Consider the following 57,671-nt stretch of genomic DNA (forward strand, 5'->3'; position numbering starts at 1 on the left):
ATGGACAATTTCTGGCAGGCCTGTTCCGCGCAGTTGGAACTGGAGCTGACACCGCAACAATTCAGTGCGTGGATAAAACCGCTTATCCCTCTCGACTACGAAGAGGGCAAGCTGCGCATTGCTGCGCCCAATCGATTCAAGCTCGATTGGGTCAAGACCCAGTTCGCCAGCCGCATTACCGCTCTTGCAATTGACTACTTCGAAGCGCCGACCGAGGTGCAGTTCGTGCTCGACCCGCGCCTGGCCCTGCCGAAGAAGCCGGTTGCCGCCAGCACCCCGGCCAGCGATCCGAACGGTGGCGCGCCCAGCGCGCGCGCCGCGGAGCCGCAGCCGAGCGTGCCGGAACTGAGCATCGGCGCCGCGCCACGGCGCGAGCAGAGCCGCATCAACACCGACCTGACCTTCGACAGTTTTGTTACCGGCAAGGCCAACCAGCTGGCGCGCGCCGCCGCGATCCAGGTGGCGAACAACCCGGGCGTGTCGTACAACCCGCTGTTCTTCTACGGCGGCGTCGGCCTCGGTAAAACCCACTTGATCCACGCCATCGGCAATCAGGTGATGGCCGACAATCCGGGCGCGAAGATCCGCTACATCCACGCGGAACAGTATGTACGCGACGTAGTGACCGCTTACCAGCGCAAGGGTTTCGACGACTTCAAGCACTACTATCACTCGCTCGACATGCTGCTGATCGATGATATCCAGTTTTTTGGCGGCAAGAGCCGGACGCAGGAAGAATTCTTCTATGCCTTCGAAGCCCTGATCGCGGCCAAGAAACAGATCATCATCACCTCGGATACCTATCCGAAGGAAATCACCGGCATGGACGACCGCCTGATCTCGCGCTTCGATTCCGGCCTGACGGTGGCGATCGAGCCGCCGGAACTGGAAATGCGCGTGGCGATCCTGCTGAAAAAAGCCAAGCAGGAAGGCGTGACCTTCTCGGATGACGTGGCGTTCTTTGTGGCCAAGCACTTGCGCTCGAACGTGCGCGAACTGGAAGGCGCGCTGCGCAAGATCCTGGCGTACTCGCGTTTCCACGGCAAGGACATCACGATCGACATCGTCAAGGAAGCCCTGAAGGACTTGCTGTCGGTACAGAATCGCCAGATTTCCGTGGAAAACATCCAAAAAACCGTGGCCGACTTCTTCAATATCAAGGTCGCCGACATGTATTCGAAGCGCCGGCCCGCCAATATTGCGCGGCCGCGCCAGATCGCCATGTACCTGGCCAAGGAATTGACGCAGAAGAGCTTGCCGGAGATCGGCGAACTGTTCGGCGGCCGCGACCACACGACCGTGCTGCACGCCGTGCGCAAGATCGCCCTGGATCGCACCAAAAACCCGGAATGCAACCATGAGTTGCATGTGCTGGAGCAAACATTGAAGGGCTAAGCCCGGCATCTTGGCAAGGCTGGCTCAAAACGTGCTTTACCCTTATGATCTAGTAGGGCGCCCGCAGCAGCAAACAGCGAGCCTTGCCGGTGCTCCCTTGCAATGATTGTGAATTATTACCTTCTTCAACTACATACCCAACCTGAGGATAACTATGCAATTGGTCAAAACCACCCGAGATACCCTTCTCCGGCCACTGCAGATCGTGAGCGGTATTGTCGAGCGTCGGCACACTATGCCGATTCTGGCCAATATCCTCATCCGCAAAGACGGTGAAAATGTTTCTTTCCTGTCGACCGACACCGAAGTGCAGATCACCACGCACGCCCAGATCGGCTCCGGCGCCGATGTGACCGGCACCACCGTGGCCGCACGCAAGCTGCTGGATATTTTGCGCGCGCTGCCCGAGTCGGGCGACGTCACCATGACCCTGCTCAACAAGCGCCTGACCGTGCAAACCGGCAAGTCGCGCTTCGCCCTGCAGACCCTGGCGGCGGAAGAATTTCCAACCGTGCAACAGGCGGAAAGCTATAACGCGTCCGTCACCCTGCCCCAGAAAACCCTGAAGCACCTGTTCAACATGGTGCATTTCTCGATGGCGCAGCAAGACATCCGCTACTACCTGAACGGCCTGCTGCTGGTTCTGGATGGCAATAATGTCATCGCCGTGGCCACCGACGGCCACCGCCTGGCCTTCTGCCAGGTCGCCACCGAGCAGACCTTCGCGCGCCAGGAAGTGATTATTCCGCGCAAGACGATTATCGAACTGCAGCGCCTGCTGGAAGAAAACGACGAGCCGGTCCAGCTGGACATCGCCGCCAACCAGGTGAAACTGACCTTTGCCGACATCGAGCTGATCTCGAAACTGGTGGAAGGCAAGTTCCCCGACTACACGCGCGTGATTCCGAAGGGCTACAAAAACGACTTCACCATCGGCCGCGATGAACTGCTGCGCTCGCTGCAACGCGCCGCCATCATGACCAGCGACAAGTTCAAGGGCGTGCGCTGCATTATCACCCCGGGCAGCATGAAGATCAGCTCGACCAATGCCGACCAGGAAGAAGCGGTCGAGGAACTGGAAATCGACTACGGCGGCGACTCGGTCGACATCGGCTTCAACGTCACCTATCTGCTCGACGTGCTGAACAACCTGAAGTGCGAATACGTCAACATCGCGCTGGGCGATTCGAACTCGTCCGCGCTGATCTCCATCCCTGACAACGCCGACTTCAAGTACGTTGTCATGCCGATGCGGATATAGAAGGTAGGTCGGATTAGCGAAGCGTAATCCGACGCACCCGGCGGCCATGTCGGGTTACGCCGTTCCGGCTAACCCGACCTACGGTCATCCGCCAGCAGTCCCGAATCAATCAGTAATCGCTATTTGAGAAAGCAGTCCATGTCCGAGAATCCACAAGACACCCCGATCCAGGCCAAAACGGAAGAATACGGCGCCTCCTCCATCCAGATTCTGGAAGGCCTGGAAGCCGTACGCAAACGCCCGGGCATGTATATTGGCGACACCTCGGACGGCACCGGCTTGCACCACTTGGTGTTCGAAGTGCTGGACAACTCGATCGATGAATCGCTGGCCGGCCATTGCACCGAAATCCACGTCACCATCCACAGCGACAACTCGATCTCGATCACCGACAATGGCCGCGGCGTGCCGACCGGCCTGAAAATGGACGACAAGCACGACCCGAAACGCTCGGCCGCCGAAATCGTCATGACGGAACTGCATGCCGGCGGCAAGTTCGACCAGAACTCCTATAAAGTCTCGGGCGGCCTGCACGGCGTGGGCGTATCGTGCGTCAACGGCTTGTCGAAACTGCTGAAACTGACCATCCGCCGCAACGGCAAAGTCCATTACATGGAATTCGTGCGTGGCGTGCCGCAAAACCGCATCATCGAAATGGTCGATGGCGTGGCGACGTCCCCTATCCAGGTGATCGGCGACACCGACAAGCGCGGCACCGACGTGCATTTCTGGGCCGACGAAGAGATTTTCACGCACGTGGAATTCCACTACGAAATCCTGGCCAAGCGCATCCGCGAACTGTCGTTCCTGAACAATGGCGTCAACATCCGCCTGTCCGACCAGCGCACCGGCAAGGAAGAAATTTTCGCCTTCGAAGGCGGCACGCGCGGCTTCGTGGAATACATCAACAAGGCCAAATCGGTCTTGCACCCGACCATTTTCCAGGCCACCGGCGAGCGCATGTCGGACCAGAACACGAATATCTCGGTCGACGTGTCGATGCAGTGGAACGACGCCTACAACGAACAGGTGCTGTGCTTCACCAACAACATCCCGCAACGCGACGGCGGCACCCACCTGACGGGCCTGCGCGCGGCGATGACGCGCGTGATCAACAAATATATCGATGAACACGAGTTCGCCAAGAAGGCGAAAGTGGAAATCACCGGCGACGACATGCGCGAAGGCCTGACCTGCGTGCTGTCGGTGAAAGTGCCGGAACCGAAATTCTCGTCGCAGACGAAAGACAAGCTGGTGTCCTCCGAAGTGCGCGGCCCGGTCGAAGAGATCGTCGCCAAGACCCTGGCCGACTACCTGCAGGAAAAACCGAACGACGCCAAGATCATCTGCGGCAAGATCGTCGAAGCGGCGCGCGCGCGCGAAGCGGCCCGCAAGGCCCGCGACCTGACCCGCCGCAAGGGCATCATGGACGGCCTGGGCCTGTCGGCCAAGCTGGCCGACTGCCAGGAAAAAGACCCCGCCCTGTGCGAACTGTACATCGTCGAGGGTGACTCGGCAGGTGGCTCGGCCAAGCAAGGGCGCGACCGCAAGTTCCAGGCCATCCTGCCGCTGCGCGGCAAGGTCTTGAACGTCGAGAAAGCGCGTTTCGAAAAAATGCTGTCCTCGGAGCAGATCACCACGTTGATCGCGACGCTCGGCACCTCGATCGGTCCGGACGAATTCAACGCCGACAAGCTGCGCTACCACCGCATCATCATCATGACCGATGCGGACGTCGACGGCGCCCACATCCGCACCCTGCTGCTGACCCTGTTCTACCGCCAGATGCCGCAGCTGGTCGAACGCGGCCACATCTACATCGCGCAACCGCCGCTGTACAAGGTGAAAGCCGGCCGCGACGAGCGCTACCTGAAAGATGACGCCGAAGAAGCCACCTACATGATGACGGTGGCGCTGAACACCGCCGTGCTGGTGCCGCGCGAAGGCGCCGAAGGCATCTCGGGCGACACCCTGGCCGAACTGGTGCGCAAGTTCAACCTGTCGAACACCATCATGACCCGCCTGACCCGCGTGATCGACCGCGCCGCCCTGACCGCCATCATGACCGGCGTACAGCTGGACCTGTCGACCCTGGACCTGGCCGAAACCTCGGCGCAAGCCCTGCAGGCAGCCATCAACGACACGGCCGTCAAAGTTCTGGTGCGCTCGGACGACCTGTCCGAAAAACACATGCTGCGCATCGAGCGCATGCACCACGGCAACGTGAAAGTGAGCTCCATCGACGCCGACTTCGTCCAAGGCCCCGACTACGCAGTGCTGAGCACCGGCGCAGCCACTTTCGAAGGCCTGATGGGTGAAGGCGCATTCGTGCGCCGCGGCGAAGGCGAGCGCGTCAAGGAAATCGCCGTTACCGACTTCCACCAGGCCATGCAATGGCTACGCGACGAAGCCGAACGCACAGTCTCGAAACAGCGCTACAAAGGACTGGGCGAAATGAACCCGGACCAGCTGTGGGAAACCACCATGGACCCAACCGTACGCCGTTTGCTGAAGGTGCAGATCGAGGACGCGATTGCTGCGGACCAGATCTTTACCACCTTGATGGGCGATGATGTGGAGCCGCGTAGGGCGTTTATTGAGAACAATGCGTTACGGGCGGGGAATATTGACGTTTAAATTAAAAATTCATACCTTAAAAATGGCCTCTTGTGAGGCCATTTTTTATTTCAACAGTGCATTCCTAGAACCTACTGAAAAATATTTGACCTCTAATTAAGTAAAAAATATAGCTCACTATAGATCTAGATTATACATTCTTCTTTAGTAATTCCTTGACCTATATTACAATAGATAGCAGAAAATTCATACCAAAGTACATTATATAGTACAATTTGCGCGCAAAATAGTCACTAAGTGTTATTTTATAAGGTTAAAAATGAGCAGTATCGCAGCATTACCATTTTTGAAGTGGGCAGGGGGAAAACGATGGTTGGCTGCGTCTCTCATTGCTCATACAAAAAAAATATCCTATAAGAGATATGTAGAGCCTTTCTTAGGAAGTGGAGCAATTTATTTCTCTTTAAACCCTGAAAAAGCAATTTTATCTGATTTGAACTTAGACTTAATCAATGCCTATATAGCGATTCGTGATGATTGGCAACGAGTAAGCAACCTGCTTAAAATTCATCACAAAAATCATAGTTTCGATTATTACTATAAAATCCGCGGATTAGTTACTAGAAATAGCTTTACTTCTGCAGCAAGATTTATTTATTTAAATCGAACTTGCTGGAATGGACTTTATAGGGTAAATAAGAATGGGAAATTTAATGTTCCAATTGGAACAAAAAAAAATGTTATTTTAGAATCTGATCGGTTTGATGTCATATCAAACACTTTGCGAAATGCAGATATATTTTGTGGCGATTTTGAAGAATCTATAAAAAAATGTGGGGACGGAGACTTAATATTTGCAGACCCTCCTTACACTGTAAAACATAATTTCAATGGTTTTATTAAATATAACGAAAATATTTTTTCTTGGGAAGATCAAATTAGGTTGAGTAATGCAATTCATGCTGCTAGTAAACGCGGGGCGAAAATTATACTGACAAATGCAGCACATGATTCTGTTCGTGAACTTTATCCCAATATGAAACATGATACGCTTTCAAGAAATAGTGTTATAGCAGGTTCTAAAGAAAAAAGAGGGCTTTATGAAGAGCTTTTGGTTTTATCTTACTAACTTTATCTATAAAGTTCCAGGATTATCGGGTCTTAAACATGTCAAAAAAAACAATTACAAAAAAAGTTTTATAGAATTTTTTATATGCTTAGTGGCTTCATGGTCTCCAATTATTTTGCAAATTCTTATTCGGATGATAAATAGTGAAGACGTCTTTTTAGAAATCGTTAAGAAGTCGCTTGCAGGAGGAGAAATATATATTTATATTTGTAGCCTTTTGGGTGCACTCATTTATTTACTGATTGAATTTCATTATCGAGATTCAAAATTTCCAGATTTTGTTATTTTCTTAATTATCACGGTAGCTGCTGGAATACTAAGTCTTGTAATTCACACACTTAATTTAACAAAGCAAATACATAATCATAACTTAATAAATTCAATTTCCTTGCTCATTTATGGGATTACTTTATTTTTCTGGTTATTATCTATTTTATATAGAAACATAGAATTTAGCTACGCCGATACTGGAAAAGAACAATTGAAACAAAATGAAATACTAAAAGCACTGGAGGGATTTCATGAGTAAATTCACCGAAAAAAAAGAATGGTCCATTAGCATAGATGCATTGAAAGTATCTCAACCTATTGGTGATTTTTTTATAGCTGTAATTCCACATAACGAATTAACCGAGATTTGCTATACCGATGTGCGTGAGTTCGGTAAAGAAGGAAGTCTTGATGCATACATGGGAATTCAACGGGAAATTAAGCCAGATAGAATTGAGGAAATAAAATCATATGTTCGTTCCCCAGATGCTACTTTTCCTACTTCTGTAATTTTAGCAATTCCTAATGAATGCGCGGAGTGGGATCCAAATAATAAAAAATTAATTATAAAAGAATATATTGATGATCTTGATGAAGAAAATAATATTTATAGGCGTACGATTGCAAAAATATTAGATGGACAGCACAGAGTAACCGGACTTTCAGAGGGCGATAATTTTCAATTACCACTTGAAGATGATGGAGCTCCTCTAAAATTTGATATTAACGTTTCTATTTTTATAGGTGCGGACATTGCTGAGCAAGCAAATATTTTCGCTACGGTAAATCTTGCCCAAACTAAGGTAAATAGAAGTCTAGTGTATGATTTGGCTGAGCTTTCGAAATCGCGTAGCCCATTCAAAACTGCTCACAATGTAGCAGTTGTTTTGGACCAAGCAACTCGAAGCCCGTTTTTTCAAAATATAAAACGACTTGGAGTTGCAACACAAGGACGTATTGGAGAAACGTTAACTCAAGCGACAATAGTTGATTCAATAATACCTCTTTACTCAAAAAATCCTGCCCTTGATGTACACGTACTTAAAAAAGGGAAAAAACTTCGTCAGCCGACACTTCAAGAATTACAACAACAAATATTCAGAGGATTATTTGTAAATGAAGAAGATGAAATTATTACAAAAATTATATGGTCATACTTTGCATCAATAAAAGAACGATGGCCTATCGCTTGGGATAATAAAGAAAGAGGAAATATAATTAAACGCACCAATGGAATTAAAGCGTTTATGCGATTTTTACCTACGGCATATATTTTCTTGGCAAAGGAAAAAATTGGACGTCACGTAGAAAAAAATGAATTTTTAACTATTTTTAAAAATATTAATATATTAGACGATGATTTCAACATCAACAATTTCCCACCAGGATCTAGTGGAGAATCAAAACTTTACAAAAAATTAATTTTTGAATTTTCTTTAAATTCAAAATCCTGATAACTTATGCAGATTGAAAAATACTTTCGTTCTATTACTACCGAACTCGACTCTCTAAAGAATCGAGTTCGACACTTAATACGCGACCAACATTGGTAAACCGATGGAGAATGGAAAGAGTCCGTGCTCCGGACAATTATTCAGCGCTCTGCTCCCCTTAACATGTCAGTAGGTCGCGGGTTTATTGTAAATAAAAATCAATCGAGCACCCAAATTGACATTCTTATTTACGATAATTCATATCCTGTCTTGTACAAAGATGGAGACTTAGTTTTTATAAGTCCATCTGCGTGTCGCGCAATTATTGAGGTTAAGACATCGGTAACTCGAACAACGTTTCTGAAAGCAGTCAATAAACTCGGCGATATTGCTGAGATGACTAGAGATGCTACGATCAACAGTAGGAAGGTATTCACTGGTCTTTTCATATATGATGAAATATGCTGGGGAAATATACTTATGAAAGTATTTGAGGGTGCCGGTGGTAATCATCTAAGAATTATTGATCATATATCGGCTGGTCCTTCGCAGTTTGTAAAATTTTGGAGTTGTGATCCTAATACCGGGCTACGCACCTATCAACAATGGCATGAATACAACTTGCCTGAAATGGCACAAGGTTATTTTGTGCACAATCTTATAACTCATCTTGCACCAAATGACGAAGTGCGGCGCGAAAGTGTATGGTTTCCAGAAAATGGAAAAGAGGTACGGTTGATAGGTAGCATAGAATTTGACGGACACTGCCAATGATTTCACCATATTCTATGACGCGACGTGCGCGCTAGGTTTCAAGCTCATCTGATTTTACCATTTGAAATTTTTTTATTCGCCATTAAGTTTTTCCATAATAGTCTCCAAGTTGACGAAAATATTATATACGGCATGATTTAACTTTTATTTTTCTTGATACACATATACATCGCTTTTACCTCTGTTTAAAAAGCAAGATGACATCCACTCTTAACTACTATAACAAAAATGCGATTCACTTCTTTAGCCATACCGCCAATGTCGACATGTCAGCATTGTATGATCGATTCTTGTCTGCGGTAAGCGCTGGTGGCACGGTGTTAGATGCTGGTTGTGGCTCAGGACGAGATGCCAAAGCTTTTCTCGATAAAGGCTATCGTGTTACCGCCTTTGACGCTTCACACGAGCTGGTACAGTTAGCCAGAGAGCATACAGGCCTTGATGTTCAATTACGCACTTTTGCCGATGTCAAAGAACACGCTTGCTACGACGGTATTTGGGCCTGCGCTAGCTTGCTGCATGTTCCGCAAGCAGAGCTACCAGCAGCACTAGCTGGTCTATGGAATGCGCTGAAACCCGGTGGGGTGTTTTATCTCAGTTTTAAGCTGGGAACCAGCGAGCGCGTGCAAGATGGGCGTCATTTTACGGACGTTGAAGAGCCGCAGTTGCGCGAGTTGTTTGCTGGCCTGGCTGATGTTGACCGGGTCGAATGTTGGCAGTCCAGCGATCAGCGCCCAGGACGCACGGAGCAATGGCTCAACGCTCTAGTGCGCCGTGCAGTCGCGCCGCAAAATCATCTGATTACGGGCGGCAGCGATCCGTTTTTGCCGCACCTCAGCAGTTCTATCAACCAAGCTTCCGAGATTGATTTAGCGGTCGCCTTCGTTAAGACGACTGGGCTACGGCTGCTACTGCCAGACCTGCAAAGTGCGCTCAAAGGTGATAAGGAATTGAAACGCGACCCGGCGCGTGTACGTGTGCTGACGAGCGACTATTTAGACGTGACCGATACCGAGGCCTTGCGCTTGTTGATGCTACTGCAAGCGCAAGGCGCGCAGGTTAAAGTGTACGAGTCGGCTGGCAGTAGTTTTCACCTCAAAGCCTATCTGTTCGCGCAACTCAATGACCAGAGCGTACTAAGCGGCACAGCATTTATCGGCTCCAGCAATATCAGCAGGCAAGCGCTAACGAATGGCTTGGAATGGAACTACCGAATCGATTATCCGGGCGATAACGGCTATCTTGAAGCCCGCTCCAGATTCGAAGAATTGTTCGTCCATCCTCGCTGTATTCCCCTAACGGATGAGTGGATCGCCCAGTACGATGCACGCCGCGTTCCCTTGCCGATGGCGGTAGCGCCAGGTAGCCTGGAGCAAGATGCTCCACCGACGCCATCAACCGTGCAAATCGAGGCCTTGTTCGCTCTACGCGCGACACGCGATGAAGGGTTTAGACGCGGTTTAGTTGTGCTGGCAACCGGACTTGGAAAAACATGGCTGGCCGCATTCGATGCGAGGCAGTTGGGCGCGCGCCGCGTCTTATTTGTCGCTCATCGAGAAGAGATTTTGAACCAGGCGGCCGAGACGTTTCTTAGAATTCGTCCGAATGCGCGCGTGGGATTTTATGCCGGCCAAACCAAAGATATGGAAGCGGAAATACTCTGTGCTTCTATTCAGACGCTGGGGCAAGAAAAGCATTTGGAGCGCTACGCACCAGACCATTTTGACTATATCGTCGTCGACGAATTTCATCATGCTGCTGCGCCGACTTACCGCCGCCTACTGTCTTATTTTTCGCCGAATTTTTTGCTGGGTCTCACGGCAACGCCGGATCGCTCGGATCAATCCGATATTCTGTCTCTTTGCGATGACAATCTCGTCTTTACGCGTGGGCTATTCGACGGCATCAGGGCCAAGCTCCTGGTGCCGTTTCACTACTATGGCATCTTCGACAGCTCGGTGGATTATGCTGAGCTGCCATGGCGTAGCGGTCGATTCGATCTCGACCAGCTGAGTAATAAGCTGGCGACGCTGGCTCGCGCCAAGCATGCGCTGACAGAATGGCAGCGCTACAAACAGCAGCGCACACTGGCATTTTGTGTCTCGGTGGTCCATGCCGAATTTATGGCCGCACAGTTTGCCAAGGCGGGCATCGATTGCGCAGCGGTGTATGCCGGTTCGCCCATGAGCCGCGCCGATGCGCTGGAGCGCTTGCGCAACGGACGCCTTGCGGTGATTTTTTCTGTCGACCTGTTTAATGAAGGCGTCGACCTACCGGCTATCGATACCGTCATGATGCTGCGCCCTACCGAATCTAAAATTCTGTTTCTGCAGCAGCTGGGTCGAGGCTTGCGCAAAAGTGAAGGCAAAGAACGCTTGGTTATTTTGGACTTTATCGGTAATCACAAGAGCTTCCTTCACAAGCCGGAGGCCTTGTTTGAGATCGACGCCAGCTACAAAAAATTAGCGGATTTTGCGCGTAAGGCAGAGGCGAATCAGCTTGAACTGCCCGAGGGATGCTTCGTCAACTACGATTTGGAATTGATCGATTTTCTCAAGTCGCTGGACAGCGACGGAACAAAGAACGAATACGTCGCCTTGCGTGATAGCTTCGGTCGGCGCCCCGCCTTGGCCGAGTTTTACCGGGCTGGCGCGAGCATGCCAGCCATGCGCAAAGAGTATGGTGATTGGTACGCTCTCGTTCAGGCCATGGATGACCTTGACGCAGACGAGCAAGTCATCGCTACCAAGCATCGTAGCTTCTTGCGCGAATTGGAAATTACCAATATGAACAAGAGCTTCAAGATGGTATTGCTTGAAGCATTTCAGGAAATCGACGGTTGGGATACGCCACCAACAGTCGCCGCGCTCTCCGAGCGTTCTTGGCAAGTACTGCAACGGCGACGTGCACTTCTGGGAGATCTTCCGGAAGCACTTCGCTCAGGAAATGGTCATAGCGAGGCATGGCTACGCTACTGGTCCGGCAATCCGATCAACGCTTGGACTGAGGTGTACTGTCAATAGCGGACACTCTTGTTTCAAGCCACCCGCGGCTGTTTGCTGAATTTTTCAGCGAACAACGCGGGCGGAACATTGCCAAGGCGCGAATGGCGTCGCTGGCGGTTGTAAAAGCTTTCGATATATTCCTGTATTGCGGCTTTCGCGTCGGCCCGGGTCGCGTAACGTTGATGGTGCACCAGCTCGTTTTTCAGGCTGCCCCAGAAGCTTTCCATGGGCGCGTTGTCATAGCAGTTTCCTCGGCGCGACATGGACGGCTTCATGCCGAACTGCGTCACCAGTTTCTGATAGTCGTGGGCGCAATACTGACTGCCACGGTCGGAGTGGTGAATCAAGCCCGGCGCGGGGCGTTTGTTGCGCACGGCCTTCCACAGTGCTGTTGCCGTCAGCGTTTGCGTCATGCGCTCGTCCATCGCGTAGCCCACCAGCTCGCAGGTGAACACGTCCTTGATACCGGCCAGGTAAAGCCAGCCCTCGCCGGTCGCCACATAGGTGATGTCGGTCACCCAGGCTTCGTTCGGCCGGGTCGGCGCGAAAGTCTGATTGAGCAGGTTGTCGGCCACCGGCAGGTCATGATTCGAGTTCGTGGTGGCCTTGAACTTGCGCTTTTGCTTGCAGCGCAGGGCGAGCTCGCGACGCAGACGGACGATACGATCACGGCCGGCCGGAAAGCCTTGCGCCGTCAGTTCCGGCTGCATGCGCAACGGGCCATAAGTCTGCCGGCTCTGCGCGTGCACGGCCTCGATGGCGACCTTCAGGCGTGCGTCGTCCTGCGCCCGCTGCGACGGTTTGCCGTTCGACCAAGCGTAGAAACCGCTGCGCGAGACGCCAAAGACGCGGCACATGATGGTGACAGGAAATTCGAGTCGCAAGGTCTTCATGACCGCGTACTTGGCAGCGACTCCCGCGCAAAGTACGCTGCCGCTTTTTTTACGATATCGCGCTCCATGCGTGCCTCGGCAAGCTCTTTGCGCAGCTTGGTTACCTCAGCCTCAAGCTCCGGCACGGAGCGGCTACCAGGGGCTACTTTGGGCGACGTGCCGCGCCTTGCCGCACTGACCCAGTTCGCTAGCGTGCCCTTGGGAATGGTGAGACGCAACGCGGCGTCTTCCAGCGTCAGGCCTTGTGTCAGGACCAGTTTTACCGCTTCTTCCCGAAGCTCCGGTGTGTATGTTGTTGAGCGTGTCATAAGTTCTCCAGTTGGTGAAGTTTACCAAACTAGAGTGTCCGAAAAAGTCAGGGTACCTCAGACAGGCGGTAATAGCACAAGTAAAAATAGCGATTTCCGAATCAAAGATGGGCGATTTGAAGCTGTCTTTACACTCGCTGATGGCCACCGACAAAAATTCGAACTGATGGTGCAAGAGATCATCGATTACCGCTTGGCCGCCTATGAAATTCGTCGCATCCAAGCCGAGGTACCGAGTAATGTGATTCCGTTTGTTCGCAGCGACAAGGCAAACAATCTGACCTCGCTCCCCTATTTCCCAAATTTGAAGATCGCCTGCGGTCACTTTAAGACTGGCACTGTGGATGCTGAAGAGTACCGCAGCCTGCCGATCAGCTACGGACATGTCGATCCGCATCGGCACTTTATCGCTCGGGCATCGGGCAACTCCATGAACGGGGGTAAACATCCGATTCAGGATGGCGATTACCTGCTACTGGAACATATCACCTCCACCAATGCCGGCTCGATAACGGGATCGGTGATGGCGATCGAGCGTCAAGACGATGCCGGTGATGGCTTCCAGTATTTGCTGCGCCATATCGTCAAAACACCTGGCGGCAGCTATGTGCTGCATGCAACCAATCCAGACTATCAGGACATGGATGCCACCGAGGACATGCACACCTTGGCGCGCTTTAAAGCCGTTGTTAATCCGCTCGATCTGGCTGTAGGACAGTCGTTCAAGCGCGAGGATATTGCGCCGCTATTTGGCGAGACCTTTAACAGCGGCAGTTGGAATGCCGGCCATGTGACGCTGGCCAGCAAAAACGCTATCGTGTTGCTGGTAACGCTAAATAAGCAAGGCAAGGTTGCAGATCATCGCTATCTCGATCATTGGATCGATGACAGCACCTTTCATTGGCAAAGCCAAAACTCCACAACACCGATTAACAAAAGGGGACGAGACATTATCGAGCACGAGCAAAAAGGACTCGCGATCCACTTGTTTGTAAGAGAGTCTAGGCTACACAACGGCAAAGGTGCGCCCTTCGTTTATCACGGTCCGGTACGATACGAGAGTCACGAAGGCAGTAGTCCGATGAGCGTCGTATTTAGCTTGGCCACGCCATAGCACTTGCTTTATCGAAGCGTGAGCGCTACACAGGAAGGAGCAAATAATGACCACGACCAAAGGAGAGAGTGCCCTGCATGCCGCTCGTGCTTGTGAGTACGCCATCACGGCGCAGCAAAGCGACGCCGCCGCCTTCCAGCGCATGCGTGAGCAATATGCGGCCAGCATCCCGGCCTACGAGGAAGAACAAAAACAGAAGAAGCTGCAACGGGCAGGGATGAGCGCGGAACAGCGCAAACGGCATGAGGCCCTGGACTTTGCGCGAGCGAACGTTGAGCTGTCCGGCGGCAAGATCAGCGAAGAAGATGCACGGCACGCCCTGCGTTGGGCGAATGGCGACATCACCATGGACGAATACTTGGACGCAGTGCGGTCAAAAATTGCTCCGACGTAAATGAAAATAGCATTTTGCCATTCTGCGATATGATTTCCCACTGTGCCGCCACGCCCTGCCCCCGCCTTGCGCACCTCGTTGTATCCAGGCCCAGCAAAGCCTGGGTAGCTCTCTCTCCAAGGACCTTCTATGTTCGGTTTTAACTTACGCGTCGCCAAGATGGTGTGGACGGCGTTTATTGTCGCTTTCTTGCTGTTCATTATCTACAAGGTGTCGTCGACCTTGATCGTGGTGGTGTTTGCGGTGTTCTTCAGTTACCTGGTGTATCCGCTGATCGGGCTGCTGGAGAAGTATGGGCCGAAGCGCTTGCCGCGCACGGCCAATATCGGCATCGTGTTCCTGGTGGTGATCTTGCTGGTGGCGGTGCTGGGCTCGATTTTTGGCGCCCGCATCGAGGATGAGGCGATCAAGCTCAGCGATCAGTTGCCGACCCTGCTCAAGGGGAATAACTTTGCCGAGCGCATACCGCTGCCGGAATTCATGGAGCCGCTGCGCGCGCGGCTGCTGTCGTTCATGCAGACGCAGCTGAGCGGCGGGAATGGGCAGGCGATGCCGCTGGCCAAGGAACTGGGGCTGACGGTGATGCATGCGGCCAGCAACCTGATCTATCTGGTGCTGGTGCCGGTGCTGAGCTTTTTGCTGATCAAGGAAGGGCCGGACATGCGCGACGGCTTGCTGTCCTTGCTGAACCGTCCGAATAAAAAGCTGTGGGGCGCCATTATCGATGACCTCGACATCTTGCTGTCGCGCTATGTGCGCGCCTTGCTGCTGTTGTCGATCGCCACGTTTATCTCGTATAGCGTCGCGTTTTCGCTGATGGGCGTGCCGTATGGCTTGTTGCTGGCCGGTGCCGCCGCGCTGCTGGAATTTATTCCGTTTGCGGGGCCGTTGGCGGCGGCGATCATTGCCGTGGTGGTGGCCGGCTTCAGCGGCTTCGAACACGTGTTCTGGCTGATCGGTTTTATTGCCGCGTATCGCTTGTTCCAGGATTATGTGGTCAATCCTTACCTGATGAGCGAAGGCGTGGAAGTGTCGCCGCTGATGGTGATCGTCGGCTTGCTGGCCGGCGACCAGCTGGGTGGCGTGGTGGGGATCTTTTTGTCGGTGCCGGTGATGGCGGCGATCAAGATTGTGTTCGTGCGCGCCAGGGCGGCCTTGCAGGCGCGCCATGATGCACATGAGAAAGCGGAACTGGCGGCGGAAGCCGCGCGCGCCAGGGCGGCCGAGGAAGCTGCGCTGCTGCTGGAGCAGCGCAGCCATACCGCGCTCGACGTATAACGGTTTAGAACTCTTCCCACTCGCCGCTGCTGTCGGCCGCAGGTTTTGCCATGCGCGGCTTGGCGGCGGCGCTGGCCATGGCCGGCTTGGCCAGTTTCAAGGCCGGGCGCTTGGCGGCAGCCGGCCTGGCCGCGGCCACTGCCGGTTTGCGCAATGCAGGCGGTGCCACTGGCGCGCTGTGATTGGCGTCGAGCTTGAAGCGGCTGACCATTTCGGCCAGCGCCGCTGCCTGTTCCTGCATCGATTCCGAAGCGGCGGCCGCTTCTTCCACCAGCGCGGCGTTCTGCTGCGTGACGGTATCCATTTCGGCCACGGCCTGGTTGATCTGGTTGATGCCCAGTTCCTGCTCGCGACCGGCGGCGCTGATCTCGCCCATGATGTCGGTCACGCGGCGAATGCTCGATACGATCTCGTCCATCGTGGTGCCGGTCTGCGTCACCAGGTCGCTGCCGGTGCCCACGTTCTGCACCGACGCTTCGATCAATTGCTTGATGTCTTTCGCGGCACTGGCCGAGCGGTGCGCCAGGTTGCGCACTTCGGTGGCGACCACCGCAAAGCCACGGCCCTGCTCGCCCGCACGCGCCGCTTCCACCGCCGCGTTCAATGCCAAAATATTCGTCTGGAAGGCGATGCCGTCGATCACGCCGATAATGTCGGCGATCTGTTTCGACGAGTCGCTGATGGTGCCCATGGTGGCCACCACTTGCGCCACCAGCGCGCCGCCCTTGACGGCCACGTCCGAGGCCGACACGGCCAGCTGGTTGGCCTGGCGCGCATTGTCGGAATTCTGCTTCACGGTCGAGGTCAGCTCTTCCAGCGACGAGGCGGTCTCTTCCAGGCTCGACGCCTGCTGTTCGGTACGGCTCGACAGGTCCAGATTGCCCGAGGCAATTTCATTGCTGGCGGTGGCGATCGCGCCGCTGCCGTCGCGCACGCCGCGCACGGTGGTCGACAGGCGTTCCTGCATCTGTTTCAGGCCACCCAGCAAGGCGCCCATTTCATCCTGGCGCTCGATGACGATATCGTTGGCCAGGTTGCCCTCGGAAATCGCGTCGAAGTGGCGCAGCGCCTGGTCCAGCGGACGGAAGATGGCGCGCAGCAGCAGGATGCTGGACACGACGATCAGCAGCAGGCCGATCACCAGGCCGGCGATGGCCATCGCCACCTGGGTGTCGTACTTGGCCTGGCTGCCGGCATACATGCTGGCGGCCGTGGTGATCTGGAACTGGGTCAGCTTTTCAGCGGCCACGTCCATCGAACGGTAGAGCGGCGTCATGCCCTTCATCATCAGGCTGTCGGCCTGCTCCGCCTTGCCTTCGCGCAGGGCCTTGCCCAGGGCCAGCAGGCCGTTGTTGATGTAATCGCTGCGCTTCTTGTCCATGTCGTCGGACAACACCTTTTCTTCCGGGCTCTGCGGCAGCGCCAGGTAGACTTTCCAGGACTTGTTCGACGAGTCGATGAATTGCTCGCCGCGCGTGACGATATCCTTGGCATCGGCCGCTTCCGGGTGCACCACGGCGCGGTCGATCGTGAAGCGCGCGCGGCCCAGCAGGATCTGCGATTCGCCGATGGCTTGCGTGGACGCCAGCTGGTTGCTGTAGACCTCGTTCAAGGTATTGTTGGCCGATTTCAGGCCGACGATGCTCATGCCGCCCAGGATGGCGATCAGCACGCCGAGCACGGTCATGGTGGCGATCAAGCGCAGCTTGATGGTGAGTTTGGAGAACATAAATTTTCCTTGATAGATACGCGGCATGAGGGCGCTGATCCTGGCGGAACGGCCGGCTTCATGACGTAACGGTTGTATGAGTATGCAAGTGACGGAGTGTTGTGCGGCGGCAGGGGAAAGGCGGCCCACTCGTATCAGAAGAGAAGCGCGAAAAACAGAGGGGTTCTTCGCGCGTTTAATTTCTTGATTGCAAGACTACAGGGAAAATTTATGAGTAGCAATATATTGGGCAAAAAATCACGCTTTGTCACCAACACCTGATGTTTTTTTGTGCAGTTGCCGCACTTTTCATGCCTGTGATGCAATGGTATTGCGTGCAAACACCGGTCGCTGCACCGTCTGCGCCAGCAGCACGCCCAGCAGGGAAATACCGCCGCCGATCAGGTGAAATGCATGCAGGGTGTCGTGCAGCCAGACGATGGCCAGCAAGGCCGTCAGTATCGGCAGCAGGTTGACGAAAATGCTGCAGCGGTTCGGCCCCAGCCGCTTGACGCCTTCGATCCACAAATACGACAGCACGATGGACGAACCAATGCCGGCATAGGCGATCAGCGGCAGGGTGGCTTCGTTCAAGGGCGCGCTGCCGGCCGGCAGGCGCAGGAAGAACGGCAGCATGCACAGCAGCGCCGCCCAGGCCTGGCAGTAGATCGCTTGCCAGGCGGGCACGGCCAGGCGCCAGCGGCGCAGCAGCACGCCGTACAGGGCAAACACCAGGCAGGCGAGCAGCATCAGCGCGTCGCCCGCATGCACGCCTTCATGCAGCAGCACCAGCATGTCGCCGCGCCCCACCAGGTACAGCAGGCCGCCAAACGACAGCAGGCCCCCAAGCGCCATGCCCAGCGTCAATTGCTCGCCCAGCAGCAGCACGCTGAGGATCGCCGTCATCAAGGGCGCCAGCGCCGTGACGATGGCCATATTGGTGGCGGTGGTGCTCTCCGCCGCGCGATACGACAGGCTCTGGAACAGCGCCATCGCCATCACGCCGCACAACGCCAGCTGCCACCAGTGGCGGCGTATCGCCACGCGGTTGCGCCACAGCGGGCGCGCAACAAAGGGCGTCATGACCAGCAACACCAGCACCAGCCGGTAAAAGGTGATGGCGGTGGGGGCGATGCTGGCGGCGGCCAGCTTCGATACCACCACATTGCCGGCCCACAGCAGCATGGCGGCCAGGGGATAGAGATAATGGTGGGGGTGGATCTTGTCGTGGGCAAGCATGCATGGCTCCGGTGTCAATGGCGGGAAAACCATCATGCCGCAGGCGCGCCGCGCCTTCTCGCGCTAATATGCCGTAAGCTATCGCAAAACTGACTCATCATGACCACTGAAGCGCACTACCAGGAACTGCTGCCCGTCACCGCGCGCGCCATGGCGCTGGCGATCGACTATGCGCACGGTCACGTGATTTCCGTGCACCGGCATTCGCATGCCCAGCTGCTTTACGCCATCGACGGCGTGATGACGATCGAAACCGACAGCGGGCGCTGGGTGGTGCCGCCCACGCGCGGCGTATGGCTGCGGCCCGGCGTGGAACACCAGATCCGCATGAGCGGCGCCGTGAAAATGCGCACCGTGTTCATCAACTGTGCGAATTCACCGCTGCTGCCGCGCCACAGCTGTGTGCTCGAGATCAGCCCGCTGCTGCGCCAGCTGATCGTGGCGGCGGTCGATATCGCGCCCGATTTTGCCGATGGCGGACGCGACTGGCACTTGCTGCAACTGCTGCTGCACGAGCTCGACAGCCTGCCGGTGCTGCCCCTGTATTTGCCCTTGCCAGTCGATGCGCGCCTGCGCGGCATCTGCACGCGCCTGATGGCGGAGCCCGGCGAACAGCGGACGGTGGCGCATTGGGCCGCTCATTTGGACATCACCGAACGCAGCCTGCACCGGCTGTTCCAGAAACAGACCGGCATGCGCTTCGGCCAGTGGCGCCAGCAGGCGCGGCTGCTGCGCGCGCTGGAACAGCTGGCTCACGGGGCCAAGGTGATCGACGTCGCGATGGACAATGGCTATATCAGCCAGAGCGCGTTTGCGGCGATGTTCAAAAAACACTTCGGCACCACGCCGACCGACTTTTATCGCACGGCGCCAACAGTGGTCAAAAAAAATGCTGCTATGCATCAATAATCGTGGGCGATTGCGATCTGGCTTGCTATCATCGCAAGCCTTGAAGCCGTAGTTGTCTATACCGGCTGGCAACCCTACCAACACTGACATGACCCAGAATTTCTTCCAGACTTTTATCCTGCTGTTGCTGGTCACCGACCCGTTCGGCAACGTTTCCCTGTTCGTCAATGCCCTGAAAAGCGTGCCCGTCGAACGGCGCTGGAAGGTGGTGGTGCGCGAATGCGCGATCGCCTTCGGCATCTTGCTGCTGTTTATGTTTTTTGGGCGCCATTTCCTGAAAGCCATGCAGCTATCGGAAGTCGCGCTGCGCATCGGCGGCGGCGTGATCCTGTTTTTGATCGCCATGCGCATGGTGTTTCCGCAACCCAGCAATGGCAATAGCGATCACGATATCGCCGGCGAACCGTTTATCGTGCCGCTGGCGATTCCCGCGCTGGCCGGGCCGTCGGCGCTGGCCACCGTGCTGCTGTTTTCTTCGCACGAAGTCGATGAGGTGATCGCCCATGTGGCGGGCTTGAGCGCGGTAGCATTGGTGTGGCTGGTGGTGTTCCTGAGCGCAGAACGCCTGCAGCGCGCGCTGGGGCCGAGGGTCATGACCGCCTTCGAGCGCCTGATGGGCCTGATCCTGACGGCAATGGCGATCGAGATGCTGCTGGCCGGCATACGGGCCTTTTTGAAATCAGTGTAAACCGGAGAAAACACCATGAGCCGCTGCGCCCACATCTGCATGATGGCCGAATACAACCAGTGGATGAACGCCAAGCTGTATGCGGCGGCGGCCAGCTTGCCTGGCGAAGAACTGCGGCGCGAACGGGGCGCCTTCTTCGGCTCGCTGCTCGGCACCCTCAACCACATCATGGCGGGCGATACGCTGTGGCTGCAGCGCTTTGCGAAACACCCGGCAGGCTTTCCCTTGCTGGACCCGGTCCGCGCCATCACGCCGCCCACTTCGCTCACGCAATCGCTGTTCGACGATTTCACTGCCATGCAGGCGCACCGCCACCGGCTCGACCAGGTGATCATCGACTGGGCCGCCTCGATCACGGAAGCCGACCTCGATCACCTGCTCGACTACCGCAACAGCCGTGGCGAGAACCGGCGCCAGTTCTTTGCGCTGCTGATGCATTTCTTTAACCACCAGACGCATCACCGTGGCCAGGCGACGACCCTGCTGTCGCAGGCCGGCGTGAACATCGGCGACACCGATTTACTGGTGTGCATCCCTAGTCACCTGGAATGACGGCGCGCGGAACACCGATGCTTTGAACCACGATGACGGCCAGCGCACATGCGGCACCTTTCCCTACCTTATGGCCAGGTAGCCGGAATAGGTCGCCGAAATTGCGCGTTTTCATTGATTTTCTGGTAGCAAATATGTTTCCAAAAGGCTGAGTTCGCTTGCGGTGCTCCCCCACGTTGTTTCCACACGACAACTTGTTTCAGAAGCTGCCTTTTTTGTAACTTGATACAGTTATTTGTATTGCCGTGTGGAATTTTGAGGAACAATTACTGCCTCGCTGCGCTAAGTACTTACCCGTAGCGGCCTGAGCTGTAATTTTTCCGCATACACGAAAGCAATCAATGTCACTCACACAATTCAAAATCGGTACCCGCCTCGGCATCGGCTTTGCTGTCGTTCTCGGCTTGCTGGTGGCCGTGCTGCTGGTCGGCCTGTATTCCATGGGACAACTGAGCGCGCGCACCCACGATATCGTCGCCGACAAGAACGTCAAGATGGCGGCCGCCAACACCATGAGCGATAACGTGCGCAGCATTACGCTGGCGATCACCAGCGTGGTGGTGGCGCCAACGGATGCGCTGATGCAAGAGCAACTGAACAAGATCGGCGAAGCGCGCAAGAAATATGGCGCCGCCAAGGAAGTGCTGCAGAAGATGGTGTCGACCGACAAGGAAGCGGCGCTGATGGGGCAGCTGGACGCGGCCCTGAAAGCGGGAGCGCCGATGAACAACAAGGTGGTGGAACTGCGCAAGGCGGGCCAGACCGAGGAAGCCGTCACGTTTTTGACCCAGCAGGCGGCGCCCAGCCTGAACAATGTGCTGGTCGCGCTCGACAGCCTGGTGGCGTATGAGGCGCAACAGGCGACGCAGGCAGCCGATGACGCCGAAGCGCTGAGCGAAAAGGCGCAGGCCTCCATGCTGGGCATGGGCTGCGTGGCTCTGCTGCTGGGCGCCTTCGTGGCGTGGATCATCACGCACTCGATCACCAGGCCGATCAATGCGGCCGTCAGCGTGGCCGAAACCGTGGCCTCGGGCGATTTGTCGTCGCAGATCATCGTCAATTCCGGCGATGAAACGGGCCGCCTGCTGGGCGCGCTGAAAGCCATGAACGACGGCTTGCTGGACGTGGTGGGCCAGGTGCGCCACGGCACGGATGCGATCGCCACGGCGTCGAGCGAAATTGCCGCCGGCAACCTCGACCTGTCGTCGCGCACGGAAGAGCAGGCCAGTTCGCTGGAAGAAACCGCGTCGGCGATGGAAGAGCTGACCTCGACCGTGAAACAGAATGCCGACAATGCGCGCCAAGCCAACCAGCTGGCGAAAAGCGCGTCGGAAGTGGCTGTGCGCGGCGGCAATATCGTCTCGCAGGTGGTCGACACCATGGGCACCATCAACGAGTCGTCGAAGAAAATCGTCGACATCATCGCGGTGATCGACGGCATCGCCTTCCAGACCAATATCCTGGCCTTGAACGCGGCGGTCGAAGCGGCGCGCGCCGGCGAACAGGGCCGCGGCTTTGCCGTGGTGGCCAGCGAAGTACGCAACCTGGCCCAGCGCAGCGCCGGTGCGGCCAAGGAAATCAAGGAGCTGATCGCCGCCTCGGTGGCCAACGTCGACACCGGCTCGCGCCTCGTCAATGAAGCGGGCCAGACCATGGGCGACATCGTCGACAGCATCGTGCGCGTGACCGACATCATGGGCGAAATCACCTCCGCCACGCATGAGCAGACCCTGGGCATCGAGCAGATCAACATGGCGATCGCGCAGATGGATGAAGTGACGCAGCAAAATGCGGCGCTGGTCGAAGAAGCGGCGGCCGCCTCGCAAAGCATGCAGGAGCAGGCCGGCGAACTGGCCCATGTGGTGGGCTTCTTCAAGACCGGCCAGGCGGTGGCGGCAAGCAAGCCTGTCGCCAGGTCCGTCCCCAAGCTGGCGGCCGTACGCACCGGCAAGCCGGCCGCCACGGCGATCGCGCGCGAACCCTTGCGGCGCCCGGCCAGCAAGCAGGTGGCGAACGCGGCACCGCGTTCCAGCGACAGCGAGTGGGAAGAGTTTTAAGCGCGTTGACACCGCTGCACCAGTGAAAGCCAGGCAAGAAGTTTCCGCCTGGCTTTTTTTCGCGCAGAACAACGGTTTTTTTTATGACCGGACAAGGCAAATGCACGAAACCGTAAAACACGCGGCGCGCATACGCTTTACAATCGCCGCTCGCTTTACAAAATATTGGTCATCATGAATCAGGCAGAACAGCAGCGCCTCCTGGCTATCCTGGAGTATTGGCACAAGATCGAATTCTTTATACCGTTTGACCTGAATCAAATCACAGAAGTTGAAGACCAGTCCACCGTGCGTCTCCTTCATCGTGAACAGCTGGCGCAGTGGTCGCCGCAGTTCTTTACGCAATTGCCTGTCGGCGCGGACCGCGAGATCGACGGCTTTTCCCTGTTCCTGGGCGTGTTCGACAAGGCCGAGATCAACAAGCTGCTGCCCGCCACCGGCGCGGACACCATCGCCGAAGCGGAAAAGACGGAACTCGTTGGCCGCTCGTGTTTTGCGCGCCTGAGCCTGAATGCCTTGGGCGAGCCGCAGTTCGATCCGGTGTCGGTGTCCACCTTGCCGTGGGCGCTGGGCCGGCCGCGCACGGCCGACTGGTCGGGCTTGAGCCTGGATGCATACAGCGACAGCCAGCTGGCGCTGCAGGACAGCCTGCGCAACTTTGCCGCCGCGCGCACGCCCGGCACCGTGACAGACGAGGCCGGCAATGTATCGACGCCCTTGTCCGGCACCGAAATCGCCGCGCTGGCCCATCTGTTCATGGACTGGGCCCATTTTCACCCGTCGTCCGCGCAGCCGCTGGCGGTGCTGGAGATTCGCACGCGCAAGAAACGCCCGCCCAGGGAAGCGCTGTTGCCCGGCGTGGAGGCGGTGGAAAACCGCGTTCTCGATTTCGGCGATGCGGTCGAACCGTCCATCGATATCCTGAACAGTTTTTATCTCGATGACCTGGAGCAGATCATCCGCACCCTGCGCGGCGGCAAGATTTCTCCCACCCTGGCCGCCTACCTGACGCCGCTGGCCCAGGCCGAGCGCATCGACCTGTACAGCCCGGCCGGACGCCAGGCGCTGGCCGCAATGTTGAACCCTGCCAACATGAACCGTGGCCACTGGCTGGAAGACTCGAACTATGCGTTGAGTCTGATGCAGCAGTTCGCCATCCATGGCGCACGCACGGGGCTGGCGGAGCGCGGCATCTTTTCCGTCAACGGCCCGCCGGGCACCGGCAAGACCACCCTGCTGCGCGAGCTGTTCGCCGACAATATCGTGCGCCGCGCCAGCGTGCTGGCCTGCCTGGACCGCGCCGCCGACGCCTTTATCGGCAAGGTGGCGGTCGCCTTCGAAGGCGTGCGCGACCCGATCACGATCGCTCGCCTGCGGCCCGAACTGACGGGTTTTGAAATGGTGGTGGCCTCGTCGAACAATGCGGCGGTGGAAAATATTTCAGCCGATTTGCCGAAACCGAAACAGCTGGGCAAGGAATGGGCGCGCACCCGCTACCTGGACAGCGTGGCGCGCCGCGTGGCGGCCGACGGCAATGGCGCCAACCGCCTGCTGGCCGAGGAAGACATGCCGTGGGGCATGATCTCCTGCGCGCTGGGCAACAGCAGCAACCGTCGCCGCTTCATCAGCAATTTCTATGACGACGACTGGGACAAGACCACGCCGCGCAAGACGCCGAACGCCCAGAATATACGCCAGTGGCTGACCAGCTACCAGGGCGTGGGCTTTGCCCAGGCCGCGCGCGAGTTCCGCGAAACGCAGCACGTGGTGGAAAAGGCCCTGGCCGAGCAGGCGCAATACGCCGCCCTGTGGCAGGCGGTGGGCACCTGCAGCGAGCAGGAGTTTTTGCACGCCAGCGTGGAGACGCTGCGCGCGGCCGAAGTGGAGATGGAAGCGGCCAACGAAGCGCTGGCCACCGCCATGGCCCAGCAAGACACCTTGTTGACCAGCAAGAAGGAACTGCTGGAAGAAGAACGCCTGGTGGCCCTGACCCAGCCGGGCTTTTTTGCCCGCCTGTTCCGCACGGCGCCGGCGCGCGCGTTCAAGGACGCCGTGCTGGCCAATGCCGAGGCGCAGCGCCAGGCGGCGCGTGACGTGTCGGCCATCAAGCTGCTGCTGAAAGGCGAGCTGGAGCCACGCTGCGAGCGGGCCCGCAACAGCCTGCATGTGGCGCTGCGCACGCAGCAATCGCGCGAACGCGAATGGGACGACAGCACGGAAATGCTGCGCCGCGCGCGCCTGCGTTTCCCCACCATCGCTTCGCCGGCCACCTTGCAGGAACTCGATGGCGACACACTGCAAAAAGGCGGGCTGTGGCATGAACCGGCGCTGGCGCGCTTGCGCTCGCGCCTGTTTGCCAAGGCGCTGGCGCTGCACGAAGCGTGGCTGGCCGAAGTGGCCCGGAAAGGCGGCCCCGGCTTTGGCGGCAACTTGCTGGCCGTCTCCAAACTGCTGAAAAACAAACGCGCCTACGACCAGTCGCACATCGCCATGGTATGGCAGAGCCTGTTCATGGTGGTGCCGGTGGTGTCGACCACGTTTGCCTCGTTCGCGCGCCAGTTCCAGGGCATGGGCGCCGAATCGTTGGGCTGGCTGTTTATCGACGAAGCGGGCCAGGCCGTGCCGCAAGCGGCGGTCGGCAGCCTGTGGCGCGCAAAACGCGCCGTGGTGGTGGGCGATCCGCTGCAGATCGAACCCGTGTTCACGGTGCCGCCGCGCCTGGTGCACGGCTTGTCGGCCCTGTCCGAACACACGCAGGACGGCAGCTATGCGCCCAGCAATGTTTCCGTGCAGACCCTGGCCGACAAAGCCAACCGCTACGGCGCTTTGGTCGGCGCCAGCGGCCCGCAGCCGCTGTGGATAGGCAGCCCCTTGCGCGTGCACCGCCGCTGCGTGGAACCGATGTTCTCGCTGGCCAACGCCATCGCCTATGAAGACAAGATGGTGTATGGCCTCGGTGACACGACGCCGCCGGCCGGCAGCCGTGGCCTGACGCGCGGCCCCAGCCGCTGGATCGATGCCATCGGCCCCGTCAGCTACAAGCAGGTGGTGCCGCTGCAACTCGATTTCGTGCTGGAGGTCTTGCTCAAGCTCTACCGCCGCGACGGCAAGCTGCCCGGCATGTACTTGATTACCCCGTTCAAGGCCGTGCGCAACGAATTGCGCGCGCGCATCGTCGACCTGGACTGGGACCGCCGCCTCGGCTATGGCAAGGCGCCCACCCAACGTGAATTACGGCAATGGGTCAAAGAAATGGTCGGCACCGTGCACACCTTCCAGGGCAAGGAGCAAAGCGTGGTGATGCTGATCCTGGGCGCCGACGACAGCACGGCCGGCGCCGCGCAATGGGCGGCCGGCACGCCAAACCTGCTGAACGTGGCCCTGACCCGCGCCCAGCACTACGTGTATATCGTCGGCAACCCGCTGCTGTGGGGACAGCTGCCGCATTTCGCGCCGGCCTGCGCACAGCTGGCGCATACGGGGATGCAGGAGTTTTTGGTGGAGATGGGGTAATGAATCAGAGCGAAAGTAAAATAAGATTTTTCTTATTTTACTTTACGGCCCAAGTTAAATTAGCGAGGAAACCGCAAGCTGAACGTCGTGGCTGCCGCATCCGACGTCACGCCAGCGCTGCCCCCATGCAACTGCATGATGGCGGTGACGATCGCCAGCCCCAACCCCGTGGAGGCGGCCGAATCGCTGCGGGCCGGATCGGCTCGGTAGAAGCGCTCGAACAGGTGCGGCAGATGTTGGGCCGGAATCGCCGGACCCAGATTGCGCACGCTCAGTTCCATGCCCTGTGGCGTCGCCTGTGAACGCAGCGTAATCGTGCTGCCGGGCGCCGCGTGGCGTATCGCGTTCGACAGCAGATTGCCCAGCGCGCGGCGCAGCAGTTGCGGCTCGGCCAGTACTTCGCCGCTGCCGTGACAGTCGAGCAGCAGGTCGCGCTCTTCGGCCAGGCCTTCGAAAAAATCGGCCAGCCGCAAAAACTCGTCCTGCACCGGCAAGGCCTGCTTGACCAATACCATCTCTTCCTGCTGGGCCCGCGCCAGGAACAACATGCTGTCGATCATGCGCGACAGCCGTTCCAGCTCTTCCACGTTGGACGACACCAGTTGCTCATATTCCTCGCTGCTGCGCGGCCGGGCCAGCATCACCTGGCTTTGCCCCAGCAAGTTCGTCACGGGCGTGCGAAATTCGTGCGCCAGGTCGGCGGAAAACTGCGACAGGCGCGCGTAACCCTCCTGCAGCCGCGCCAGCATGGCGTTCAGGGCGTGGATCAGGGGCAGCAGTTCGGTCGGCGCGCCGCGCGCATCGAGCTGCTGCTCCAGCTTGCCCGGCCGCACCAGGGCCGCGTGCGCGGCGATCGCGCGCAAGGGACGCAGGCCGCGCAGCAGCATGGCGCTGGCCAGGATGGCTGCCACCAGCGCGCTGACGGCCACGGAAATCACGATCTGCCAGCGGTAGGCGGCGAACATGGCGCTGCGGTCGCCATACACGCGGGCCACGGTGATGTCGGCCATCTGCGCCGGCATGCCGATGCGGGCGCTGGCCGCCACCACGCGGGCCGGATAGCCGTCGCGGCTGGTCCAGCCGTGGATGGCGCTGGCGGTGACCAGTGCGTCGACCGCCACCGGCATAGGCAGCGGCAAGGTTTCAGTATGCGGATTGACATCGATCAATCGCGTGCCGTCGTCGCGCACGATGCGCACCAAGGAGTTTTCCTGGCCGCTCATGGTGTCGCGAAAATACTGCGGCCGCTCGCGGATAATGTCCAGCGTGCCGGCATTGCCCAGCAGCTGCTGGATCTGCCGCAGCTTGCCGAGTAGCAAGATATCGTCGCGCCGTTCGATTTCCGCCACAAATGAACGGTACAGATAGACGCCCAGCCCGGCGGAGACCAGCGCGACGATCAACACGAACACCAGCGTCACGCGCAAGGTCAGCGACGAGTGGGTGCGCGTCATGGCGCACGCAATTCGCAGACATACCCCATGCCGCGCAAGGTGTGGATCAGCTTGGGTTCGAACGGGTCGTCGAGCTTGCTGCGCAGGCGGCGGATGGCCGCGTCGATCACATTGGTGTCGCTCTCGAAATTGATGTCCCACACTTGCGAGGCGATAATGGAACGCGACAGCACTTCGCCCTGGCGCCGCGCCAGCAGGTGCAGCAAGCCGAACTCCTTGGCCGTCAGGGTGATGCGCTGGCCTTGCCGGCTGACCTTGCGTTTCATCACGTCGATTTCCATGTCGCCGATACGGATCACGTCGTCTTCACGCGGTGGGCCGCGCCGCAGCAGGGTGCGGATGCGCGCCACCAGTTCGGCAAACGCAAATGGTTTGACCAGGTAATCGTCGGCGCCCAGTTCCAGCCCCTTGACGCGGTCCTGCACCTCGTCGCGCGCGGTGAGAAAAATCACCGGCACATCCGCGCCGCCCTCCTGCAGGCGCAAGGCGCGCAGCACTTGCCAGCCGTCCATGATGGGCAGCATCACGTCGAGCACCACCAGGTCATAGCCGCCCTCGCCGGCCATCCGCAAGCCGTCGCGGCCATTGCGCGCCAGGCTGACCACAAAGCCCGCTTCGCCCAGGCCACGCAACAGGTAATCGCCGGTCTTCGGTTCGTCTTCTATCACCAGGATACGCATGGCTGGCTGCTTTCATGAGGAGGATGGAACATTTTACGCCCGGGGGCGGCCCGCGCGGATGATAAAAATGTCATGCGGCCATCATCTTCGCGTAGGGCGGTGATCGCCATACTGGCGCCATCTTTTGACACGGAGCACCATATGAAACACTTGATTGTTGCCGCCGGCCTGCTGGGCCTGCTGGCCGGCCCGGCGCAGGCGCAACTGCAAACCGTCAGCGACCTGACCCTGGCTGCGGCCCAAAAGCTGAGCGCCGCCGCCATGGCCGCCTGCCAACTAAAGAACAAGCAGATCGTGGTGACCGTGCTCGACCGTGGCGGCAATATCGTCAGCGTGCAGCGCGCCGATGGCGTGGGGCCGCACAACACGGAAGCGAGCCGGCTCAAGGCGTATACCGCCCTCTCCACCAGGACCGATACGCAGCTGCTGGCAAGCAATGCGCGCGGCAATCCGGACGCCGCCAACCTGACCACCTTGCCGGAACTGTTGCTGCTCGGCGGCGGCCTGCCCTTGACGGCCAAGGGGCACATCGTTGGCGCCATCGGCGTGGCCGGCGGTGGCGGCGCCCTGCAAGACCGCGCCTGCGCTCAGGCGGCGATTGGCGCCGTGCCCGAACTCGACCCTGCCATTTAATTTATAAAGGAAACACCATGAAACGCCTTATATCACTGACATTCGCACTGGCCTTCGCCGCGTTCTCCACCACTGTCCTGGCCGCCAATCCGCTCAGCGTGCATATTCTCGACCTGCAAAGCGGCACGCCGACCGCTGGCGTGACGGTCACGCTGGAACAAAAGACGGGCAATGACTGGCGCCAGCTGGCCAGCGGTGTGACCAATGCGCAGGGGCGCATCGCGGAAATGTATCCGGCGGACAAGGCGATGGTACAGGGCGACTACCGCATCGTGTTCAAGACGGGCGAGCACTATGCGCGCCTGAAACAGGAGACGTTTTTCCCGGAAATCCCGGTGCAGTTCCACGTCGAAAAGACCGACCAGCACTACCATATTCCGCTGCTGCTCAGCCCTTTCGGCTTTTCCACTTATCGCGGAAATTAAGGTCAGCCCAAAGACTTCGCGGTCTGGCCGAACAGCACGCTTTTAGCGTCGCCGCTGACGGTCGGCTGCACGTTGATTTCGGCCGCGCGGGCATAGGCGCGCACGGTCGCCGGGCGGGCGGCGATCTCATCAAACCAGCGCGCCAGATGCAGGAAGTCGGCCAGATCCTGGCGCTGGCGTTTGTGCGGCACGATCCATGGGTAGATCGCCATGTCGGCGATGGTGTACGTATCGCCGGCAACATAGGCGCGGTCGGCCAGGCGCTTGTTCAGCACGCCATATAAACGATTCGTTTCGTTCACATAGCGCGTGATCGCGTACTCGATAGGCTCGGGCGCGTATTGCACGAAATGGTGGTTCTGGCCGGCCATCGGCCCCAGGCCGCCCATCTGCCAGAACAGCCACTGCATCACTTCCGCGCGCTCACGCACGCCGGATGGCAGGAATTGACCGCTTTTCTCGGCCAGATACTGCAAAATCGCGCCCGATTCGAACAGGGACAACGGTGCGCCGCCATCTTCCGGCGCCTGGTCGACGATGGCGGGAATACGGTTGTTCGGCGCGATCGCCAGGAACTCGGGCGTGAATTGCTCGCCCTTGCCGATATGCACGGGAATAATATTGTAGGGAATGCCCGCTTCTTCCAGGAACATGGTTACCTTGTGCCCGTTGGGCGTGGTCCAATAGTACAGATCGATCATCGTGGTCTCTCAGAGTCATGGGGGAGTGGGCCAGCTGGCAGGGGGCGCCGTATATTGTCGCGCCGCAACTGGTATGCATGGATATAATGCCACGTAAGCGGAAAACAAGCCGGGGGCCGCAGCGTCCCGTCCAGCCCCGAGAACCCTCAACGAAAGCCGACCATGCGCAAACTCCTGATCGTCTCGCTATGCCTGCTGTTGTCGGGCTGCGTCAAAGATTTCGCCATCTTCATGATCGATGGCCAGGAGCATTCGCTGACCGTGCGCCGCCAGCAAAACTACTTCTGGCAGGACACGGTGGAAGTGCAACTGATGGCGACCAATTTGCCGCAATGCCAGCGTTTGCATACCTTGTCGCTCGACACGCTGGCCGACGAGGTCACGGTCGATGTGTTTTCGGCCGGCGATGGCGTGTGGAATATCCGCATGGGCGACCAGCTGTGGCAGGCGGAAACGACTACCTGCAACAGCCTGGTGGAAATGGAAAACGACCCGAAAGCCGACCTGGGCCAGCCGGTCGGCAAATTCGAGGTCGTCGATGACCAGCTGACGTTCGTGCCGGCGCCACAGGCTGCGGCGCCGGCGCAATAACTTACACGCGCGCCAGCTTGCGCTGCGGCGCCTTCGACAGTTTCGTCACCGGGCGGGACGCCGCCAGGCGCGGGCCGTTCGATTCGTGGGCCGTCAACTTGAAGCGCGACACCAGTTGCGCCAGCACGGCCGCCTGGTCCTGCATGCTGCCGGCCGCTGCCGCCGCCTGCTCGACCAGCGCCGCATTCTGTTGCGTCACCGAATCCATCTCCGAAATCGCCTGGTTCACATGGCCGATGCCCGTGCTTTGCTCGTGCGAGGCGGCCGTGATATCGGCCATGATGTCGGTCACGCGCGAGACGCTGGCCACCACCTGATCCATCGTCGTGCCCGCCTGCGCCACCAGGGTGCTGCCGGCGGCGATGCTGTCGACCGAGGCGCCGATCAGGGCCTTGATTTCCTTGGCGGCCGCCGCCGAGCGCTGCGCCAGGTTGCGCACTTCCGACGCCACCACCGCAAAGCCGCGGCCCTGCTCGCCGGCGCGCGCCGCTTCCACGGCGGCGTTCAGCGCCAGGATATTGGTCTGGAAGGCGATGCCGTCGATCACGCCGATAATGTCGACGATCTTGCGCGAAGACGCATTGATGGTGTCCATGGTGCCGATCACCTGTGCCACCACGGCGCCACCCTGACGCGCCACGGCCGAGGCCGATTGGGCCAGTTCATTGGCCTGCACGGCGTTGCCCGTGTTTTGCGTCACGGTCGAGGTCAGCTCTTCCATCGAGGCGGCTGTTTCTTCCAGCGAACTGGCCTGCATTTCGGTGCGCGCCGACAAGTCCATATTGCCGCTGGCGATCTCGCTCGACGCCGTGGCGATGGTCTCGGCGCTGTGGCGAATTTCGCTGATGGCGGTGGCCAGGTTGGCCTGCATGGTTTTCATCGCATACAACACGCTGTGGCGGTCCCTGGCATGGGTGTGCACGTCGACGCTCAGGTCGTTGTCGGCGATCTTGGCCGCCACGTCGGCCGCGTATTCCGGGTCGCCGCCCAGCGCATGGCGCAGGCTGCGGTTGATCATCACCACCACGCCACCGAGGACGAGGCAGACCAGTACCAGCAGGCCCAGCGACATCAGCAGGGTTTGCCGGAAGGCCGTGTCGATATCGTCCATATAGACGCCGACCACGATGTTCCAGCTCCACGGTTTGTAGGCGGCCACGCGGCTCAGCTTGGGTTCGGCGTTTTTCTGGCCGGGACGGGGGAAGTGATAGCGCACAAAACCCTTGCCCGTCTCGCTCTTGCCGACCGCCACGATGTCGCGGTACAGATAGGTGCCGTTGGCATCCTTGAAGTCGGACATGTTCTTGCCGTCCGTCTGCGGTGCGGCCGGGTTCATCACCACCACGGCGTCCAGGTTGATGACGGCCAGGTAACCGGTCTCGCCGAAGCGCATGCTCCTGATGACGGCCAGGGCCTGCTTTTGCGCTTCCTGCGTGGTCAGCGCGCCGCTGGCGGCCAGTTCGCCGAACATCTTGACGGCGCCCAGGCCCTGGTCGGCCGCGTTGGTGATGTCGGCGCTGCGCTCTTCGATGCGGATCTTGCGCACTTCGAAGGCGTTATAGACAAAGATAATCGAAATACACAGCAGGCTGCAAATCAGGGGTATCCATAATTTCTGCTTGAACGACAGTTTATTCATGCGTGTCTCCTACTTGTATTTTTGCAGCGGCATGGGCTTGCCCCGCTGCCATGGCGGGCATGGCAATGCGGCGGCGCCGGCACTCTGGCGGCGCCGATCAGACGGTTCCAGCATACGCTCGAACTGGCCTTATTTACAATGCTATCTGGCAATGTTTTTTTGCCGGTGTTGTTAATGCGTTGCTGGCAGGGCGGGCAGATAAGGGGAAGGAAAACTGTGGCAGAATGCGCGTCTGAAACGCTGCTTACGAAAGAAACGCATGACCAAGAACGACGCCATGAAACGCATCAACGACCGCCTGGGCAAACCCACCCTGACGGACAAGAACACGCATTTTTCCAGCGTGACCAACTATGGCACGGACGAAGGCTGGTGGCTGAAGATACCCTTCCTGACCTTCAAGCAAGAACTGCACTTCATCCTCAACAACGAGAAGACCAAGAGCTTCCAGCATTTGAAAGTTGGCGCGAACCAGATCCTCAGCCCCGGCATGAAGTTCCGCAGCACCGACGGCGCCGCCGACGCCTTCATGTCGGCCTCGACGCCGAAGCGCCTGATCGACCTGCTTGACGGCGGCAGCAAGTACAATTTCACGAAACACCTGGTCAGCGAATACCGCTACTGACCCGGCAGACGTAAAAAAGGCGGCATCGCGCCGCCTTCTGAGTGCATCGACAGCGAAAATCAGCTTTCGCGCGCCAGTGCCAGGAACTCCGTGCGCATGGCCAAATTCGGCTGCAGCTCGCCCAGCATGGCCGAGGTAATGGTTTCCTCGCCGGGCGTGCGGATGCCGCGGCTTTCCATGCACAGGTGGCGGCAGCGCACGACCACGCCGACCGCTTTCGGTTCCAGCACTTCCATCAGCGCATTGGCGATCTGCATCGTCATGCGTTCCTGCACCTGCAGGCGTTTCGAGAAGCAATCGACCAGGCGCGTCAGTTTCGACAGGCCGACGATTTTGCCGTTCGGCACGTAGCCGATGGTGGCCTTGCCGAAGAATGGCGCCAGGTGGTGTTCGCAATGGCTGTAGACGGGAATGCCGCGCACGACGATCAGTTCGTTGTACTGCTCCGCGCCATCTTCAAACGCCTTCAGCAATTCGACCGGGTCCTGGCCATAGCCCGAGGTCCAGTGTTTCCAGGCTTTCGTGACGCGCGCCGGGGTTTCCAGCAAGCCTGGACGTTGCGGGTCTTCGCCTATGCTGGTGATCAGGCGGCGCCAGTCGTCTTCGGTGAATTCTTCGTGTGCCATGCTAAAACTTCCTCAAATTTTCAATTGCCGCCAGTATATAGAAAACTGGACCGGCTGCCTTGACCGGCCGGCTTTTACAGCGCCGGCGGTGGCCGGTGCGCCCGCACCAGCAGGGCCGAGATCGACACGCTGGAGGTCGCCTCCGGCCATACATCGCCGGGGCCGAACCAGCGCGCTTCGGCGATCTCGTTCTCGTCCAGGCGGATCTCGCCATCGAGGTAGTCGGCCGTAAAGGCCAGCATCAGCGAATGGGGAAACGGCCACGACTGGCTCATGAAGTAGCGCAGGTTGTGCACCCGCAAGCCCACCTCTTCCATCACTTCGCGGTGCACGGCCTCTTCCACCGATTCGCCCGCTTCCAGGAAACCGGCCAGCGGACTGTAGCGCTGTGACGGCGAATGCTTGTGCATCGCCAGCAACACCTGCTCGCCCTTGCGGATCAGCACCATCATGGCCGGCGAAATGCGCGGATAGGCCATCATGCCGCAGCCCAGGCACTTGAAGCAGCGCTCGCCCGGCAGGCGCACCATGGGCGTGGCGCAGACGCCGCAATAGCGGTGCGTGCGCGCCCATTCGGCCAGCTGCACGGCGCGGCTGGCCAGGCCGACAAAACCATCGTCGAGCACGTTGAAGAGGCTGCGCAGGCCGCGCCATTCCAGGCTGGCGTCCAGCAAGGTTTCGTCATCGACCCAGACTGTCTGGCAATAGCGGCCCTGCCAGAGGCCGACCGGCTGGGCCCGCGCCAGGTCGACCCCGAGCGCGCCCACCTGGTCGGCGGACGGCAAGGCCAGGTCGGGGCTGCGCAGCAGCAGGCGGCCGCGATGGAAGACAAAGGTCAGGGTCTCGGCCGGCGACGGCGACGGCACGGGAACATCGATCAGGGGAACAAAGGCATTCGGCGTTTCCAGCATGCGGCACCAAGTAGGGAGGGAGGTTGAGCATCATACTCCGGCGCAAGTATCGCGTGCGCAGCGTGCGTGATAGCACCAGTCCATGCGGGTTTGCAAGACCCTGCGGAAAATCACAGTGTGTTTTTTTCGGCACATAAAAACGTTGCGTTAACGAGACTTAAACGAGACTGATAACGATTCTCATTTACGGAATGGCGGGCAATTATTACAATGTCATTCACCGTTTCCCAGCCAGTGCGCATGCGGCCGCAGCGCAGGGCAGAGACACCTACCCTGATCATAACGAGAGAGCAAGATGGCAATCAAGAGCCGCAAGCACGTCCAATCCCGCTTCAACCAACATGTCGGCGCCGCCCTGGCCGTCATGCTGCTGCCCGTCGCAGCACAGGCCGCAGACCCTGCCGGCCAGAGCGCACCGGCATCGCAACAAATGCTGAACGAAGTTACCATCGTTGGTGCCAAGGAAAACGACTTCAAGGCCGACAAGGCCTCGTCGCCGAAATACACGGAAGCATTGGTCAATACGCCGCAAACCATCGTCGTAATCAAGAAAGAACTGATCGAACAGCAGGGCGCACTGACCCTGACCGACGCGCTGCGCAACACGCCAGGCGTGGGCACCTTCTTCCTCGGCGAAAACGGCAACACGAATACGGGCGACGCGGTCTACATGCGCGGCTTTGACGCCTCGAGCAGCATCTACGTCGACGGCGTGCGCGACATCGGCTCGATCTCGCGCGACGTGTTCAACATCGAACAGATCGACGTGCTGAAAGGCCCGGCCGGCACCGACGGCGGCCGTGGTTCGCCGACCGGCTCGATCAACCTGGTCAGCAAGACGCCGAACCTGGAAAACAGCATCAATTCGCTGATCACGGTCGGCAGCGGCAAGCAGAAGCGCGCCACCGCCGACTGGAACCGCGTGATCGACACCGACTCGGGCACCGCCTTCCGCCTGAACCTGCTGAAACAGGACAGCGGCAATGCCGCCCGCGACGTCGTGAAAAACGAGCGCTGGGCGATCGCCCCGTCGGTCACCTTTGGCCTGGGCAAACCGACCCGCGTCACCGCCAGCTTCCTGCACGTCGACCAGGACAACGTGCCGGACGGCGGCGTGCCGACCATCGGCCTGCCAGGCTATGTCGGACCGGACAATCCGGCCAACGCGACGGGTGCCAATCCGGTTCCTGTGCGCACCTATATCAATGCCGCGCCAAAAGTCGATCCGAAGAATTTCTACGGCCTGTCGTCGGACTACGACAAGGTCAAGGCCGACATGTTCACGGTCAAGGTCGACCATGACTTCTCGCCGAACGTGAAGCTGCAGAACGTCACGCGCTGGGGCAAGACCAAGCAGGACTACCTGCTGTCGGCCTTCATGGGCTCAAGCGCCAACCTGGTGACCAACAATGCGGCGCTGGGTGCCGTACCGGGCAATCCGTCGACCTGGCTGCTGGCGCGCTCGAACCGCACCATCAAGGACCAGAAAAACACCATCCTGACCAACCAGTCGACGGTCACTGCCGCGTTCAACACGGGCGCGGTCAAGCATTCGCTGGTCGGTGGCTTCGAGTTCACCACCGAGAAACAGACCAACTACAGCTATGTCGCTTCCAGCCTGGGCGCCAGCGTTGCCGCGCCGACGGCCGCCAACCCGCGCACCATTCCGCTGGCCAATCTGTACAACCCGAATCCGAACGAAAGCACGACGGTATTCAGGCCGGTACGCAGCGGCGCCACCACCGACGGCCAGATCGACACGCAAAGCCTGTATCTGTTCGACACGCTGAAGTTCAACGACCAGTGGCAAGTGAGCGGCGGCGTACGGGCCGACCATTTCAACACCAAATACAATGCCATCACCTTGCAGGCGGCGGCCGCCACCGGCCAGCCACAGCTGATTCCGGTCGGCACGCCGATCGGCAGCAGCCTGTCGCTGAGCGACACCGTGTACAACGGCAAGATCTCTGCCATGTACAAGCCGACCCCGGACAGCAGCGTGTATGCCTTGTACTCGACCTCGAAAGCGCCGCCAGGCACCAACTTCACCCTGAGCACGGCTGCCAGCAGCGCCCAGAACCTGAGCTACGACCCGCAGGAAACCACCACCAAGGAAATCGGTACCAAGTGGGACTTGCTCAAGCAAAAACTGTCGCTGACGGCCGCGCTGTACCAGACCACGGTCACCAATGAAGTGGAGCAAGACCCGGTCATCTCCACCATCTACTACCAGACGGGCGAAAAGCGCGTGCAGGGCGTGGAACTGGGCGTGGTTGGCGAAGTCATGCGTGACTGGCTGGTCAGCGCCGGCTACACCCGCATGAACACCAGCGTCAAATCGGGCCGCGTGGTGACCGCCAGCGGCATCAACAACCTGAGCTACACGCCAAAACAGGCATTCACGGCCTGGACCTCGTACACCCTGCCATTCGGCCTGAAGATCGGCGGCGGCGGTCGTTATGTCGGTGAAATGCTGCGCGGCACCGACGGCGCCTACGGCACCCCGGCCCGCATCGATTCCTACTGGGTGTTCGACGCCATGGCAACCTACACGGTCAACAAGAACCTGGACCTGCAGCTGAATGCCTACAACCTGGCCGACAAGACCTATGTGGCGGCCATCAACAAGAGCGGCTACCGCTACACGCCAGGCCAGCCACGCTCGTTCAGCCTGACGGCCAACGTCAAGTTCTAGGACGCGTCTGACTCAGGCAGTACCGCAGTATCGAAAGGCCCCGCCGCGTGCGGGGCCTTTTTTATTGTCCTGATAATCTTGCTTTTCTGGCGGCGTGGCAGCTGTATGAAAACTCATACAGCCGAGCTTGGCCGCGTCCAATATTTCGCGCAATACCCGCCCCCGTGCTACATCCTGACAACAAAAAAGCGTATTGAAATCAAGACCTTAATAAGTTCTGTACCAAAAGTCGTTTTCAGGCATATCCTTTGCTATGTAGTGACTTTGCAGCAAATAAACGCTGGCACGCAAGAGCTTGTTTCTCGGCAATATTCCTTCCAAGCTTAAGTTGCTCGCTATCAATAATCCGCTCACAGCGGCGATTTACTGGAGGAGTCACCCATGAAAAAGAAACGGCCATTAACCCTTTACATCCTGATTGCCATGATTTTGGGCATTCTGGTGGGCTATGCCTGCAACACCACTTTCCCGGACGAGAAGGTCAGCGCGCAGATTGCGGGCAATATTTCCATCGTCACCGATATCTTCCTGCGCCTGATCAAGATGATCATTGCGCTGCTGGTGTTCTCCACCCTGACGGTCGGCATCGCCCACATGGGTGACGGCAAGACGGCGGGCCGCATCGGCCTGAAAGCCATGTGCTGGTTCCTGGTCGCCTCGCTGGTATCGCTGGCGCTGGGCATGGTGCTGTCGAATATCATGCAGCTCGGCACCAACCTGGGCTTGCCGCTGCCGGACGTGCACGCGTCGACCAATCTGAAGACCGCCGCTTTCACCATGAAAGACTTCTTCACGCACCTGGTGCCGAAGTCGCCGATCGAGGCGATGGCCAACAATGAAATCCTGCAAGTGCTGGTGTTTTCCATCTTCTTCGGCGGCGCACTGGCCGGCCTGGGCGAATCGGGCAAGGCGCTCACCAATGTGATCGACCAATTGGCGCAAGTCATGCTGCGCATCACCGGCACCATCATGAATCTGGCCCCGCTGGCCGTGTTTGCCGCAATGGCCTCGGTGGTTACCACCCACGGCCTGGGCGTGCTGGTCACGTTTGCCAAATTCATGGGTGGCTTCTATGTCGGCCTGATCTGCCTGTGGGCGCTGCTGGTCGGCGCCGGCTTTGTGGTCATCGGCCCGCGCATCTTCAAGCTGGTCGGCCTGATCCGCGAACCGTTCCTGCTGGCTTTTTCGACTGCCAGCTCGGAAGCGGCGTATCCGAAACTGCTGACGGCGCTCGACCAGTTCGGCGTGGACCGCAAGATCTCCAGCTTCGTCATGCCGCTGGGCTACTCGTTCAACCTGGATGGCTCGATGATGTACTGCACCTTTGCCGTGCTGTTCATTGCCCAGGCCTATGGCATCGACCTCTCGGTCGGCACCCAGATCACCATGCTGCTGCTGCTGATGCTGACCTCGAAGGGCATCGCCGGCGTGCCGCGCGCCTCGCTGGTGGTGATTGCCGCCACCTTGACGCAATTTAATATCCCTGAGGCAGGCCTGCTGCTGCTGATGGGCGTGGACCAGTTCCTCGACATGGGCCGTTCGGCCACCAACGCGGTCGGCAATGCCGTCGCCACGGCGGTCGTTGCCAAGTGGGAAGGTGGCCTGGCCACCGAAGAAGAAGCGGCGGCAGCCAATGCCGCCAACATGAATACCGAAAGCCATTGGGGCGAAGCAGATCACGCTAACAAGGCTTAAACCGAATGGCCCGCCACAAGCGGGCCATTGTTTTAATCTCAATGTTGAGTAACAAGCAGTCGGGCAGTGCGATCAGTAGTTAACCTTAATCAGAGAGATTTTCATGAAAAAAGTCCTGTTTACCTTAATGGCTTTGGGTGCTTCGTGCACCGCCCTGGCGCAATCGAGCGTCACCATCTACGGCGTGGCCGATGCCGGCCTGGTCGTCGACAAGGATGCCACCGGCAACCGCCTGACCCGCGTCGCGTCCGGCGTCGCTTCCGGCTCGCGTATCGGCTTCAAGGGCAAGGAAGACCTGGGCAACGGTTTGTCCGCCCTGTTCGTGCTGGAAAGCGGTTTCAATATCGACACCGGTACCTCGGGCCAGGGCGGCCTGCTGTTCGGCCGCCAGGCCTACGTGGGCTTGAGCGGCACGGGCGGCACCGTCACCCTGGGCCGCCAGTACTCGCCGTACTACCTGGCCCTGCGCGACGTGGCCGACCCGTTTGTCATCGGCCTGGCCGGCACGGCGTCGAACATCATGGCCACCGGCAATATCCGCGTCGACAATATGGCGCAGTACAGCACGCCGACCTGGAACAAGCTGTCGGCCGACGTGGCCTACGGTTTTGGTGAAGTGGCGGACGACAATGCGAAAAACCGCAGCCTGGGCGGCGCCGTGCATTACATCGACGGCCCGCTGAACCTGACCGTCACCCACCACCGCAAGGAAAACGTCGCCGGTACCGACCAGACCCGCAACAGCCTGCTGGCCATGCGCTATGACTTCGGCGTGGCGCAAGCCAACCTCGGCTACGCCGACAACCGCGCCCTGGCCAGTGTCAAAAGCAACGACGTGCTGCTGGGCGTGAGCGTGCCATTCGGCCCGACCAAGGTGGTCGCCTCGTATATCCGCCACAACGACAAGAGCAACCTGAACCGCGACGCCCAGCAATGGGCCATCGGCGCCTACTACGCCCTGTCCAAGCGCAGCGACCTGTACACCGGTTACGGCCATATCAGCAACAAGAACGGCGCCACGTTTGTCGTTGGCAACGCCACCGACAACGGTACCGGCAACAGTGGTTTCAACCTGGGCATGCGTCATCTGTTCTGATCACGCCTAGCTCCCGCCAGAGCCGCCGGAGTCCGTTCCGGCGGCTTTTTTCATTTATGCGCGCCGCTTGATGCGATACTGTGGCCTCTTGCAGTCTGACACCGAACCATGACCAACAGCAGCATCCCACTTCCTTCCTGGCGCCAGCGCCCGGCGCAACGTTCGGCCCGCAAGGCACTGGCCTGGGGCGTGGTGCTGGCCGCCTGCCTGGCCATCGTCTGGCTGGTGTATTTCTGGACCGAGCGCCTGGCGATCGGCAAGCTGCAGGCCAGTGGCGCGCAGCGCCTGGAGGTGTATGTCAGCAGCCTGGAAAATGCGCTGGAAAAATATGATTTTTTGCCCAGGACGCTGGAACTGAACCGCGACGTGATCCGCCTGCTGCAGCACCCGGACGACCCGGTGCTGGTCGACACCGTCAACAATTACCTGGAGCAGATGAATGCCCAGGCCAAGTCGTCCACCATCTTTATCAGCAACCTCGACGGCAACACGCGGGCGGCCAGCAACTGGCAGCGGCCGGACAGTTTTATCGGCGACAATATCGCCTTTCGCCCGTATGCCCAGGATGCGCTGCGCGGCACGCCGGGCCGCTTTTATGGGGTCGGCACCACGCGCCTGGAACCCGGTTATTTCTTTGCCCATGGCATCTATCAAAATGGCCGCATGCTGGGCCTGGCCACCGTCAAGCTGAACCTTGAAAACCTGGAAAAGCGCTGGGTGCAAGGCGCCGACAAGGTGATGCTGGCCGACGAGCACGGCGTGATTTTCCTCAGTTCCGTGGCGGACTGGAAATACAAGACCCTGGCGCCCTTGTCGCCGGCCGTGGTGGAGGAAATCAACCGCACGCGCCAGTATTATTCGAAGCAGCTGGAAACCATCCCCTTTGTGTCCGACCGCCAGCTGGGCAATGGCGCGCGCGTGATCAGCGTGCGCGAGCAGGAACGGGCCGATGCGCCACAGAAAACCACCTCGAGCGTGATGACGCAAATCAAGCTCAAGTCGCCCAACGGCTGGACCTTTATCTATCTGTCCGACCTGGCGCAAGCCAAGGCCAGCGCCCGTTCGGCGGCGGCCTTTTCCGGCGTGCTGCTGGGCTTTTTTATGCTGCTGTTCTTTTATGTGCGCCAGCGGCGCGCGGCGGTGGCGCAAAAACTGCGCGCGCGCGAAGACTTGCAGCACGCCTATGACAATCTGGAAACCATGGTCGAGGAACGCACCTCGGAACTGAACGCCATGACGCAAAGCCTGAGCCAGGAAATCGAGGTGCGCAGCAAGGCCGAACAGAAGCTGCATATCACGCAAAACGAACTGTTCCAGGCCGGCAAGATGGCGGTGCTGGGGCAGATGTCGGCCAGCATCACGCACGAGCTGAACCAGCCCCTGACCGCCCTGCGCACCATGTCCGACAACGCGGTGATTTTGCTGGAGCGGGGCCGGCTCGACGACGCGCGCCGCAACCTGGCGAAAATCTCGCAGATCGCCGCCCGCATGGGCGCGATCACGGGCCAGCTGAAAGTGTTTGCGCGCAAGTCGACCACCAGCCTCACCTCGGTATCGATTCCGACCGCGATCAGCAATGCGCTGTTCCTGGTCGAGCGGCGCCTGCAGGTGGAAAACGTGCGCTTTACCTTGCAGCTGCCGCCCGACGATATCTTCGCCATGTGCGAAAGCAACCGCCTGGAACAGGTGCTGGTCAACCTGTACGCCAACGCGCTCGACGCCATGAACGGCAGCGACGTGCGCAGCCTGCGCGTGACGGTCGAATGCAAGGCGCCGCTGGTATTGATCCATGTGGCCGATACGGGGCCGGGCCTGTCGACGGAAGTCTACGAACACCTGTTCGAACCCTTCTTTACCACCAAGCCGCAGGGCCTGGGACTGGGGCTGGGACTGGCCATTTCAGAACAGATCACGCGCCAGTTCGGCGGCGTGCTGCGCGCCGACAATGCACCGGGCGGCGGCGCCATATTCACCATCGAATTACAGATGGCAACGCAGGAGGAAAAGCATGTTTGATGGTTTGAAAGTGTTGCTGGTCGAGGACGACCCGACCGTGCGCGAAGGCAGCGAGCAGGCGCTGCAGCTGGCCGGCCTGGACGTGCTGGCGTTTCACTCGGCCGAGCTGGCCTACAAACTGCTGACGCCCGACTTTCCCGGCATCGTGGTGAGCGACGTGCGCCTGCCCGGCATGAGCGGCCTGGAGCTATTACAGGCGATCAAGCAGCTCGACGCCAACCTGCCCGTGATCCTGGTCACCGGCCACGGCGACATCACGATGGCGGTGCACGCCATGCGCACCGGCGCCTACGATTTTATTGAAAAACCGTATTCGTCGGAGCAGCTGGTCGACGTGATCCTGCGCGCGCTGGAAACCCGGAGATTGATGCTGGAAGTGCACAGCCTGCGCCGCCAGCTGGAGGACGGCGGCGGCATCGAATCGCGCCTGCTGGGCAATTCGCAAGCGATGCGCGATATCCGCCGCCTGATCCTCGACGTGGCCGACGAGCCAGCCGACGTGCTGATCTATGGCGACACGGGCACCGGCAAGGAAATGGTGGCGCGCTGCCTGCATGACTTCAGCCACCGCCGCAAGCACAATTTTGTCGCCGTCAATTGCGGCGCGATTCCCGAAAGCATATTTGAAAGCGAAGTCTTCGGCCATGAAACGGGCTCGTTTACGGGCGCGGCCAAGCGGCAGGTAGGCAAGATCGAGCATGCCGACCACGGCACGTTTTTCCTCGACGAAATCGAAAGCCTGCCGCTGTCCTTGCAGGTGAAACTGCTGCGCGTGCTGCAGGAACGCTATATCGAACGGCTGGGCTCGAACATTCCCACGCCGGTCGACGTGCGCGTGGTGGCGGCCGCCAAGCTGGACCTGGAAGACCTGTCGCGCCAGCAGAAGTTTCGCAGCGACCTGTATTACCGCCTGAACCTGATCGTGCTGCACCTGCCGCCGCTACGCGAGCGGCGCGAAGACATTCCGATGCTGTTCGAACATTTTGTACTGGCCGCCGCCGCCCGCTACAACCGCGCCGCGCCGATGGTGTCGAGCGCGCAGATGCGCAACCTGATGGCGCATGGCTGGCCCGGCAATGTGCGCGAGCTGCGCAATATCGCCGACCGCTTCGTGCTGGGCATCGCCGGCGGCGCCTCGAATTTGCTGGCCACCGGCGCGCAAGCGGGTGCACTGTCCCTGGCCGAACAGGTCAACGGCTTCGAGCGCGCGCTGATCGAGCAGGAACTGCGCGCCTATGCCGGCAATGTCAGCGAAGTGAGCAATGTGCTGGGCCTGCCGAAACAGACCCTGTATCACAAGATGCAGAAATACAATCTGGTGGCCGAAGAGTTCAGGTAGCCATTCCCACGCGGCCGCTGCGCAAGGGCACGACCCAGTCCGGCCGGCCATTGGCCAGCGCCAGCCGCGCCTGCGTTTCCCAGTCATACACGACCTGGTAAAACTGCGCCGACCAGCGCCCGTGCGCATCGCTTTCCACGATGGCATAGCGCGCATGTGGCGTGCCGTTTTCCATCACGTGCGGATACAGATGATCGTCATCGTAGGCCTGCAGGCCGACGCTGCCGGGATTGACGACCAGCCGCCCGTCCGGCAATGGCATCGCGCGCGGCATATGCGTGTGGCCGCACAAAATCAGGGCCGCATCCGCGTCGCCGGCGCGCTGCGTCACCTCGTCCATGGTGGCGGCGCGGCTGCCCTGCGGCGTGATGGTATCCAGGAAATACACCAGGTCGCTGCCGGGCGTGCCATGCACCAGCAGCACATCGTGGCGCAGGCGCAAGGTGGCCGGCAGCGCGGCTATCCACGCCAGCTGCGGCGGCAGCAACTGCGCCCGCGCATACGCGTCGGACACGCCCATGCGTGCCGGATCGCCCAGCAACTGGCGTTCGTGATTGCCGCGGATGGTGGGCAGCGCCAGCGCCATCAGACGCGCCGCCGTCTCGCGCGGCTGCAAGTGGCCCGAGACGATATCGCCCAGGTTGACGGTGACATCGACACCGCGCCGCGCGATGTCGGCCAGCACGGCCTCCAGCGCGGCAAGATTGCCGTGGATATCGGAAATGGCGGCGATACGCATATGGGACTCCTTGTCACAATCGGTAGGATTATTCTGACGCAAATTTGAGAAGTGCGGCTACATAGGCAACATGGCGCAATTGTTATTATTTCCTCACTGCATTGCCGCGCCTGCGCTGCGGCGATACCAACCTATCCTGAGGAGCTTTTCCATGTTTGCCACGTCCACCCCCACCCGCCTGTCGCCGCCACGTTTGCGCCATCTTGCCATGCGCAGCGCCATGTTGCTGGGGATCGTGGGCGTTGCCGCCACCGGCACGGTGGCGCATGCCGAGCCGTCGGTGGCGCTCGACCGCGCCAGCATTTCCGTGGGCGCATTTTACGCCGATCCGCGCATCGATATCGGCGCCGATACGCAGTTCGGCCGCCTCGATGCGCCGGATTCCAATCCGAAACACACCACGATTCCGCGCGTAAAAGCCGACCTGCTGATCGGCGACCGCCATGGCCTGTCGTTCGACTACTATCGCTACGACAAGAACTATACGCCTACCCTGTCCGGCCAGACCATCATCAATGGCCAGCCCGTCACCGGCACCGCCACGGCCGACGCCGACCTGCAGCTGGACCTGGCCAAGCTGGCCTACAAATGGTGGCTGGGCGAGAACAAGGATACCTTCGGCATCGGCCTGGGCGCGGCCTACTACAGCGCCAAGCTGGACGGCACGGCAACCGGCCTGGTCAATGGTGTAAGCGCCACCGCGCGCGACTCCGTCAGCGAACACGCATTCGCGCCGCTGATAGAAGTGGCCTGGCGCCATGCCTTCACGCCGGACCTGCGCATGTACATGGAAGCGTCCGGCATCAAGAAAAACGGCGGCACCATCAACGGCCATATCTATGGCGGCAATATCGGCGTGGAATGGTTTCCGTTCAAAAATGTCGGTTTCGTGGCCGACTACGGCATCTCGAAAATCGCCTTGCGCCGCGACAGCACCCGCGACGCCGACCTGAATATCCGCCTGACGGGCCCATCGGCCTACGTCAAGATGCGCTTCTGATTCGCCACCCTTCCTTCAACGTCCCCGCCGCGTGCGGGGACGTTGTCGTTTACGCCCTCGTCATTCATCCCTTCCTGCCGCATTCCAGCCCGATATTCTGGCTCTTGGTCGCAAAAATATTATTTACTTTCTAATTGTCGATAGAGTATTGTCTTTAAGTAACATCCGCTATCGCGGAAGACCAGACAGACCGGCCGACACGAATCGGCCGGCACTTTTACCGTCAAGCCCAGGAGAGTGCCGTAATGCTATCGATCAAACAACTGAACAAAACCTATTCCAATGGCGTCAGGGCCATCCACGATGTCAGCCTCGATATTCCGAACGGCATGTTCGGCCTGCTGGGGCCGAATGGCGCCGGCAAATCGTCGCTGATGCGCACCATTGCGACCTTGCAAGACCCCGACAGCGGCAGCATCACTTTCAATGGTATCGATGTGCTCAATGACAAGGAAGGCCTGCGCCGCCAGCTCGGCTATTTGCCGCAGGACTTCGGCGTGTATCCGAAGGTCAGCGCGGAAACCCTGCTCAATCACTTTGCGGTACTGAAAGGCCTGACGGAAAAAGGCCCGCGCAAGGAAGCGGTGGAAGCATTGCTGCAGCAAACCAATCTGTGGGAAGCGCGCAAGCGCAAGCTGGGCACCTATTCGGGCGGCATGCGCCAGCGCTTCGGCATCGCCCAGGCGCTGCTGGGGGCGCCGCGCCTGGTGATCGTCGATGAGCCGACGGCCGGCCTGGACCCGGACGAACGCAACCGCTTCCTGAACCTGCTGGCGAAAATCGGCGAGCAGGTGGTGGTGATCCTGTCGACCCATATCGTGGCCGACGTGACCGACCTGTGCCCGCGCATGGCGATGATCGTCAAGGGGCAGGTGCTGGTGCAGGGCGAGCCGCAGGCCGCGATCGATACCTTGAACAACAAGGTATGGCGCCGCACCGTGTCCACCGACGAGCTGGCGCAGTACCAGCAAAGCCTGAACGTGCTGTCGACGCGCCTGGTGGGCGGCCGGCCGCAGATCAATGTCTTTGCCGACAGCCAGCCCGACAGCGGCTTCGTGCAGATCGCGCCGGACCTGGAAGACGTGTACTTCCTGCATGTGCGCAATGCCGCCGCGCCTGCCGCCGCCTCTGCCACCACCGTGGCTTGAGGAGCGCGCCATGTGGAAGGAATTTTTCAAGTTTGACCTCGGCTACCAGCTGAAACAACCTTTGCTGTGGGTATTTGCCGCCATCCTGGCCCTGATGGCCTTTGGCGTGACGACCAGCGATTCGGTGCAGATGGGCGGCGCGATCGGCAACGTCAACCGCAATGCGCCGACCGTGGTGGCGCAGCTGCTGGGCATGTTTACCCTGCTGTCGATGTTTCTCATTACTGTTTTTATCGCCGGCGCCGTGCTGCGCGACAGCGAAGTCGGCATGGCCGACATGCTGTTCGCCACGCCGATGCGCAAATGGGACTACCTGTTCGGCCGCTTTGCCGCCGGTTTTGTCGCCTGCCTGGTGATTTTTGTCTGCATCGCGCTCGGCACCATGATCGGCCCGCTGATGCCGTGGGTCGACCCGCAACGCGTGGGACCGTTTTCGCTGCACACCTATGGCTGGACCTTTGCCGTGCTGGTGATTCCCAACCTGCTGTTCGTCGGCGCGCTGCTGATGCTGCTGGCGGCCACCACGCGCTCGATGCTGCTGGTGTATGTGGGCGTGCTGGCCTTTTTCGTGCTGCGCACCATCGCCAGCTTACTGACGCGCGACATCAACAACGAATGGCTGGCCGTGCTGATCGACCCGTTTGGCGTGACCGCCTTTGGCCGCATGACGCGCTATTTCACCTCATCGGAAGCGAACACCAGCCTGCCGCCGTTTGAACATTTCCTGCTGGCCAACCGCCTGCTGTGGCTGGGCATTACCACTGCCCTGTTTGCCGCCACCGTGATCCTGTTCAAGCCGCAGCGCACCGGCACCGGCAAGCGCCTGTTCGGCAAGCACAAGACGCAAGCGGCAAGCCCAGTCGTGGCAGCGCCGCTGCAATTGCCGCGCATTGCGCCGGCCTTCGGTGCCGCCACCGCCTGGCGCCAGTGGTGGCAGATCCTGCGCTTCGACGCCGCCGGCGTATTCAAGAGCGTGCCCTTCCTGGTGATGCTGCTGTTCGGCGTGATGAACCTGATCGCCGGCGTCACACTGGGTGCCAAGCTGTACGGCACCACCGTCTATCCGATGACCTACCTGATGCTGCAACAGATCAGCCAGAGCTTCAGCTTCATGCTGATCATTATCGTCACCTTCTATGCGGGCGAACTGATCTTCAAGGAACGGCAAGTGAAGATCGCCGATGTCAGCGACGCCATGCCGGTGGCCGACTGGACGCCGCTGCTGGCCAAATGTACGGCCCTGACCGGCGTGGTGGCAGGCTATATGCTGGTCGGCGTGATCACCACCATCATCTTCCAGCTGGTCAAGGGCGGCGCGCCGGTGGAGCTGGGCCTGTATCTGCAAGGCAGCTTGCTGGGTAGCTTCTTCTTCGTGCTGATGGGCTTGTGCGCCATCGTGCTGCAGGTGCTGTCGAACAACAAGTTCATCGGTTACCTGGCGGTGATCCTGCTGATGGTGTCGCAGGCCGTGCTGGGCATGTTGCACTTCGAACACAACCTGTACAACTTCGGCGCCACGCCCGACATCAAGTATTCCGACATGAACGGCTATGGCCATTTCCTGGTGGGCTGGCGCTGGTATGCGCTGTACTGGAGCCTGTTTACCGTGGCCATGGTGATGCTGGCGCAGGCGTTCTGGGTGCGCGGCCTGTCGACCGGCTGGCGTTCCCGCGTCAGCCTGGCTGGCCGGCGCCTGAAAAGCGGTACCGGCGCGGCGCTGGCCGCGGTCGTGCTGTGCTGGCTGGGCACCGGCGGCTGGATCTTCTACAACACCAATGTGCTCAATACCTATGCAACGGCGGATGTGAACATGGACAAGGCGGCGCGCTACGAAAAACTGTACCGCCAGTACAAGGACTTGCCGCAGCTGAAGATCACCGAGGTGCAGGCCAATGTCGATATCTATCCGGAACAGCGCAAGGTGCTGATCAAGGGCCACTATCTGCTGCAGAACAAGACCGCGCAAGCGATCGACACCCTGCGCATCCAGCTCGATCCCGAACTGGAGACCACCTGGCTGAACTTGCCCGCGCACAGCACGCAACTGGACGACAAGGACCTCGGTTTCCGCATCCTGAAGCTGGCCACGCCGCTGGCGCCGGGCGCGCAACTGCCGCTCGACTTCACGGTTGCCGTCACCCATGAAGGCTTTACCAACAGCGGCGCGCCGGACCAGGTCAACCTGAACGGTACCTTCTTCAACAACATGGCCTTCTTTCCGCACTTCGGCTACCAGCAGGAGATGGAACTGAAAGACCGCAACGAGCGCCGCAAGCGGGGCCTGGGCGAACCGCAGCGCATGGCCAAGCTGGAAGACAAGTCGGCCTACGGCAACACCGTGTTTGGCAGCGAAGCGGACTGGATCAGCTTTGACACCACCGTCTCCACCAGCGGCGACCAAACGGCGCTGGCGCCCGGCTACCTGCAAAAAAGCTGGGAAAAGGATGGCCGCCGCTACTACCACTACAAGATGGACCAGCCGATGATGCCCTTCTTTGCCTACCTGTCGGCGCGCTGGGACGTGAAAAAAGGCGATTGGCACGGCGTGCCGATCGAAGTGTATGTCGACAAGAAACACGGCTACAACACCGAGCGCATGATCACCTCGGTACAGAAGTCGCTCGACTATTACACCGCCGAGTTCACGCCCTACCAGCACAAGCAGGTGCGCATCCTGGAATTCCCCGGCTACGCCAGCTTTGCCCAGTCGTTCGCTAATACCATCCCGTATTCGGAAGGCATCGGCTTTATCGCCGACCTGCGCAACAAGGACGATATCGACTACGTGTATTACGTCACCGCCCATGAAATGGCCCACCAGTGGTGGGGCCACCAGGTGATCGGCGCCAATGTGCAGGGCGCGTCGATGCTGATGGAGTCGCTGGCGCAATACTCGGCGCTGATGGTGATGGAAAAGGAATACGGCCGCGACAAGCTGCGCCGCTTCCTGCGCTATGAGCTGGACCGTTATCTGAGCGGACGCGGCGGCGAATTGATCGAGGAACTGCCTTTGGCGCGCGTGGAAAACCAGCAATATATCCACTACCGCAAGGGCAGCCTGATCTTCTATCGCCTGCGCGACGAGATCGGCGAAGCGGCCGTCAACCGCGCGCTGAAACGCTTCCTGCAAGACAAGGGCTACCAGCAGGCGCCGTTCACCACCACCGCCGAACTGCTGACGTATATCCGCGCCGAAGCACCGGCAGACAAGCAGGCCCTGATCACCGACCTGTTCGAGAAAATCGTCTTCTACGACAACCGCGTGACTGCAGCGACCGCCGTCAAGCGGCCGGACGGCCAGTGGGATGTCACCATGAAGCTGCACCTGGCCAAGCTCGAATCGGACGGCAAGGGCAAGGAAAGCCCGCGCGTGTATGACGAGCCGGTGGAAATCGCCATCTTTGCGCGCGCGCCGGGCGCCAAGGAAAAAGATGAAACCGTGCTGTTCACGGACAAGCGCGTCTTGAGTGGAAAAGACCCGGTGGTGACCATCACGGTCAAGGAAAAACCGTTCGAGGTCGGTGTCGATCCATATAACAAGATGATCGACCGCGTGTCGAGCGATAACCGCAAGGAGGTCAGTTTCAATTAAGCTGACAGCCATATGAAACAGGCCGCGCAATCGATGATTGCGCGGCCTGTTTTTTTAACGGCGGGAGATCAGCGGTAAACCATGCCGCCATCGATCAGCGGCGCCTGCCCCGTCATGTAGTCCGAATCGGGTCCGGCCAGGAACGACACCAGCCCCGCCACATCGTCCGGCGTTTCGGCGCGCCCCAGCGCGATGCCGTCGACAAATTTCTTGTAGGTCGCGCCCAGCTCGGCGCCCGTCACCTCGGCCATGCGCTTGTCGATCTCGACCCACATGTCGGTGCCGACGACGCCAGGGCAATAGGCATTGACGGTAATGCCGTCCGAGGCGAGTTCCCTGGCCGCCGACTGCGTCAGCGCGCGCACCGCGAACTTGGTGGCGCAATACACGCCCAGCAAGGCAAAGCCGTCATGGCCGGCGATCGAGCAGGCATTGATGATCTTGCCCTTCTGCCCGCGCTGCTTGAAGGTTTTTGCGGCCGCCTGGATGCCCCACAAGGTGCCTTGCACATTGATGCGCATGATGCGGTCGACTTCTTCCGGCGTCACGTCCAGCAGCGGCGCCACCTGGGCGATGCCGGCATTGTTGACCATGATATCGAAGCCGCCCAGTTCCTTTTCGGCAAACGCCACCGCTGCCGTGACCTGATCCAGCTGCGACACATCGGCGATATAAGTGAAGACGCGGCGCCCCAGCGCACGCACTTCCGCCGCAGCCGCATCGAGTTTTTCCTGGTTCAGGTCGACCAGCGCGATATCGGCGCCATCCTTGGCCAGCCTTAAGGCGATTGCCTTGCCGATGCCTTGCGCGGCGCCCGTGACCAATGCGACTTTTCCTGTGATGCTCATGTGTTTTCCTTTCAAAATCAGCGGTCCTGCAACAGGCAGGTTCGCTTCCACTCCCATCAAAAACCTTTTTGACGGGGAAGGGAAGAGCGCACGGGACAGGAATGTGGCAAACGGCGAGGCAGGTCAAGTAAAGGCAAATTGCCGCTACTCTTTTACATACACGGCATAGATGGCGAACGGCAAACCAAGCACCACGGATAGCCAGGGCCAGGCGGCAACAATGTGGGCAAAGGCCAGCAGCAGCAGGCACACCACCGCCAGCACCACCACGAACACGATGCGGCGCAGCCATTTGCCGCCGGTTGTCGTCACCGGGTCGGCATAGGTTGGCGCTTGCTCCTCCTTCCGTGTCTTGACACGCTTGCTGCGCGCCGGACGTGCCGAAGCGGGCGGAAGTGGCAAGGGCATGCCGTCATGACTGGACGCTCTCTGGCGGCATTCATTGGCGCAGCGCAGCTCCACTTCGCTGATCCAGCCATCGAGACGACGGCCCCAGTCGTCGATTTGCGCGATGCCTGCCTCGTCGAATCCCTGGTAGTAGCTGTTTTCGTTCTTGGGATGGGTATCGTTGGCAAACCTTGCCCGCTCGCTATACAAGGTGGCCAGCACGGCATGCGCCAGGGAAGAAATGCTGCCGCTGGGGAACAGCGGAAATCTCGCCCACGACGCGGGCGGCTCCCGCGGCAGGAAGATGGGGCCGGCCGGCGCCAGGCTCGATGGAATATTGGTCTCGAGATTGGTGGCGATGCTGTCCGCCAGCGCCTTCCAGTGGGTCTCTGGCACGTTCAGTTGCCCGGCCCGCTCTTCGACGCACCAGTAGCTGTCGATCTCGCCGCCCCAATGTGTCGCGTCGGGAAAGATGGGGATGCCCGGCTCGTCCGGCAGCAAGGGATGCGTCAGCCACGCGGGCCGCTCTTCGCCGACGGCCCAGATCTGGTACCGATCAGGAAAATGCACCACCACCGCATGCTCGCCACTGCGCACAAGCTGCGGCGGCGCGATGCCGAATTCGCTCAGCAGGTGCAGCGACAGCCTCGCCGCGCCCGACTGCTTCAGGATGCCCAGCCACCACGTGAAATCATCGGCCAGCAGGGCATGGTCAGCCAGTTGCCGGAACTGCAGGCGGGCGCCGAAAAAGATGCCGTGCCGGTACCAGTCGTCCAGCGCCAGCTTGTCGCGCAGGAATTGCGTGCCGTAGCTGACCAAGGCGATCTGGCGGTGGATCGATGCGGATTGCAAGCCGGGCTCCTGTCATGGTGGAAACAGACAGCTTACCACCGGGCTTGTTTCCTTCGCGCATAGCAGGCTGTGCCGCGCCACACCGGCAATATCTGCGGCAGGCTTGTAGAATCGCCAGTATCTCCGCCGCCAGGGTTCCCCCATGACTGCCACCGCCGCCCCGAAGACACTGCATATCGCCAGGAAGCTGATGTCCCTGCTGGGCAAGATCCAGATCACCGACGACGCCGGCAACGTCCTGTACGAAAGCCGCGCCCGCTGGGGCTGGCTGAGCCAGCCGTGGAGCATCACGCAAGACGGACGCGAAGTGGCCGCCGTCACGCGCAAGCTGTGGTCATTCACGCCGATCTGGAACGTCAGCACCAACGAAGAAAACTTCATCTTGCGCGGCAAGCTGTGGAGCTGGCGCCGGCAGATCACCGTCGTCGGTGGCCGCTTCGACGGCGCCATGCTGCGCGGCAGCCTGCTCGACATGGATTTCGAACTGGCCCGGCATGGCCAGGTGATCGCCAGGGCGCAAGCCAAGGTCATGACCTTGCGCACGCGGCACAGCATCGACTTGCTGGACACGACGCCGCAGGCGGAACTGTTGACGGCGATCCTGATGACTCATCTGCTGGCGCAGAAGCGCGAGGACAATCGGATGGGGGCGGCGGAGCAACATTCGGTGCATTTGTAAGATAGGATAGGCTGCAGATAACACGTAGCAACTAATGTAATATCGTGCCTATCACTCTGCTATGCCGCATGATCTTGAAGACTTGCACTTACGCCAATGGAACTTCACTTGGTGCCGATAATTACATAGATAGCTATTTACATACATTCGCCGTAAAGGGGAACTCGATGACGATGGAATGGCAGCGCCTTGTATCAACAAAACGTCTTGGACGTGAGGGTGATGGCACTGCGGCAGGTACCCGCACCGAATATATGAGGGACTGGGATCGGCTCGTCTACTCCAGTGCGTTCCGGCGCTTGCAGGACAAGACTCAGGTTTTTCCCCTTTCTGAAAGTGATTACGTCCGCACCAGACTGACGCACAGCATCGAAGTTTCCTCAGTAGGACGCTCACTCGGCATGCAATGTGGCCATTTCATTGTTGAGAATAACAAGGGCATCACCCTTGATGCTCAGGATTTCGGCAGTATCGTCGCGGCGGCTTGCCTTGCCCACGATATCGGTAACCCACCTTTTGGCCATTCTGGCGAGTGTGCGATTCAATCCTGGTTTTCCGATGGAAATAGACAATACTTGGAAGGCCTCTCCAAACGCCAACAAAATGACTTTCTTAAATTTGAAGGCAATGCGCAAGGATTTCGTCTGATCACCCGTTTGCAAAATGAAATTAACCGTGGTGGATTCCAACTTACCTATGCGGTCCTGGCATCCTTTGGAAAATATCCGCAGGCATCGGATATGCCCATATCCAAGAAAATCAGTGAAAAGAAATTTGGCTATTGCGACGATGATGCCGACAATTTCACACTTGTGGCAAACGGTGTAGGTCTGATCAAAAAGAATAGTGGTGCCTATTGCCGACACCCGTTGGCATTTCTGATGGAGGCCGCAGACGATATCTGCTACAACGTGGTGGACTTGGAAGACGGGCACAGGGTTGGGAGAGTTTCGTTCGAGCAGGCCAAGAATTTGCTCTGGGAAATCGCATTTCCAGATGGGAAAACTTCCAGCCCTTCATATGAGCGTATTGATGATGATGACGGCAGAATTGAATATCTGCGTGCACGTGCAATAGGCAACTTGATTGAGGCTACTGTGGACGTATTCAAACAACAATACGTACACATCATGAATGGCGAACTTGAAAACGATCTTGTCAGTCTGTGCAAATACGCAGCCAATTTGAAGGCAATCTCCAAACTCTCCCGGGAACGTATCTACACCACGCCTACAGTGCTACAAATCGAAGCGGCCGGCTTTGAGATTCTTGGCGGCCTTTTGGATAAATTCGTCCCAGCCCTGCTCAATGCTCCAGACACACGTTCGAAAGCACACCAAAAAATCGTTGAAATTATTCCTAGCCAATTCACTAAAGGAAAATCACGCTATGAGCAGCTGTTAAGTGCCACGGATTACATTTCCGGGATGACAGACACGTATGCTCTCAAGCTGTTCAGACGTTTGCATGGTATCGAGCTGCCCGGCTTGACACAGTAACTTCAGTAAAATTTCCGAGCTTGGTGAACATGAAAAAACCCTGTAGCCCAACAAGGCGCTACAGGGTTTTTCTGGCTTTGAACAAGCTTAGAACGGAATATCGTCATCCATATCCGAAAAGTTCGGCGCTGGCTTCGGTGCCGGGCGTGGTGCTGGCGCCGGAGCAGGACGCGGGGCTGGTGCCTGGCGTGGGGCCGGGGCGTCGTAGCCGCCGCTGTTGCCGCCGTAGCTGTCGTCGCCACCGGCGTCGCCGCCCATGCCGGAACGGCCGCCCAGCATTTGCATGTTTTCAGCGATGATGTCGGTTGCGTACTTCTCGACGCCGTCCTTGTCCGTGTATTTACGGGTTTGCAGGCGGCCTTCGACGTAGACCGAGGAACCTTTTTTCAGGTACTGGCCGACGATTTCAGCCAGGCGGCCGAAGAACGAGATGCGATGCCATTCGGTCAACTCTTTTTGTTCGCCCGTGTTGCGGTCCTTCGATTTGTACGAAGTGGCCACGGCGATGTTGGCGATCGCGTCGCCGCTAGGCATGTAGCGGATTTCCGGGTCGCGGCCCAGATTGCCGACGATAATGACTTTGTTGACTGATGCCATGAATAACTCCTGTTGAACTGCTGCGGGAGTGCCGCGCGTTAGATTTTTTACTAAACGACGATTATAAGCGACTCACCGGCACAAGGCGACTTGTATTGAGGCGCGTGCGTCGTGCCATGCAGCGATGTGGCACGGTCCCGTTTTTTTCAGCAGCGGTGAAAACAAGAAACTTGAATACTGGTATTATATACAGTGTTCAAACGTCTGTACGCATCTGCATCAACCTTTGTCCGCGCACGCCGGCCAGGCGGCAAAATCCGCTTGCCACGGCCTCAGGCGTGCGCAACAAAACCCGGCTATAGTAACAAGTTGACCCGCCGCATGCCCGTTTTGGGGCGGTACGGGTCCACCGCACCCCACTGAAAGCAAGGCTAATCACATGGAACAGATCCGCATTCGCGGTGCTCGCACGCATAACCTCAAGAATATCAATCTCGATTTGCCGCGCAATAAGCTGATCGTGATTACCGGCCTGTCCGGCTCCGGCAAGTCCTCACTGGCGTTCGACACCCTGTACGCGGAAGGCCAGCGCCGCTATGTCGAATCGCTGTCGGCGTATGCGCGCCAGTTCCTGCAGCTGATGGAAAAACCCGATGTCGACCTGATCGAGGGCCTGTCGCCGGCGATTTCCATCGAACAGAAAGCCACTTCGCACAACCCGCGCTCGACGGTGGGCACGGTGACGGAAATCCACGATTACCTGCGCCTGCTGTATGCGCGCGTCGGCACGCCGTATTGCATCAACCATCCGGAACACGCGCTGGCCGCGCAGACCGTGTCGCAAATGGTCGACGCCGTGCTGGCCATGCCGGAAGACACCAAGCTGATGATCCTCGCGCCGGTGGTGGCCAACCGCAAGGGCGAACACGTCGACCTGTTCGAACAGATGCAGGCACAGGGCTTCGTGCGTTTTCGCGTGCAGAGCGGCACGCACGACGCGAAGATCTATGAAGTCGACGACCTGCCGAAACTGAAGAAAACCGAAAAGCATACGATCGACGTGGTGATCGACCGGGTCAAGGTCAACCAGGACATCAAGCAGCGCCTGGCGGAAAGTTTCGAGACGGCGCTGCGCCTGGCCGATGGCCGCGCCGTGGCCTACGAAATGGATACCGCACAGGAACAGGTATTTTCGAACAAGTTCGCCTGCAACGAGTGCGGCTATTCGCTGCAGGAACTGGAACCGCGTCTGTTCTCGTTCAACAATCCGATGGGCGCCTGCCCGGAATGCGACGGTCTCGGTCATATTGAATTCTTTGACCCGAAACGCATCGTCGCGTTCCCGAATCTGTCGCTGGCCTCGGGCGCTGTCAAGGGCTGGGACCGCCGCAACCAGTTTTACTTCCAGATGCTGTCGAACCTGGCCGACTTCTACGAGTTCGACCTCGACATGCCGTTCGAACAGCTGGAACTGAACGCCCAGCAAGCCGTGCTGTACGGCTCGGGCAAGCAGGTGATTCCCTTCAGCTATGTGAACGAGCGCGGCCGTACCGTGGTCAAGGAACACATGTTTGAAGGCGTGGTCAACAATCTGCAGCGCCGCTACCGTGAAACCGATTCGATGGCGGTCAAGGAAGAGCTGGCCAAGTTCATCAATGAAAAATGCTGCCCGTCCTGCGACGGCGCGCGCCTGCGCGTGGAAGCGCGCCATGTGAAAGTCGGCACCGGCAAGCAGCAGCGCGCGATCTATGAAGTGGCGGAAAAGCCGCTGCGCGACACGCTCGATTTCTTTGAAAAACTGAAACTGACGGGCGCCAAGAAAGAGATCGCCGACCGGGTCGTGAAAGAGATCATTTCGCGCCTGAAATTCCTCAACAATGTGGGCCTCGACTACCTGTCGCTGGACCGCAGCGCCGATACCCTATCGGGCGGCGAGGCGCAACGGATACGCCTGGCGTCGCAGATCGGTTCAGGCCTGACGGGCGTGATGTATGTGCTCGATGAACCGTCGATCGGCCTGCACCAGCGCGACAACGACCGCCTGATCGAAACGCTGAAACACTTGCGCGATATCGGCAACAGCGTGCTGGTGGTCGAGCACGACGAGGACGCGATCCGCACCGCCGACTATATCGTCGACATGGGCGTGGGCGCCGGCGTGCACGGCGGCGAGATCATCGCCGAAGGCACCTTGAAGGACATCCTGAAAAACAAGAAGTCGCTGACGGCGCAATACCTGAACGGCAAGCTGAAAATCGCCGTACCGAAGAAGCGCCATGTGAGCAATCCGGAAAAGCAGCTCGTCATTACCGGCGCGACCGGCAACAACCTGAAAAAAGTGTCGTTGAGCCTGCCGGTGGGCCTGATGACCTGCGTGACGGGCGTGTCCGGTTCGGGCAAGTCCTCGCTGGTGAACGACACCTTGTACCCGGCCCTGTCGCGCCACTTGTACGGCTCGCAGACGGAACCGGCGCCGCACGATTCGATCAGCGGCCTGGAGCATTTCGACAAGGTGATTTCCGTCGACCAGGCACCGATCGGCCGCACCCCGCGTTCGAACCCGGCCACCTATACCGGCTTGTTTACGCCGATCCGCGACCTGTTCTCAACCGTGCCGACGGCCAAGGAACGCGGTTACAGCGCGGGCCGCTTCTCGTTCAACGTCAAGGGCGGACGCTGCGAAGCGTGCCAGGGCGATGGCGTGATCAAGGTCGAGATGCACTTTTTGCCGGACGTATATGTGCCATGCGACGTGTGCCACGGCAAG

At 59.0% G+C, this 57,671-nt stretch carries 44 protein-coding genes (1 of these 44 running past the window's edge); 31 read left to right on the forward strand and 13 right to left on the reverse strand.

Annotated elements, in window-relative coordinates; translation table 11 throughout:
• The 8 genes from dnaA to Q8L25_RS00040 all read left to right on the forward strand — a co-directional run bounded on the left by dnaA (position 1) and on the right by Q8L25_RS00040 (position 11,862).
• Positions 1–1,395: a chromosomal replication initiator protein DnaA gene (gene dnaA / locus Q8L25_RS00005; RefSeq protein ID WP_308922974.1), complete on the forward strand. Its 1,395-nt coding sequence runs from the start codon at positions 1–3 to the stop codon at positions 1,393–1,395.
• Positions 1,396–1,549: 154 nt separating this feature from the next.
• Complete coding sequence (gene dnaN, locus Q8L25_RS00010; RefSeq protein WP_071075104.1) at positions 1,550–2,656, forward strand: DNA polymerase III subunit beta; 1,107 nt, start codon at positions 1,550–1,552, stop codon at positions 2,654–2,656.
• Positions 2,657–2,794: 138 nt separating this feature from the next.
• Complete coding sequence (gyrB, locus tag Q8L25_RS00015) at positions 2,795–5,293, forward strand: DNA topoisomerase (ATP-hydrolyzing) subunit B (protein ID WP_308922975.1); 2,499 nt, start codon at positions 2,795–2,797, stop codon at positions 5,291–5,293.
• 259 nt (positions 5,294–5,552) lie between these two features.
• Positions 5,553–6,362: a Dam family site-specific DNA-(adenine-N6)-methyltransferase gene (locus Q8L25_RS00020; RefSeq protein WP_308922976.1), complete on the forward strand. Its 810-nt coding sequence runs from the start codon at positions 5,553–5,555 to the stop codon at positions 6,360–6,362.
• On the forward strand, positions 6,334–6,891 hold the full coding sequence (locus Q8L25_RS00025; protein WP_308922977.1) for a hypothetical protein: 558 nt from the start codon (positions 6,334–6,336) through the stop codon (positions 6,889–6,891). The genes Q8L25_RS00020 and Q8L25_RS00025 overlap by 29 nt, the downstream gene beginning before the upstream one ends.
• Complete coding sequence (locus Q8L25_RS00030) at positions 6,884–8,086, forward strand: DGQHR domain-containing protein (RefSeq protein WP_308922978.1); 1,203 nt, start codon at positions 6,884–6,886, stop codon at positions 8,084–8,086. The genes Q8L25_RS00025 and Q8L25_RS00030 overlap by 8 nt, the downstream gene beginning before the upstream one ends.
• 123 nt (positions 8,087–8,209) lie before the next feature.
• Complete coding sequence (locus Q8L25_RS00035; protein WP_374694219.1) at positions 8,210–8,839, forward strand: DUF6602 domain-containing protein; 630 nt, start codon at positions 8,210–8,212, stop codon at positions 8,837–8,839.
• Between the two features lie 197 nt (positions 8,840–9,036).
• Positions 9,037–11,862: a DEAD/DEAH box helicase family protein gene (locus Q8L25_RS00040; RefSeq protein WP_308922979.1), complete on the forward strand. Its 2,826-nt coding sequence runs from the start codon at positions 9,037–9,039 to the stop codon at positions 11,860–11,862.
• Positions 11,863–11,876: 14 nt separating this feature from the next.
• Here Q8L25_RS00040 and Q8L25_RS00045 read toward each other — a convergent pair.
• A protein-coding gene (locus Q8L25_RS00045) for an IS3 family transposase (RefSeq protein ID WP_308921162.1) occupies positions 11,877–13,045 on the reverse strand; the annotation gives its coding sequence in 2 pieces (ribosomal slippage) (positions 11,877–12,781 and positions 12,781–13,045; 1,170 coding nt in all).
• 34 nt (positions 13,046–13,079) lie between these two features.
• Between Q8L25_RS00045 and Q8L25_RS00050 the strand changes: the two genes are divergently transcribed.
• The 3 genes from Q8L25_RS00050 to Q8L25_RS00060 all read left to right on the forward strand — a co-directional run bounded on the left by Q8L25_RS00050 (position 13,080) and on the right by Q8L25_RS00060 (position 15,831).
• Positions 13,080–14,159: a DUF3427 domain-containing protein gene (locus Q8L25_RS00050; protein ID WP_308922980.1), complete on the forward strand. Its 1,080-nt coding sequence runs from the start codon at positions 13,080–13,082 to the stop codon at positions 14,157–14,159.
• 46 nt (positions 14,160–14,205) lie between these two features.
• A complete protein-coding gene (locus Q8L25_RS00055) occupies positions 14,206–14,553 on the forward strand; it encodes an antitoxin VbhA family protein (RefSeq protein WP_308922981.1) in 348 nt (115 codons plus the stop codon).
• A gap of 129 nt (positions 14,554–14,682) precedes the next feature.
• Entirely contained in the window at positions 14,683–15,831 is a 1,149-nt protein-coding gene (locus tag Q8L25_RS00060; RefSeq protein ID WP_308922982.1) for an AI-2E family transporter, read from the forward strand.
• A 4-nt stretch (positions 15,832–15,835) separates the two neighbouring features.
• Here the strand turns inward: Q8L25_RS00060 and Q8L25_RS00065 are convergent, their stop codons facing one another.
• On the reverse strand, positions 15,836–17,560 hold the full coding sequence (locus Q8L25_RS00065; RefSeq protein ID WP_308922983.1) for a methyl-accepting chemotaxis protein: 1,725 nt from the start codon (positions 17,558–17,560) through the stop codon (positions 15,836–15,838).
• A gap of 288 nt (positions 17,561–17,848) precedes the next feature.
• The gene (locus Q8L25_RS00070) at positions 17,849–18,778 is read right to left on the reverse strand and encodes a DMT family transporter (protein ID WP_308922984.1); all 930 of its coding nucleotides are present in this window, start codon (positions 18,776–18,778) and stop codon (positions 17,849–17,851) included.
• Between the two features lie 99 nt (positions 18,779–18,877).
• On the opposite strand from Q8L25_RS00070, the gene Q8L25_RS00075 reads away from it, so the two are divergent.
• From Q8L25_RS00075 to Q8L25_RS00095, 5 genes are all read left to right on the forward strand, one after another.
• Complete coding sequence (locus Q8L25_RS00075) at positions 18,878–19,687, forward strand: helix-turn-helix transcriptional regulator (RefSeq protein ID WP_308922985.1); 810 nt, start codon at positions 18,878–18,880, stop codon at positions 19,685–19,687.
• Between the two features lie 88 nt (positions 19,688–19,775).
• Positions 19,776–20,375: a MarC family protein gene (locus Q8L25_RS00080; RefSeq protein WP_308922986.1), complete on the forward strand. Its 600-nt coding sequence runs from the start codon at positions 19,776–19,778 to the stop codon at positions 20,373–20,375.
• A 15-nt stretch (positions 20,376–20,390) separates the two neighbouring features.
• Entirely contained in the window at positions 20,391–20,927 is a 537-nt protein-coding gene (locus Q8L25_RS00085; RefSeq protein ID WP_308922987.1) for a DinB family protein, read from the forward strand.
• A gap of 341 nt (positions 20,928–21,268) precedes the next feature.
• Positions 21,269–22,984 carry a methyl-accepting chemotaxis protein gene (locus Q8L25_RS00090; RefSeq protein ID WP_308922988.1) on the forward strand — a complete coding sequence of 572 codons (1,716 nt, stop codon included), beginning with the start codon at positions 21,269–21,271 and terminating at the stop codon, positions 22,982–22,984.
• Between the two features lie 288 nt (positions 22,985–23,272).
• Positions 23,273–26,497 carry an AAA domain-containing protein gene (locus Q8L25_RS00095; protein WP_308922989.1) on the forward strand — a complete coding sequence of 1,075 codons (3,225 nt, stop codon included), beginning with the start codon at positions 23,273–23,275 and terminating at the stop codon, positions 26,495–26,497.
• A gap of 59 nt (positions 26,498–26,556) precedes the next feature.
• Here the strand turns inward: Q8L25_RS00095 and Q8L25_RS00100 are convergent, their stop codons facing one another.
• A complete protein-coding gene (locus Q8L25_RS00100; RefSeq protein ID WP_308922990.1) occupies positions 26,557–27,951 on the reverse strand; it encodes a heavy metal sensor histidine kinase in 1,395 nt (464 codons plus the stop codon).
• Entirely contained in the window at positions 27,948–28,631 is a 684-nt protein-coding gene (locus tag Q8L25_RS00105; protein WP_308922991.1) for a heavy metal response regulator transcription factor, read from the reverse strand. Before Q8L25_RS00105 ends, Q8L25_RS00100 begins: the two co-directional genes overlap by 4 nt.
• A 141-nt stretch (positions 28,632–28,772) precedes the next feature.
• Here Q8L25_RS00105 and Q8L25_RS00110 point away from each other — a divergent pair, with 141 nt between their 5' ends.
• Both Q8L25_RS00110 and uraH read left to right on the forward strand, forming a co-directional pair.
• Complete coding sequence (locus tag Q8L25_RS00110; RefSeq protein ID WP_308922992.1) at positions 28,773–29,264, forward strand: heme-binding protein; 492 nt, start codon at positions 28,773–28,775, stop codon at positions 29,262–29,264.
• A gap of 17 nt (positions 29,265–29,281) precedes the next feature.
• Positions 29,282–29,689, forward strand: a complete 408-nt coding sequence (gene uraH / locus Q8L25_RS00115) for a hydroxyisourate hydrolase (RefSeq protein WP_308922993.1) — start codon at positions 29,282–29,284, stop codon at positions 29,687–29,689.
• Positions 29,690–29,691: 2 nt separating this feature from the next.
• On the opposite strand, the gene Q8L25_RS00120 is transcribed toward uraH, so the two are convergent.
• Complete coding sequence (locus tag Q8L25_RS00120) at positions 29,692–30,390, reverse strand: glutathione binding-like protein (RefSeq protein WP_308922994.1); 699 nt, start codon at positions 30,388–30,390, stop codon at positions 29,692–29,694.
• A 162-nt stretch (positions 30,391–30,552) separates the two neighbouring features.
• Here Q8L25_RS00120 and Q8L25_RS00125 point away from each other — a divergent pair, with 162 nt between their 5' ends.
• Entirely contained in the window at positions 30,553–30,981 is a 429-nt protein-coding gene (locus Q8L25_RS00125; RefSeq protein ID WP_308922995.1) for a hypothetical protein, read from the forward strand.
• Position 30,982: 1 nt separating this feature from the next.
• On the opposite strand, the gene Q8L25_RS00130 is transcribed toward Q8L25_RS00125, so the two are convergent.
• Positions 30,983–32,620 (reverse strand): methyl-accepting chemotaxis protein, encoded by a 1,638-nt coding sequence (locus Q8L25_RS00130; RefSeq protein WP_308922996.1) that lies wholly within the window; start codon positions 32,618–32,620, stop codon positions 30,983–30,985.
• A 259-nt stretch (positions 32,621–32,879) separates the two neighbouring features.
• Between Q8L25_RS00130 and Q8L25_RS00135 the strand changes: the two genes are divergently transcribed.
• Entirely contained in the window at positions 32,880–33,245 is a 366-nt protein-coding gene (locus Q8L25_RS00135; protein ID WP_308922997.1) for a hypothetical protein, read from the forward strand.
• A 59-nt stretch (positions 33,246–33,304) separates the two neighbouring features.
• Here the strand turns inward: Q8L25_RS00135 and folE are convergent, their stop codons facing one another.
• The gene (gene folE / locus Q8L25_RS00140; protein WP_308922998.1) at positions 33,305–33,871 is read right to left on the reverse strand and encodes a GTP cyclohydrolase I FolE; all 567 of its coding nucleotides are present in this window, start codon (positions 33,869–33,871) and stop codon (positions 33,305–33,307) included.
• A gap of 74 nt (positions 33,872–33,945) precedes the next feature.
• Complete coding sequence (gene nudC / locus Q8L25_RS00145; RefSeq protein WP_308922999.1) at positions 33,946–34,782, reverse strand: NAD(+) diphosphatase; 837 nt, start codon at positions 34,780–34,782, stop codon at positions 33,946–33,948.
• A gap of 295 nt (positions 34,783–35,077) precedes the next feature.
• Between nudC and Q8L25_RS00150 the strand changes: the two genes are divergently transcribed.
• The 5 genes from Q8L25_RS00150 to Q8L25_RS00170 all read left to right on the forward strand — a co-directional run bounded on the left by Q8L25_RS00150 (position 35,078) and on the right by Q8L25_RS00170 (position 43,623).
• On the forward strand, positions 35,078–37,477 hold the full coding sequence (locus Q8L25_RS00150; protein ID WP_308923000.1) for a catecholate siderophore receptor Fiu: 2,400 nt from the start codon (positions 35,078–35,080) through the stop codon (positions 37,475–37,477).
• Positions 37,478–37,858: 381 nt separating this feature from the next.
• A complete protein-coding gene (locus tag Q8L25_RS00155; RefSeq protein ID WP_308923001.1) occupies positions 37,859–39,172 on the forward strand; it encodes a dicarboxylate/amino acid:cation symporter in 1,314 nt (437 codons plus the stop codon).
• 103 nt (positions 39,173–39,275) lie between these two features.
• Complete coding sequence (locus Q8L25_RS00160) at positions 39,276–40,268, forward strand: porin (RefSeq protein ID WP_308923002.1); 993 nt, start codon at positions 39,276–39,278, stop codon at positions 40,266–40,268.
• A gap of 108 nt (positions 40,269–40,376) precedes the next feature.
• Entirely contained in the window at positions 40,377–42,284 is a 1,908-nt protein-coding gene (locus tag Q8L25_RS00165; RefSeq protein ID WP_308923003.1) for an ATP-binding protein, read from the forward strand.
• On the forward strand, positions 42,277–43,623 hold the full coding sequence (locus tag Q8L25_RS00170) for a sigma-54 dependent transcriptional regulator (protein ID WP_308923004.1): 1,347 nt from the start codon (positions 42,277–42,279) through the stop codon (positions 43,621–43,623). The genes Q8L25_RS00165 and Q8L25_RS00170 overlap by 8 nt, the downstream gene beginning before the upstream one ends.
• On the opposite strand, the gene Q8L25_RS00175 is transcribed toward Q8L25_RS00170, so the two are convergent.
• Positions 43,616–44,362: a metallophosphoesterase family protein gene (locus tag Q8L25_RS00175; protein ID WP_308923005.1), complete on the reverse strand. Its 747-nt coding sequence runs from the start codon at positions 44,360–44,362 to the stop codon at positions 43,616–43,618. The genes Q8L25_RS00170 and Q8L25_RS00175 overlap by 8 nt on opposite strands.
• Positions 44,363–44,513: 151 nt before the next feature.
• Here Q8L25_RS00175 and Q8L25_RS00180 point away from each other — a divergent pair, with 151 nt between their 5' ends.
• From Q8L25_RS00180 to Q8L25_RS00190, 3 genes are all read left to right on the forward strand, one after another.
• The gene (locus Q8L25_RS00180) at positions 44,514–45,362 is read left to right on the forward strand and encodes a hypothetical protein (protein WP_308923006.1); all 849 of its coding nucleotides are present in this window, start codon (positions 44,514–44,516) and stop codon (positions 45,360–45,362) included.
• Between the two features lie 245 nt (positions 45,363–45,607).
• Entirely contained in the window at positions 45,608–46,510 is a 903-nt protein-coding gene (locus tag Q8L25_RS00185) for an ABC transporter ATP-binding protein (RefSeq protein WP_308923007.1), read from the forward strand.
• 10 nt (positions 46,511–46,520) lie between these two features.
• Complete coding sequence (locus Q8L25_RS00190; RefSeq protein ID WP_308923008.1) at positions 46,521–50,102, forward strand: M1 family aminopeptidase; 3,582 nt, start codon at positions 46,521–46,523, stop codon at positions 50,100–50,102.
• A gap of 68 nt (positions 50,103–50,170) precedes the next feature.
• Here Q8L25_RS00190 and Q8L25_RS00195 read toward each other — a convergent pair whose 3' ends face one another.
• Positions 50,171–50,950 carry an acetoin reductase gene (locus tag Q8L25_RS00195; protein ID WP_308923009.1) on the reverse strand — a complete coding sequence of 260 codons (780 nt, stop codon included), beginning with the start codon at positions 50,948–50,950 and terminating at the stop codon, positions 50,171–50,173.
• 144 nt (positions 50,951–51,094) lie between these two features.
• Positions 51,095–52,189, reverse strand: coding sequence for a hypothetical protein (locus tag Q8L25_RS00200; protein ID WP_308923010.1), 1,095 nt, complete (start codon positions 52,187–52,189; stop codon positions 51,095–51,097).
• Between the two features lie 142 nt (positions 52,190–52,331).
• On the opposite strand from Q8L25_RS00200, the gene Q8L25_RS00205 reads away from it, so the two are divergent.
• Together Q8L25_RS00205 and Q8L25_RS00210 are read left to right on the forward strand one after the other, a co-directional pair.
• Positions 52,332–52,868 (forward strand): hypothetical protein, encoded by a 537-nt coding sequence (locus Q8L25_RS00205; protein ID WP_308923011.1) that lies wholly within the window; start codon positions 52,332–52,334, stop codon positions 52,866–52,868.
• 167 nt (positions 52,869–53,035) lie between these two features.
• Positions 53,036–54,367, forward strand: coding sequence for a deoxyguanosinetriphosphate triphosphohydrolase (locus Q8L25_RS00210; RefSeq protein WP_308923012.1), 1,332 nt, complete (start codon positions 53,036–53,038; stop codon positions 54,365–54,367).
• 87 nt (positions 54,368–54,454) lie between these two features.
• Here the strand turns inward: Q8L25_RS00210 and ssb are convergent, their stop codons facing one another.
• A complete protein-coding gene (gene ssb / locus Q8L25_RS00215) occupies positions 54,455–54,964 on the reverse strand; it encodes a single-stranded DNA-binding protein (RefSeq protein ID WP_065306109.1) in 510 nt (169 codons plus the stop codon).
• 379 nt (positions 54,965–55,343) lie between these two features.
• Between ssb and uvrA the strand changes: the two genes are divergently transcribed.
• Positions 55,344–57,671 carry the 5' portion of an excinuclease ABC subunit UvrA gene (gene uvrA / locus Q8L25_RS00220; RefSeq protein ID WP_308923013.1) on the forward strand. 522 nt of this gene lie beyond the right edge of the window, so the window shows 2,328 of its 2,850 coding nt (coding positions 1–2,328); the start codon lies at positions 55,344–55,346; its stop codon lies beyond the right edge, outside the window.

Source organism: Janthinobacterium sp. J1-1 (assembly GCF_030944405.1).
In the GTDB taxonomy this organism is placed as follows: Bacteria; Pseudomonadota; Gammaproteobacteria; order Burkholderiales; family Burkholderiaceae_D; genus Janthinobacterium.

Coding starts and splice junctions, on each gene's coding strand:
- Q8L25_RS00195 (WP_308923009.1), bottom strand. CDS start 50,950: ATGAGCATCACAGGAAAAGTCGCATTGGTCACGGGCGCCGCGCAAGGC.
- Q8L25_RS00030 (WP_308922978.1), top strand. CDS start 6,884: ATGAGTAAATTCACCGAAAAAAAAGAATGGTCCATTAGCATAGATGCA.
- Q8L25_RS00185 (WP_308923007.1), top strand. CDS start 45,608: ATGCTATCGATCAAACAACTGAACAAAACCTATTCCAATGGCGTCAGG.
- nudC (WP_308922999.1), bottom strand. CDS start 34,782: ATGCTGGAAACGCCGAATGCCTTTGTTCCCCTGATCGATGTTCCCGTG.
- Q8L25_RS00150 (WP_308923000.1), top strand. CDS start 35,078: ATGGCAATCAAGAGCCGCAAGCACGTCCAATCCCGCTTCAACCAACAT.
- Q8L25_RS00125 (WP_308922995.1), top strand. CDS start 30,553: ATGCGCAAACTCCTGATCGTCTCGCTATGCCTGCTGTTGTCGGGCTGC.
- Q8L25_RS00085 (WP_308922987.1), top strand. CDS start 20,391: ATGAGCCGCTGCGCCCACATCTGCATGATGGCCGAATACAACCAGTGG.
- Q8L25_RS00120 (WP_308922994.1), bottom strand. CDS start 30,390: ATGATCGATCTGTACTATTGGACCACGCCCAACGGGCACAAGGTAACC.
- dnaN (WP_071075104.1), top strand. CDS start 1,550: ATGCAATTGGTCAAAACCACCCGAGATACCCTTCTCCGGCCACTGCAG.
- Q8L25_RS00180 (WP_308923006.1), top strand. CDS start 44,514: ATGTTTGCCACGTCCACCCCCACCCGCCTGTCGCCGCCACGTTTGCGC.
- Q8L25_RS00160 (WP_308923002.1), top strand. CDS start 39,276: ATGAAAAAAGTCCTGTTTACCTTAATGGCTTTGGGTGCTTCGTGCACC.
- Q8L25_RS00090 (WP_308922988.1), top strand. CDS start 21,269: ATGTCACTCACACAATTCAAAATCGGTACCCGCCTCGGCATCGGCTTT.
- Q8L25_RS00080 (WP_308922986.1), top strand. CDS start 19,776: ATGACCCAGAATTTCTTCCAGACTTTTATCCTGCTGTTGCTGGTCACC.
- Q8L25_RS00020 (WP_308922976.1), top strand. CDS start 5,553: ATGAGCAGTATCGCAGCATTACCATTTTTGAAGTGGGCAGGGGGAAAA.
- Q8L25_RS00155 (WP_308923001.1), top strand. CDS start 37,859: ATGAAAAAGAAACGGCCATTAACCCTTTACATCCTGATTGCCATGATT.
- Q8L25_RS00210 (WP_308923012.1), top strand. CDS start 53,036: ATGACGATGGAATGGCAGCGCCTTGTATCAACAAAACGTCTTGGACGT.
- uraH (WP_308922993.1), top strand. CDS start 29,282: ATGAAACGCCTTATATCACTGACATTCGCACTGGCCTTCGCCGCGTTC.
- Q8L25_RS00165 (WP_308923003.1), top strand. CDS start 40,377: ATGACCAACAGCAGCATCCCACTTCCTTCCTGGCGCCAGCGCCCGGCG.
- Q8L25_RS00070 (WP_308922984.1), bottom strand. CDS start 18,778: ATGCTTGCCCACGACAAGATCCACCCCCACCATTATCTCTATCCCCTG.
- Q8L25_RS00105 (WP_308922991.1), bottom strand. CDS start 28,631: ATGCGTATCCTGGTGATAGAAGACGAACCGAAGACCGGCGATTACCTG.
- Q8L25_RS00205 (WP_308923011.1), top strand. CDS start 52,332: ATGACTGCCACCGCCGCCCCGAAGACACTGCATATCGCCAGGAAGCTG.
- Q8L25_RS00075 (WP_308922985.1), top strand. CDS start 18,878: ATGACCACTGAAGCGCACTACCAGGAACTGCTGCCCGTCACCGCGCGC.
- Q8L25_RS00055 (WP_308922981.1), top strand. CDS start 14,206: ATGACCACGACCAAAGGAGAGAGTGCCCTGCATGCCGCTCGTGCTTGT.
- Q8L25_RS00100 (WP_308922990.1), bottom strand. CDS start 27,951: ATGACGCGCACCCACTCGTCGCTGACCTTGCGCGTGACGCTGGTGTTC.
- Q8L25_RS00065 (WP_308922983.1), bottom strand. CDS start 17,560: ATGTTCTCCAAACTCACCATCAAGCTGCGCTTGATCGCCACCATGACC.
- Q8L25_RS00040 (WP_308922979.1), top strand. CDS start 9,037: ATGACATCCACTCTTAACTACTATAACAAAAATGCGATTCACTTCTTT.
- gyrB (WP_308922975.1), top strand. CDS start 2,795: ATGTCCGAGAATCCACAAGACACCCCGATCCAGGCCAAAACGGAAGAA.
- folE (WP_308922998.1), bottom strand. CDS start 33,871: ATGGCACACGAAGAATTCACCGAAGACGACTGGCGCCGCCTGATCACC.
- Q8L25_RS00170 (WP_308923004.1), top strand. CDS start 42,277: ATGTTTGATGGTTTGAAAGTGTTGCTGGTCGAGGACGACCCGACCGTG.
- Q8L25_RS00025 (WP_308922977.1), top strand. CDS start 6,334: ATGAAGAGCTTTTGGTTTTATCTTACTAACTTTATCTATAAAGTTCCA.
- Q8L25_RS00130 (WP_308922996.1), bottom strand. CDS start 32,620: ATGAATAAACTGTCGTTCAAGCAGAAATTATGGATACCCCTGATTTGC.
- Q8L25_RS00175 (WP_308923005.1), bottom strand. CDS start 44,362: ATGCGTATCGCCGCCATTTCCGATATCCACGGCAATCTTGCCGCGCTG.
- dnaA (WP_308922974.1), top strand. CDS start 1: ATGGACAATTTCTGGCAGGCCTGTTCCGCGCAGTTGGAACTGGAGCTG.
- Q8L25_RS00190 (WP_308923008.1), top strand. CDS start 46,521: ATGTGGAAGGAATTTTTCAAGTTTGACCTCGGCTACCAGCTGAAACAA.
- ssb (WP_065306109.1), bottom strand. CDS start 54,964: ATGGCATCAGTCAACAAAGTCATTATCGTCGGCAATCTGGGCCGCGAC.
- Q8L25_RS00060 (WP_308922982.1), top strand. CDS start 14,683: ATGTTCGGTTTTAACTTACGCGTCGCCAAGATGGTGTGGACGGCGTTT.
- Q8L25_RS00135 (WP_308922997.1), top strand. CDS start 32,880: ATGACCAAGAACGACGCCATGAAACGCATCAACGACCGCCTGGGCAAA.
- Q8L25_RS00110 (WP_308922992.1), top strand. CDS start 28,773: ATGAAACACTTGATTGTTGCCGCCGGCCTGCTGGGCCTGCTGGCCGGC.